At 55.6% G+C, this 57,671-nt stretch carries 51 protein-coding genes and 3 pseudogenes (2 of these 54 cut by a window edge); 14 read left to right on the forward strand and 40 right to left on the reverse strand.

All coding sequences use genetic code 11. From position 1 onward, the window contains the following. From ACR0B3_RS14950 to ACR0B3_RS15035, 18 genes and pseudogenes are all read right to left on the reverse strand, one after another. Positions 1–709, reverse strand: partial view of an ABC transporter ATP-binding protein gene (locus tag ACR0B3_RS14950; protein ID WP_480809784.1) — the start only. 971 nt of this gene lie to the left of the window's left edge; the window shows 709 of its 1,680 coding nt (coding positions 1–709); the start codon lies at positions 707–709; the stop codon falls past the left edge of the window. Positions 710–714: 5 nt separating this feature from the next. Then, positions 715–1,797 (reverse strand): ABC transporter permease, encoded by a 1,083-nt coding sequence (locus ACR0B3_RS14955; RefSeq protein ID WP_480809785.1) that lies wholly within the window; start codon positions 1,795–1,797, stop codon positions 715–717. A gap of 70 nt (positions 1,798–1,867) precedes the next feature. Then, entirely contained in the window at positions 1,868–3,232 is a 1,365-nt protein-coding gene (locus ACR0B3_RS14960) for a CmpA/NrtA family ABC transporter substrate-binding protein (protein ID WP_480809786.1), read from the reverse strand. Between the two features lie 270 nt (positions 3,233–3,502). Next, positions 3,503–4,672, reverse strand: coding sequence for an ABC transporter substrate-binding protein (locus ACR0B3_RS14965; RefSeq protein ID WP_480809787.1), 1,170 nt, complete (start codon positions 4,670–4,672; stop codon positions 3,503–3,505). Continuing rightward, a complete protein-coding gene (locus ACR0B3_RS14970; protein WP_480809788.1) occupies positions 4,669–5,253 on the reverse strand; it encodes an ANTAR domain-containing response regulator in 585 nt (194 codons plus the stop codon). Before ACR0B3_RS14970 ends, ACR0B3_RS14965 begins: the two co-directional genes overlap by 4 nt. A 293-nt stretch (positions 5,254–5,546) precedes the next feature. Beyond that, a pseudogene (locus ACR0B3_RS14975) lies at positions 5,547–5,909 on the reverse strand (DUF4172 domain-containing protein); the annotation flags it as partial. Positions 5,910–5,957: 48 nt separating this feature from the next. After that, positions 5,958–6,638 (reverse strand): IS6 family transposase, encoded by a 681-nt coding sequence (locus ACR0B3_RS14980; RefSeq protein WP_480809789.1) that lies wholly within the window; start codon positions 6,636–6,638, stop codon positions 5,958–5,960. Positions 6,639–6,695: 57 nt separating this feature from the next. Beyond that, complete coding sequence (locus ACR0B3_RS14985; RefSeq protein ID WP_480809790.1) at positions 6,696–6,869, reverse strand: hypothetical protein; 174 nt, start codon at positions 6,867–6,869, stop codon at positions 6,696–6,698. Next, complete coding sequence (locus tag ACR0B3_RS14990) at positions 6,866–7,339, reverse strand: ATP-binding cassette domain-containing protein (RefSeq protein ID WP_480809791.1); 474 nt, start codon at positions 7,337–7,339, stop codon at positions 6,866–6,868. Before ACR0B3_RS14990 ends, ACR0B3_RS14985 begins: the two co-directional genes overlap by 4 nt. Continuing rightward, entirely contained in the window at positions 7,308–7,793 is a 486-nt protein-coding gene (locus ACR0B3_RS14995; protein ID WP_480809792.1) for an ABC transporter ATP-binding protein, read from the reverse strand. Before ACR0B3_RS14995 ends, ACR0B3_RS14990 begins: the two co-directional genes overlap by 32 nt. Then, positions 7,790–8,119: a hypothetical protein gene (locus tag ACR0B3_RS15000; RefSeq protein ID WP_480809793.1), complete on the reverse strand. Its 330-nt coding sequence runs from the start codon at positions 8,117–8,119 to the stop codon at positions 7,790–7,792. The genes ACR0B3_RS14995 and ACR0B3_RS15000 overlap by 4 nt, the downstream gene beginning before the upstream one ends. Before the next feature lie 299 nt (positions 8,120–8,418). Further along, positions 8,419–8,901: a DUF2165 family protein gene (locus ACR0B3_RS15005; protein ID WP_480809794.1), complete on the reverse strand. Its 483-nt coding sequence runs from the start codon at positions 8,899–8,901 to the stop codon at positions 8,419–8,421. Between the two features lie 61 nt (positions 8,902–8,962). After that, positions 8,963–10,624, reverse strand: coding sequence for an ABC transporter substrate-binding protein (locus ACR0B3_RS15010; protein WP_480809795.1), 1,662 nt, complete (start codon positions 10,622–10,624; stop codon positions 8,963–8,965). An 87-nt stretch (positions 10,625–10,711) separates the two neighbouring features. After that, positions 10,712–11,596, reverse strand: coding sequence for a TauD/TfdA dioxygenase family protein (locus tag ACR0B3_RS15015; RefSeq protein ID WP_480809796.1), 885 nt, complete (start codon positions 11,594–11,596; stop codon positions 10,712–10,714). A 9-nt stretch (positions 11,597–11,605) separates the two neighbouring features. Next, a complete protein-coding gene (locus ACR0B3_RS15020) occupies positions 11,606–13,012 on the reverse strand; it encodes an FAD-binding oxidoreductase (RefSeq protein ID WP_480809797.1) in 1,407 nt (468 codons plus the stop codon). Beyond that, positions 13,009–14,259, reverse strand: a complete 1,251-nt coding sequence (locus ACR0B3_RS15025; RefSeq protein ID WP_480809798.1) for an amidohydrolase family protein — start codon at positions 14,257–14,259, stop codon at positions 13,009–13,011. The genes ACR0B3_RS15020 and ACR0B3_RS15025 overlap by 4 nt, the downstream gene beginning before the upstream one ends. Beyond that, the gene (locus ACR0B3_RS15030) at positions 14,256–15,050 is read right to left on the reverse strand and encodes a creatininase family protein (RefSeq protein WP_480809799.1); all 795 of its coding nucleotides are present in this window, start codon (positions 15,048–15,050) and stop codon (positions 14,256–14,258) included. Before ACR0B3_RS15030 ends, ACR0B3_RS15025 begins: the two co-directional genes overlap by 4 nt. Continuing rightward, complete coding sequence (locus ACR0B3_RS15035; protein WP_480809800.1) at positions 15,047–15,745, reverse strand: glutamine amidotransferase-related protein; 699 nt, start codon at positions 15,743–15,745, stop codon at positions 15,047–15,049. Before ACR0B3_RS15035 ends, ACR0B3_RS15030 begins: the two co-directional genes overlap by 4 nt. A gap of 128 nt (positions 15,746–15,873) precedes the next feature. Between ACR0B3_RS15035 and ACR0B3_RS15040 the strand changes: the two genes are divergently transcribed. Next, a complete protein-coding gene (locus tag ACR0B3_RS15040) occupies positions 15,874–16,266 on the forward strand; it encodes a RidA family protein (protein WP_480809801.1) in 393 nt (130 codons plus the stop codon). A 362-nt stretch (positions 16,267–16,628) separates the two neighbouring features. Here the strand turns inward: ACR0B3_RS15040 and ACR0B3_RS15045 are convergent, their stop codons facing one another. Beyond that, positions 16,629–17,117, reverse strand: coding sequence for a TetR/AcrR family transcriptional regulator (locus ACR0B3_RS15045; RefSeq protein WP_480809802.1), 489 nt, complete (start codon positions 17,115–17,117; stop codon positions 16,629–16,631). Between ACR0B3_RS15045 and ACR0B3_RS15050 the strand changes: the two genes are divergently transcribed. Beyond that, the gene (locus ACR0B3_RS15050) at positions 17,100–17,789 is read left to right on the forward strand and encodes an SDR family NAD(P)-dependent oxidoreductase (protein WP_480809803.1); all 690 of its coding nucleotides are present in this window, start codon (positions 17,100–17,102) and stop codon (positions 17,787–17,789) included. The genes ACR0B3_RS15045 and ACR0B3_RS15050 overlap by 18 nt on opposite strands. Here the strand turns inward: ACR0B3_RS15050 and ACR0B3_RS15055 are convergent. After that, positions 17,786–18,679, reverse strand: a complete 894-nt coding sequence (locus ACR0B3_RS15055; RefSeq protein ID WP_480809832.1) for a LysR family transcriptional regulator — start codon at positions 18,677–18,679, stop codon at positions 17,786–17,788. The two genes, ACR0B3_RS15050 and ACR0B3_RS15055, sit on opposite strands and share 4 nt — an antisense overlap. Positions 18,680–18,786: 107 nt before the next feature. Here ACR0B3_RS15055 and ACR0B3_RS15060 point away from each other — a divergent pair, with 107 nt between their 5' ends. From ACR0B3_RS15060 to ACR0B3_RS15070, 3 genes are all read left to right on the forward strand, one after another. Beyond that, complete coding sequence (locus ACR0B3_RS15060) at positions 18,787–19,515, forward strand: TSUP family transporter (protein WP_480809804.1); 729 nt, start codon at positions 18,787–18,789, stop codon at positions 19,513–19,515. A gap of 6 nt (positions 19,516–19,521) precedes the next feature. After that, complete coding sequence (locus ACR0B3_RS15065) at positions 19,522–20,544, forward strand: D-cysteine desulfhydrase family protein (protein WP_480809805.1); 1,023 nt, start codon at positions 19,522–19,524, stop codon at positions 20,542–20,544. A 94-nt stretch (positions 20,545–20,638) separates the two neighbouring features. Further along, positions 20,639–21,394 (forward strand): TAXI family TRAP transporter solute-binding subunit, encoded by a 756-nt coding sequence (locus tag ACR0B3_RS15070; protein WP_480809806.1) that lies wholly within the window; start codon positions 20,639–20,641, stop codon positions 21,392–21,394. 1 nt (position 21,395) lies between these two features. Here ACR0B3_RS15070 and ACR0B3_RS15075 read toward each other — a convergent pair whose 3' ends face one another. After that, entirely contained in the window at positions 21,396–23,309 is a 1,914-nt protein-coding gene (locus ACR0B3_RS15075; RefSeq protein ID WP_480809807.1) for a N,N-dimethylformamidase beta subunit family domain-containing protein, read from the reverse strand. A 491-nt stretch (positions 23,310–23,800) separates the two neighbouring features. After that, entirely contained in the window at positions 23,801–27,001 is a 3,201-nt protein-coding gene (locus ACR0B3_RS15080) for an endonuclease/exonuclease/phosphatase family protein (RefSeq protein ID WP_480809808.1), read from the reverse strand. Between the two features lie 628 nt (positions 27,002–27,629). Between ACR0B3_RS15080 and mgrA the strand changes: the two genes are divergently transcribed. Then, the gene (mgrA, locus tag ACR0B3_RS15085; protein ID WP_480809833.1) at positions 27,630–28,661 is read left to right on the forward strand and encodes an L-glyceraldehyde 3-phosphate reductase; all 1,032 of its coding nucleotides are present in this window, start codon (positions 27,630–27,632) and stop codon (positions 28,659–28,661) included. Between the two features lie 326 nt (positions 28,662–28,987). Here mgrA and ACR0B3_RS15090 read toward each other — a convergent pair whose 3' ends face one another. Next, complete coding sequence (locus ACR0B3_RS15090) at positions 28,988–29,956, reverse strand: LysR family transcriptional regulator (RefSeq protein WP_480809809.1); 969 nt, start codon at positions 29,954–29,956, stop codon at positions 28,988–28,990. Positions 29,957–30,084: 128 nt separating this feature from the next. Between ACR0B3_RS15090 and ACR0B3_RS15095 the strand changes: the two genes are divergently transcribed. From ACR0B3_RS15095 to ACR0B3_RS15110, 4 genes are all read left to right on the forward strand, one after another. Continuing rightward, positions 30,085–31,092: a TAXI family TRAP transporter solute-binding subunit gene (locus ACR0B3_RS15095; RefSeq protein ID WP_170377124.1), complete on the forward strand. Its 1,008-nt coding sequence runs from the start codon at positions 30,085–30,087 to the stop codon at positions 31,090–31,092. Between the two features lie 80 nt (positions 31,093–31,172). Next, entirely contained in the window at positions 31,173–33,386 is a 2,214-nt protein-coding gene (locus tag ACR0B3_RS15100; protein ID WP_480809810.1) for a TRAP transporter permease, read from the forward strand. Positions 33,387–33,390: 4 nt separating this feature from the next. Next, a complete protein-coding gene (locus tag ACR0B3_RS15105; RefSeq protein WP_480809811.1) occupies positions 33,391–34,629 on the forward strand; it encodes an NAD(P)/FAD-dependent oxidoreductase in 1,239 nt (412 codons plus the stop codon). A gap of 28 nt (positions 34,630–34,657) precedes the next feature. After that, positions 34,658–35,398, forward strand: coding sequence for an aspartate/glutamate racemase family protein (locus ACR0B3_RS15110; protein ID WP_480809812.1), 741 nt, complete (start codon positions 34,658–34,660; stop codon positions 35,396–35,398). Positions 35,399–35,614: 216 nt separating this feature from the next. Here the strand turns inward: ACR0B3_RS15110 and ACR0B3_RS15115 are convergent, their stop codons facing one another. From ACR0B3_RS15115 to ACR0B3_RS15135, 5 genes are all read right to left on the reverse strand, one after another. After that, positions 35,615–38,887 (reverse strand): AAA family ATPase, encoded by a 3,273-nt coding sequence (locus tag ACR0B3_RS15115; protein WP_480809813.1) that lies wholly within the window; start codon positions 38,885–38,887, stop codon positions 35,615–35,617. Between the two features lie 370 nt (positions 38,888–39,257). Next, positions 39,258–39,683: an acyl-CoA thioesterase gene (locus ACR0B3_RS15120; protein WP_480809814.1), complete on the reverse strand. Its 426-nt coding sequence runs from the start codon at positions 39,681–39,683 to the stop codon at positions 39,258–39,260. Positions 39,684–39,904: 221 nt separating this feature from the next. Beyond that, entirely contained in the window at positions 39,905–40,315 is a 411-nt protein-coding gene (locus tag ACR0B3_RS15125; protein WP_480809815.1) for a YybH family protein, read from the reverse strand. 108 nt (positions 40,316–40,423) lie between these two features. Continuing rightward, complete coding sequence (locus tag ACR0B3_RS15130) at positions 40,424–40,906, reverse strand: GFA family protein (protein ID WP_480809816.1); 483 nt, start codon at positions 40,904–40,906, stop codon at positions 40,424–40,426. Positions 40,907–40,909: 3 nt separating this feature from the next. After that, entirely contained in the window at positions 40,910–41,176 is a 267-nt protein-coding gene (locus ACR0B3_RS15135) for a hypothetical protein (RefSeq protein WP_480809817.1), read from the reverse strand. 520 nt (positions 41,177–41,696) lie between these two features. On the opposite strand from ACR0B3_RS15135, the gene ACR0B3_RS15140 reads away from it, so the two are divergent. Beyond that, the gene (locus ACR0B3_RS15140; RefSeq protein WP_480809818.1) at positions 41,697–42,710 is read left to right on the forward strand and encodes a GlxA family transcriptional regulator; all 1,014 of its coding nucleotides are present in this window, start codon (positions 41,697–41,699) and stop codon (positions 42,708–42,710) included. A gap of 171 nt (positions 42,711–42,881) precedes the next feature. On the opposite strand, the gene ACR0B3_RS15145 is transcribed toward ACR0B3_RS15140, so the two are convergent. After that, entirely contained in the window at positions 42,882–43,838 is a 957-nt protein-coding gene (locus ACR0B3_RS15145) for a histone deacetylase family protein (RefSeq protein WP_480809819.1), read from the reverse strand. Positions 43,839–44,079: 241 nt separating this feature from the next. On the opposite strand from ACR0B3_RS15145, the gene ACR0B3_RS15150 reads away from it, so the two are divergent. Continuing rightward, entirely contained in the window at positions 44,080–45,228 is a 1,149-nt protein-coding gene (locus ACR0B3_RS15150) for a flavin monoamine oxidase family protein (RefSeq protein ID WP_480809820.1), read from the forward strand. Between the two features lie 473 nt (positions 45,229–45,701). Here ACR0B3_RS15150 and ACR0B3_RS15155 read toward each other — a convergent pair whose 3' ends face one another. Together ACR0B3_RS15155 and ACR0B3_RS15160 are read right to left on the reverse strand one after the other, a co-directional pair. Continuing rightward, positions 45,702–46,199, reverse strand: a complete 498-nt coding sequence (locus ACR0B3_RS15155; RefSeq protein ID WP_480809834.1) for an FAD-binding domain-containing protein — start codon at positions 46,197–46,199, stop codon at positions 45,702–45,704. A 150-nt stretch (positions 46,200–46,349) separates the two neighbouring features. Then, a pseudogene (locus ACR0B3_RS15160) lies at positions 46,350–46,577 on the reverse strand (cryptochrome/photolyase family protein); the annotation flags it as partial. A 12-nt stretch (positions 46,578–46,589) separates the two neighbouring features. Between ACR0B3_RS15160 and ACR0B3_RS15165 the strand changes: the two are divergent. Continuing rightward, a pseudogene (locus tag ACR0B3_RS15165) lies at positions 46,590–46,730 on the forward strand (FAD-binding oxidoreductase); the annotation flags it as partial. 340 nt (positions 46,731–47,070) lie between these two features. Here the strand turns inward: ACR0B3_RS15165 and glnT are convergent. The 5 genes from glnT to ACR0B3_RS15190 all read right to left on the reverse strand — a co-directional run bounded on the left by glnT (position 47,071) and on the right by ACR0B3_RS15190 (position 52,237). Then, complete coding sequence (gene glnT / locus ACR0B3_RS15170; protein WP_480809821.1) at positions 47,071–48,399, reverse strand: type III glutamate--ammonia ligase; 1,329 nt, start codon at positions 48,397–48,399, stop codon at positions 47,071–47,073. 81 nt (positions 48,400–48,480) lie between these two features. After that, positions 48,481–49,824 (reverse strand): FMN-binding glutamate synthase family protein, encoded by a 1,344-nt coding sequence (locus ACR0B3_RS15175; protein WP_480809835.1) that lies wholly within the window; start codon positions 49,822–49,824, stop codon positions 48,481–48,483. A 4-nt stretch (positions 49,825–49,828) separates the two neighbouring features. Further along, a complete protein-coding gene (locus ACR0B3_RS15180) occupies positions 49,829–50,512 on the reverse strand; it encodes a protein GlxC (protein ID WP_480809822.1) in 684 nt (227 codons plus the stop codon). A gap of 1 nt (position 50,513) precedes the next feature. Beyond that, a complete protein-coding gene (locus tag ACR0B3_RS15185; RefSeq protein ID WP_480809823.1) occupies positions 50,514–51,410 on the reverse strand; it encodes a class II glutamine amidotransferase in 897 nt (298 codons plus the stop codon). 176 nt (positions 51,411–51,586) lie between these two features. Then, positions 51,587–52,237, reverse strand: a complete 651-nt coding sequence (locus ACR0B3_RS15190; protein WP_480809824.1) for a helix-turn-helix domain-containing protein — start codon at positions 52,235–52,237, stop codon at positions 51,587–51,589. A 177-nt stretch (positions 52,238–52,414) separates the two neighbouring features. Here ACR0B3_RS15190 and ACR0B3_RS15195 point away from each other — a divergent pair, with 177 nt between their 5' ends. Further along, a complete protein-coding gene (locus ACR0B3_RS15195) occupies positions 52,415–53,449 on the forward strand; it encodes a GlxA family transcriptional regulator (protein ID WP_480809825.1) in 1,035 nt (344 codons plus the stop codon). 4 nt (positions 53,450–53,453) lie between these two features. Here ACR0B3_RS15195 and ACR0B3_RS15200 read toward each other — a convergent pair whose 3' ends face one another. The 4 genes in view from ACR0B3_RS15200 to ACR0B3_RS15215 are tightly spaced (at most 12 nt apart) and all read right to left on the reverse strand, a layout consistent with a single transcriptional unit that may run on beyond the window. Beyond that, on the reverse strand, positions 53,454–54,020 hold the full coding sequence (locus tag ACR0B3_RS15200) for a sarcosine oxidase subunit gamma (protein WP_480809826.1): 567 nt from the start codon (positions 54,018–54,020) through the stop codon (positions 53,454–53,456). Continuing rightward, positions 54,013–56,973, reverse strand: coding sequence for a sarcosine oxidase subunit alpha family protein (locus ACR0B3_RS15205; RefSeq protein ID WP_480809827.1), 2,961 nt, complete (start codon positions 56,971–56,973; stop codon positions 54,013–54,015). The genes ACR0B3_RS15200 and ACR0B3_RS15205 overlap by 8 nt, the downstream gene beginning before the upstream one ends. Then, positions 56,970–57,257, reverse strand: a complete 288-nt coding sequence (locus tag ACR0B3_RS15210) for a sarcosine oxidase subunit delta (protein WP_480809828.1) — start codon at positions 57,255–57,257, stop codon at positions 56,970–56,972. The genes ACR0B3_RS15205 and ACR0B3_RS15210 overlap by 4 nt, the downstream gene beginning before the upstream one ends. A gap of 12 nt (positions 57,258–57,269) precedes the next feature. Next, a protein-coding gene (locus tag ACR0B3_RS15215; protein WP_480809829.1) for a sarcosine oxidase subunit beta family protein crosses the window boundary here: on the reverse strand, positions 57,270–57,671 show its 3' end. Its footprint extends 849 nt past the window's final position; only the last 402 of its 1,251 coding nucleotides appear in the window; the start codon falls outside the window, past its right edge; it ends in the stop codon at positions 57,270–57,272.

Below are 57,671 nucleotides of genomic sequence, written 5' to 3' on the forward strand. Positions count from 1 at the left end.
CATCGTTGTTCATTGCACCCCGGTCGCGCGGTCGCGGGATCGACACACGGAACTCCTGACCAAGCGTTCCGTCGGGGTTCAGCGCAATGATACGGTCGGCCAGAATGATTGCTTCATCCACGTCGTTGGTGATCAGCACGCAGGTCTTCTTGTCGGCCTCCCAGATGTGTTCGATCTCATCCGCCAGATTGGCGCGGGTCAAGGCGTCGAGCGCAGACAGAGGCTCATCCAGCAGCAGAACTTCGGGGTTCATCGACAGCGCCCTCGCCACGTTAACCCGCTGGCGCATCCCGCCGGACAGTTCCGCCGGACGGCGCGTTGCGGCATGGCTGAGGCCCACCATCTGCACGTAACGCGCAACCTTCTCGGCCTTCTCCGCCTTGTTGAGGCCGGGAAAGACCGTGTCAACCGCCAGCCCAACGTTACCGCTGACCGTCAGCCAGGGCATCAACGAGTAGTTTTGGAAGATCACCCCGCGCTCCGGGCCGGGGCCTTTGATCGGGATGCCTTTGAACGTGACCTCTCCGCTGGTCGGACTATCAAGCCCGGCCATCAGGTTGATCAGGGTCGTCTTACCTGTGCCCGAGAATCCGAGGATCACCAGAAACTCGCCCTCTTGCACGTCCAAATCGATGCCTTTCAGTACATCCGTGCGCGCGGTGCCTTCGCCGAAGGACTTTGAAGCGTTTTTGAAGCTTAGGATGCTCATTGCGCTCACCGGTTGTTGGTAAAGGTGAAGAGGGATTGCAGCGCGTACATCACCCGGTCCAGCAAGAAGCCAATGATGCCGATGGTGAAAACCGCGACCATGATCTTGGCGAGTGAGCTGGACGAGCCGTTCTGGAATTCATCCCAGACGAATTTGCCCAGACCGGGGTTCTGCGCCAGCATTTCAGCCGCGATCAGAACCATCCAGCCCACACCCAGACTAAGGCGCAAGCCAGTGAAGATCAGTGGCAGCGCCGAGGGCAGCACCAGCTTGGTGATCTTGGTATAGGTGTTCATTTTCAGGACTTTGGAGACATTCACAAGGTCCTTGTCGATGGACGCCACCCCCAGAGAGGTATTGATCAGCGTCGGCCACAGCGAACACAGGGTCACCGTGATGGCCGAGATCAAGAAGGACTTGGCGAACCATCCGTCATTGGTGACGTAGACAGCCGAAACGATCATGGTGACGATCGGCAACCAAGCCAGCGGCGAGACCGGTTTGAAAATCTGGATCAGCGGGTTAAGTGCTGCATTAGCGGTTGGGGACAGACCGGCAGCAATGCCAAGAGGAACCGCGATGGCAGTGGCGATCAAAAACCCGAAGAACACAGTTTTAATCGAGGTCCAGATTTGCTGGTAGTATGTTGGCGCCCCAGTGAACGCGACGTCTTTCACTTTCTCGGGCTGTCCGGCATCAATGAATTTCTGATTGCGCTTCTCGACCATGGCCTCGAACTTTGCGCGTTTGGCGGCTTTGGCCTTTGCGTCCTCATTCAGACTGACCACTTCTTCCCAAACCTGAGCCGGTCCGGGCACCGCGCCCAACGAGGTCTGAACCTTGGGTGCCAACCCCCCCCAGAGCAATAGGAAGGCGCAGATCGACAACAGCGGCACGATCAGCAGCCGCCAGATCTCGGTCATCTGGGCGCGGGGGTTGTCTCCGGCAGCGGCTTTCATAACCGGGGTGGCCCAGCTGAGGCCCAGAACCTGGAACCACTTGTCGGCTGCGTTGATGCGGGTGAAAAGGCGAGCGCGGCGTGCCTCTCGGGCGGCGCCTGCGTTGAATTCGGGATCGACCGTTGTCATCTAATGTGTCCTTGCGATGGCGGGGCACTTTGGGGTCCGCGCCCGGCAAGGGCCGGGCGCGGCTGGGGAATTAGCCTTGCACGTCCGAGCCGACGATCGTCTGACCGTCTTTCAGACCGATGGACAGGCTTTCGAGATAGGCATTGGGTGTGCGTCCGTCATAGGCGATGCCGTCTATGATATCCTCGGCCGGGGTCGGGGCTTTGTAGCCTTCACTGTCCCAAGGGAAATCAGCCTCGTTCGCCAGACCTGCGTCCACCAGCAGCCGGGCGGCCTCAAGATAAATCTCGGGCTTGTAGACCGACTTGGCGACTTCATCATACCAGCTGTCGGGCTTGGCCTCGGCGATCTGACCCCAGCGGCGCATCTGGGTCAGGTACCAGACGGCGTCCGAGTAGAACGGATAGGTCGCATTGTAACGGAAGAACACGTTGAAATCGGGAACCTCGCGCTTGTCGCCTTTCTCGTATTCAAACGTGCCGGTCATCGAGTTGGCGATGACGTCATAATCCGCACCCACATATTCCGCGCGGCTCAGGATTTCGACCGCTTCGGGTCGGTTGGCGTTGTCGTTTTCATCCAGCCACTGTGCGGCGCGGATTAGCGCCTTGGTTACAGCCAGCGTTGTGTTTGGATATTCCTCAGCAAACTCGGCTGTGATACCGAAAACCTTCTCGGGGTTGTTCTTCCACAGCTCGTAATCGGTAATAATCGGAACGCCAATGCCTTTGAACACCGCTTGCTGGTTCCACGGCTCACCCACGCAGTAGCCATAGATCGTACCGGCCTCCAACGTGGCTGGCATCTGTGGAGGAGGGGTCACCGACAGGAACACATCCGCACCGATCTGACCGGTCACGTTGTCCGGGCTGTAGTAGCCGGGATGCAGGCCACCTGCCGCCAGCCAGTACCGCAGTTCGTAATTATGGGTCGAGACCGGGAAAACCATACCCATGTTAAAGGGCTTGCCTTCGGATTTGTATTTCTCAACGACCGGAGCAAGCGCCTCGGCGCTGATCGGGTGTTGGGGACGACCATCCTCCATGACAGGGATGTTCGGCTTCATCTCTTCCCAAATCTCGTTGGACACGGTGATGCCGTTCCCGTTCAGGTCCATTGAGAAGGGCGTGACGATGTGCGCTTCGGTCCCGTATCCGATGGTGGCGGCCAAAGGCTGTCCGGCCAGCATGTGTGCACCGTCAAGCTGCCCGTCGATAACGCCGTCCAATAATACTTTCCAATTGGCTTGTGCTTCCAGCGTCACGAACAGGCCTTCGTCCAGAAAGTACCCATTCTCGTAAGCGACAGCCAGCGGCGCCATATCGGTAAGTTTGATAAAGCCAAAAGTCAGTTCGTCTTTTTCCAGTTCCAGCTCGGCCAGTGCCGGAGACACAAGCGCCGTCGTTGCGACGAGGCCTAAAAGAAGCTCTTTCATCTCGATCCCTTTCGATTCAGCCCAACCTCTTGGGCAAACAAAAAAGCCGCCGACACAGTCCGCCGGGAGGAAGTGGCGGATGGTCAAGCGGCTTTGCTCTTGTAAGGTGCCCTGGATAGTGGGCGAATTCCGTCGGTGGGCGTCGTTGCCTTCCGATGACCCGATTAAGTCAGTCTCGTAGCGGGACGTCATCGATTTTCGGCGTTTTCACACTGAAAATTCTGCGGTGCAGCGAGAATGAATGCTGCGCTGCAAAATTTTTGTGCAAACTTACCCCGTAGGGTCGAAAATGCGTCGGTCGAAAAACACATTCCGAGACAGAATCAGGCTGCCATTGGCAGAGGCAACCGCCGTCGACTCAGGCAAAGCGCCTTCTAGTTTCTCGGATGCGCCGGGTGTTTCGACCTCCAGCCCCTGCAATTCACGGCGATAGAGATCGCTGCGAAAGACCTTGGCGGCCTGTCGTTTCGCAGTCCCAGTGTCCTGCCCGTTTCTCTGCGCCAATTGATGCGCGACCCATTTCGCCTGACTGCGCCATGGGAAGGTGGCAGCGCCATCAAAGAACTCGACAAACCCATCCACATGGCGTTGCTCGCCGCGCGCCGAGATTGTGAATTCGCCCATCAATGCACGGTCGATTAGTTCGGGTGAGACATTGAGGTAGGTTTTGCGCGATAGCATCTCGGACGCGGTCGTTCGGCTGTCCGTGTTTGAAAGCCAACGCCCCGCGCGCCAAACGGCTCGCATGAGGCTGCCCAGCAGGTGCGGCTCGGTTTCGGCCCATTCGTTTCTAACCGCCAACACCTTTTCAGGTGCGCATGTCCAGATAGCCTTACCGGGCAGCAGCAAAGTGCCAACATTGTCATCCACGGCGAATGAGCCCCAAGGCTCGCCAACACAGAAGGCATCAATCTCGCCACCCGCAAGCGCCTGCGACATAAGAGGCGGCGGAACAGTGCGGATTTCGACCTGTTTCGACGCCAGTTCGGTTCCCGCAACCCAATAGCGCAGCAGTTCAACATGCATCGAAAACGGAAACGGCACGCCGAACACCAAAACGTCACCAGCAGCCTTTGCCAGTGCAGCCCCAGCCGCAGCGGCATCAGTGAAATCGAAGCCATAGCCCTGATCGATCAGACGCCCGGCCAATTGAGTTCCAACACCTATGACGTTGCCATTCAGGGAAAGGACCGACACCGCAGAAAGCGGCGTCGCGATACCGCCCAAACCCAAGGCCATTGCGACGGGGATAGGTGACAAAAGATGCGCCGCGTCCACATGCCCAAAGGCCAGCATATCGCGCAAAGAGGACCATGACGGAGCCGGTTGCAGGTCCAACGAAATACCTTCGGCATGGTCGAACCCCATCTCGCACGCGACAACCAACGGGGCCGCGTCAACCAGCGGCATGTAGGCGACAGGCAGGTTTACGGTTCTCATGACAACAACCCCGAAGCCGTGACCAGGGCTTCGGCCACATCTGCAACCCGGCGGTTCTGGTTCATCGCCGTTTTGCGCAGAAGGGCGTAGGCCTCGTCTTCAGACACACCCTTGGCTTTCATCAACAACCCTTTGGCGCGGTCAATCACTTTGCGTTCTTCCAAAGCACGGCGGGTCTCGGCCAGTTCGGTCCGCATCTGGCGTAGCACCTGAAACCGGGCGATCGCGGTATCGATCACAGGTTTGATGCGCTCGGCTTGCAAACCATCGACTACATAGGCTGATACCCCGGCCTCAACCGCGGCTTTCGCTAATCCGCCCGCAGCGCCCGAGACGAACATGGCCACTGGTCGCTCCATCGGGCCGGAGGCAACGGTCAACTCTTCCAGCATATCCCGCGATGGATTGTCTATGTCGATCAGAACGATGTCTGGGCTATGCATTGCGATTTTACGCGCCAACCCAGAGACATTGCCGATTACAGAAACGTCTACATCTCCAGACTCTTTTAAGGCATCCACAATTGCAAAAGCACGTTCTTCATTCTGCTCGACGACAACGACAGTAAGGTGTTGTTTCATAGGCACCCAAGTGAGCCCAAGCTTCATCGATCGCAATTCCAAGGCCACTAAACATTTCATCAGGCCGTCAGTTTGCCTAAATTATCAACATGTTTTTACATGCAGCGGAATGTCTGCACAGTTTTTCTACATGCCATAAAAGAAATCGGCATTAGCGATGGCGTGGCGCGATTGATCGGGCCTTTGGACTTTCATTTGGGCCAATCTCTGGATCTGGGTGGTCGAAATGCAATTTCATCGACGATGCGAAATCGAAGGTCCGGTTCCCGCCGTTCGTGCCGTACTTCAGCCCCCTACCCGTTCAGATTTAGCCAATAGCGTATGTAGCGGAGTTCGCCCGTTCGGGTCAGAGCCCCCTTCTCTACAAGGTCCTGCATATCCCGCGTCGCCGTGGCGCGCGACGTTCCGGTGATCGTGATATAATTCTCGGCACTCAATCCGCCTTTGAACCCGTCCGGTCCAGCCTTGAACAACCGGGCGATGACCTTAGTCTGGCGGGCGTTGAATTGATCACGATGCCGATCGTAGAAACGCGTCTTAGCTATAAAGAACCCAACCCGCTCAAGCGTCACCTGCTGCGCTGCAAGGACGGTCTCAGCAAACCAAACGAGCCATGGCGTGACGTCCAACGTCTTTTGATGGCGTTCAAGTGGTTCTGTTGCGAAGTTTTGGTTGGCTGAAGTGAACGCGCTGTAGCAGCAGGTTTAAGAGGCAAGTTCCGCGAACTGGCGAAACGGACAGAGTCCGGGCGTGAGTTGATCTTTGCGGATCATGTGCGCCACTTCGATTCCGTCCAATGTTGCTGCTGCTGATGCGAAGGCTTTAAACCCCAGCATCGGGCCGGTTCGTCTTTTTATGAAACGATGATCCTGCTCCACAATATTGTTCAAGTATTTCCGCCTGGCCATTTCAATTGGGATCGGGCAACCAAAGCCTTTCAGCATCTTGTTTATGGCCTTGATGCCAACCGTGTTAGCTCCGCTTTTGTCGATGACAATCTTTCTCGGGAGTCCGTTGACCTCCAGTGTCCGGGTAAAGAATTTGGTGGCGGCAGGTTTGTTTCGACGCTGCGAAAGCATGAAATCAAGCGTCTTACCGTGCTTGTCGACAGCTCGGTAGAGATATACCCACACCCCTTTCACCTTGATGTAGGTCTCGTCCATTCTCCAAGAACGGTCGCAAGATTTTTTGCGGCGACGCGCGGCCTCAGCAATCGCGCTGGAGTATCTTTTCACCCAGCGGTTCAGTGTAGTGTGGTCCACCGAAACACCGCGCTCACCCATGATTTCCTCCAGGTCACGGTATGAAACACCGTATCGAACGTAGAAGAAGACCGCGAACAGGATCACATCCTTCGGATATTGCGCACCCTTAAAAGAAATCATGAACTGACTTTCGGCTGAATTACACGGGCTGCTATTCACTCTCTGCGTTCTTGAGCGTCAATGGCAAAAAGTTTGCAACAGAACCTGACGCAGGTTGGTGTTGATTGCATAGCCAAACAGCAGCAGTTGGATCAGGGGGATCATGATCACCATGGCAAATGTCATCCGATCCCGCCGCAGTTGCAACAGCTCTTTCTTAAGCACAGCGGCGATGCGGCGTGGGGAGATCACTGTTCCGGCCCCCGCGTTGCGCTGACAAACACATCTTCCAGATTCGGCCGTTGCGGCGTCAGGGACAGGTCCGGAAACGCACCAACTTGGGTGCGAAGCATATCGACGGGTCGAGGCTCGGACTTGTCGACCAGCACACGCAATCGCGATCCCACTTGTGCCGTCGATAGAATCTTGGGTTTGCCGTCCAACTCGTGTTTGAACTTACGCAGATCTGGCCCTTCAACTTCGACAATATCGGCCTGCAAATCAGCCATCAACTGGCGCGGGGACCCGTCCGCTTTTTTCACCCCGTGCTGCAGTATGGCCAGCCGGTGACAGCGCTCGGCCTCGTCCATGAAATGGGTCGAGACGATCATTGTCGCGCCTTGATCGACCAGATCGAACAGTTGTTCCCAGAAGGTGCGACGGGTTTCGGGATCAACGGCCGAGGTCGGTTCATCCAGAAACAGCAATTTCGGGCGATGCATGACCGTCGCCGCAAGGGCGAGTTTTTTGTCGTTGTCCGCCGCTCATACTGCCGCTGAGTTGATCGATGCTCGTTGTCAGATCGTACGTCTGGAGTAACTCGTCAATCCGATCCTTAGCCGTTCTCACCGGAATGCCGTAAATCTCTGCCGCGAACCTGAGGTTTTCCAGCATCGTCAGGTCGCGGTAATACGAGAAGATCTGGGTCATGTACCCGATCTCAGTTTTTAACGGCTCAGCCGCTTCGGGCATTGATCGGCCCAAAACCGAAATCGCCCCGCTACTGGGGGTCAGTAGGCCGGTCAGCATGCGTATGGTAGTTGTCTTGCCGCATCCGTTGGGGCCGAGAAACCCGTAAAGCTGGCCGGTTCGGATTTCGAGGTCCAGATTGTTAACGGCAGTATTGTCCCCGAACCGCCGGGTCAGACACTGCGTCGAGACGACGACATCACTCATGGCATGGTGACCTGCACGGGTACACCGGCGGGCAGGTCTGGTGATGCAGTGGGCAGGTCAATCTCGGCCAAATAGACAAGCCGGGTACGGTCGTCCTTGTTCAACCCATAATAAGGGGTGAAGGACGAGTCGTCGCTGATCCAGCGAATTACACCATCCAAGGGATCGGCCAGCCCGTCAATGCGCACTTCCAAGGTATCGCCGGGTCTCAGATTGACGCGATGTGGCTCTGGAACGTAGACGCGCGCATAGGGGGTTTGGGTGACTGCTTTGGGCTGTTGGATGTATCGTGGAGAACGGGGAAGGGGCTTGCGCTGCGTCTGCACCGAAGTCTGCAAGAAGTCCGAAGCGGACCTTTCATGGTTCAACCAGATATTGAATCACAAATCTGCCAGTGCGGTCTATCTCGGATACTACGCCGCCAAGACTGTTCGAATTCAGCTACTTCATGATGTGTTCCGGAAGACCCGCATTATAGCCTAAACAACGACATAGTTGTGTAGTCTGCGATACAAAACGGATCTAAGCGAAGGGTTTAGTTTCCAATTATCCGTTAGTGCCGCGACAAGTGTTTTTGAGAAATCGACGACCAAAGGCTTGAAGATGAAACCAAGTGGCCAAAAAATCAAAAAACAATCAATAGCACTATCGTTGCCAGTCCCCACAGTGTCATCTGATAGTGCGTATTCTGCGCACCTTCGTGGCAAAACCAATAGCAAAACCAGTTTCCGACTATCAAGAAACCAGCCCATGTGGCTGTGAACAGCAATACACCTAACACCCCGATGGCGCGGGCGCTTGAGGGGTCGACGACACCAAAGATAGCAAGGATCAGCGACACGACTCCGACCCAGAGGGTGAGTGTCGCGAGGCCTTCCCAGCACACAATCAGTATGAACAGAAATTTCTGAGTTGCTGGGCTTTCGATGCGGCGATGGGCGACGACCTCATACGCCTCGGGGTATTCTTCGCGCATCCGCTCCATGCGCAGAACCTGTGCGGTGAACGTTTCATTGAGGTCCGGATGCATAAGGTTCTCGATGAACCCCGTACTTAACCATGCAGCGAGGAAAAAGACGGCTGCGGATTGCGCAACCAGAACCATCATGTCTAACAAAGTGACCTACTCCGCCATTTTGACGGGATGACCTAAGCCACCCCTTTGCCTTTTAGCTCCAGTACATTTGGGCCGGGCGTATTTCCAAAGAAATATGCTGCTCTGCCCCGCCAAGCCCTTCACGTGTGTGATTGTACAGCGACCGCCAATAGGGCTGGATCGTGACCCCTTCCTCGCGGACAATCTGTTCGCCTTGTGCCATCAGTTCGCGGCGTTTGTCGACATCGGCGGTTGCAAGCGCCTGTTCGAGGATTGCGTCAAACTCAGGATTGGACCAACCGAATTCGTTCCATGGCTCTCCTGACCGATAGGCCAGCGCCCAGATCTGGACACCCAGAGGACGGTGGTTCCAGTTGGTCGAGCTGAAGGGATACTTCACCCAGTCATTCCAAAAGGTAGATCCCGGCAGAACTGTACGCTTGACCTTGATACCGGCGTCCCGAAGTTGAGCGGCAACTGCGTCGGTGGTGTCTTTGCGCCACGCATCGTCAATGGAAAGCAACTCGTGCTCATAGTCTTCCATCCCGGCTTCCTTGACCAGTTCAAGGGCGCGGGCAGGATCATATGTCGGCATGCCGATATCTGCGTATTCAGGATGCGCGGGTCCGACATGGTGGTTGGCGGCTACAGCCCCACGACCACCATACCCAAGCTCAAGCAGAACGGCGTTGTCCACTGCCATTGACAGGGCCTGACGAACGCGTTTGTCGGCATAGGGCTGCACGCCATCCACTTCGGCCAGCTGGTTTGGACGGATGACGATCGTCGCCATGGTGACAACCTCGTTCTCGACCCAACCGTCCAACGAGCTGAGGATGTCAATGAACTCACCTTCCGAGATATAGATCATGTCGACTTCGCCAGCATCCGCGGCCGCAAGGTGCGCCGACGGGTCAGTTCCGAAGTCGATGTATTCGATGCGGTCAAGCCAAGCGCCGTTACCGGCATTCCACCATGTATGATCGTCATTGCGGACCAGCACGCCCTTTACACCGACTTCAAGGCTTTCCGGCAGGTAAGCACCGGTGCCAACCGGATTGCCCAGCATGTTTTCAGCATCATGCGAGGAGTGCACGATAGCCGCTGGATAGTCTGCCATACCCGCGATCAGTGAAATGTCCGGACGCGGCAAGTTCAGTTTGACCGTATGGCTGTCAACGACTTCAACAGCGCCTTCCAGTGCACGCTCTGTTTCAGGATCGACAAGGGTCGAGAAGCGGCCGGCCATCGAGTTGCCTTCTACGGACTTATCGCACCAACCGATAATGTTGCGGGCAACATCGTCGGCCGTGAAATCGTCGCCATTGTTCCAGGTCACACCTTTTCGAACGTTCAGAGTATAGGTCTGTGCGTCATCCGAAATTTCCCAGCTTTCCAGCAGTGCGGGCGAAAACGTACCGTCGTTTTCGTAGCTGACCAGGTTCTCGAGCCAGCCTTTGGCGAAATTCGCGATTTCATTCCAGTCAAACGAACGCGGGTCCTTTAGGCCCCGCACGTCCATCTGGATGCGTACAGTACCACCTTGTTTGGGTTCTGCAGCAGCCGCGGCAGGCGTGGGCAGACCCAGCATCGCATAGGCCGTGGTCGCTGAGGCGCCGAAAGAGCTGGCGACGGCCAAAAACTCGCGACGATTCACGGCGTCGTCTCCAACCTTTTTGGCCTGATCAGTGATCACTTTTGGCAGTTTTTTCCCTGTACGGGTTCTGAATGTCATTTGTATTCCTCTCTGTTGGTCGTGAGGTGGACCCCTCGGTGGGTGCGGCGTGTTCCGCCATGTGGTGCCCGGCCGGGTTGCCGGGTTCTATTGTGATATGCGCATGGTTTCGATTGCGTCGGCTTCTGTAACGGTTGAGCAGATGCTCGACAGCACGCGTGGCTGTTCATAAGGCCAGGGTGTGCCGCGATGGAGTACAGCGCGCTGGTCCCAGATCAGAACGTCACCGACCTGCCACTTGTGGGAATAGACAAACTGCGGTTGGGTGCAGAATTCGATGAGTTCCTCGATGATCGACTGGCCCTGGGCTTCGTCGTAGCCATCCAGTTTGAAGGCGTGTGACGCGATATACAGCGCCTCGCGCCCGTTGACCGGGTTGCGCCAGAGCGCATTCCAATGCTGATCCGGCCATTTATTGAACATTGGCAATTCGGCCAGTTCGGGCGAAATCTTGCGCCGCGAATGGCTGTAGCGATGCCAAATGCCCCGTCCGCGCACCTTTGCCTTTAGGTCTTCGGGCATGTTCGCCCAAGCCGCGCGGGTGCTGGCCAGTTCCGTAGCACCGCCCTCGGTCGTGGCGACCCGGCTGATAAGAATGTTGGTCAGGGCTGGTGTGGGAAGAAATGTGCTGTCGGAGTGCCACAGAAAATTCGACTTCAGGTTCAGCGTGTGAAGGTCCATTTCCTCGGTAACCGAACCGTCATCCCGCACGTTCGACACCGTTGGAACCTCGAACTTCTCGCCTTTTTTCCGTTCGTCGGCTTTTCGATCCTCAATGGGGCCGAATAGCTCGGCCAGTTGCTTGTGTTGCTCATCCGAGATGTCTTGGCCGCGGAACAAAAGGGCTGAGTGTTCTTCAAACAGGGCGCGTATCTGCCCAAACAAGCGGTCTTTCGTGGCGTCGGCCAGATTGATGCCGGTGACTTCGACACCGAACTGCGGGCTTAGGGGGCGTGTTTCAAATGCGGACATGGCGACCTCTTACACAATTGCCTTGGCTTCTATTTCTTCGGGTGGCAGATCCTTGACCATATCCCAGGCGCGGGATTTCCCAGGATTTAGCAACCCTTTAGGATCAAGCCGTTTTTTCCAGGCGAGGTGCACGTAATCTGCCGTCTTCAATCCACCGCTTTCGACGTGGAAACTGTGGGCGTCGTACACGCTGTGCTCGTATTCTTCGTAAATGCGACCGATTTCCCGCAGGCGATCTTCGGTCGAAAACCAGACGATAGGCAGATCAAAGGCGACGACCTCGCCGTTCAGCAGCGAGAATTCGTGATGCTGCCAGACGTCATCACCCAAGGCTTCGCCGACCTTGGCAATCGCGTCGGCATCGGATGCGTCCGGTACACCGATTTGTTGATAGGTTGCAGAGCGGTCCGCTTTCAGAACCTGCAACGTGGTGTGGTTGTAGGCGAATTCGAATACATGCGGTAGTGATGCCGCCGTTCGGTCCGCTTCGGTCAAAGCCAAATCGAGATGTCCGCCCTGATCGGCGATGAGATTGCGAAAACGCCCCATGTCTGACGCGGGCACCAGCGAGACAAGAAGATGTTTGCCAGCCCGAACATGGCCTTTCAGTCTGGGGAAGTAATCCACGATCCGCGCGTCGACCGTGCTGGCGAGTTTGCATCCGATCTGGTCATCGGTCGCAACAGCATATCCGGCGGCGTAGCATTCTTTGTAGCTGTCGAATGTCGCCATGCACCCGATCCAATCGGGGTGAGGAACCGTGCGCAGCGTGACTTCGGTAATGACGCCGTTCAAGCCCCAGGCATGGTGAATTTGCAGAACATCTTGACCCTCGAACACATATCCCCGCGGGTTTTCTTCGACTGACAAGGCCTTGAGCTGCAGGATGTTTCCGGGTTCCCTAAGAACCCCGTTCGCAATCGAGCCGATGCCGGCGGACCCGCCCGCGACAAACCCACCGATCGTCGCAATATCTTGCGTCGACGGGAACATGGCCATTTCCCAACCCTGCGCCATCAGTGCCGCGTTGACATCCGCCATCAGCGCGCCTGCCTCAGCGCGGACAAAGCCATCTCCGATTTGGAGGATTCGGTTGAGACCGGTGGTTTCGATGATTAGGCCGCCGTGTAAGGGCACAGCTTGACCGTAATTACCAGTCCCGCCACCGCGCAACACGATGGGGGCATCTGCTGCATGTGCGGTTTTGAGGCAATGCGCCATCTCCTCAACCGTTTTCGGCAGGGCAACAAGATCACCGAAGCTGCGTTTGAGCTGTTGGTTCAGGATCGGGCTGTACCAAAAAAAATCCCGAGACCGTTTTTTCACCAGAACGGGTTCGTCGATGACTTCAACAGGGGCAAGGCGTTCGGCAAACGCCACCCAATCCAAGTCAGTTTTTCCTGAAATCGAAGTCATGCAAGCTCTCCTGTCATGACGTTTGCCAGTGGTTTGGGTTCGGTGATTCCGGTTAGCCACTCGGACGTTGAGCATGCCTCAAAGATCAGCAGATCCTTGACCGCTGCGCCGTCGACGGTGATCGGAGCGAGGCCGAGCGCCGTTTGCGCATTTGTCGTGATCATGGGCAGCAAATCGCCAAATGGAGGGTCCAGATGCGCCGTCAGTGCCGCGAGTTCCAAACTCTTGCGCGGATCATGCCGGCCAAGGGGGCAAAAGGCGTCCCGCACATTATCCGTCCCAACCACAACCGGCACACCCGCGGCGCGCAATTCGCCTATGCGCGTGACCCCGCGCCGGTCTGGCGTGCCTGTGCTGCGACCTTGCAGATACAGGTTCGATGCGGGCAGGCTGGCTATGGTCAACCCGGCCCGCGCGATCTTGTCCAGAAGCGCCTGCAAGGGCTCGCTTGTCAGGTTCATCAGGCTACAGGCGTGACCGCACAGCACGGGCCCCTGAAACCCGGTCTCAATAAGTGTGTCGGCAATGATTTCAAGCCCGTCCAGCCCGTCATGCAGGCCTTCATCGACATGAAAATCAAGCGCTAGCCCGTGCTTTTCGGCCACGCGCACAGCGGCTTCAATTGCTGTGTGGCGATCAGACTGATCCAGAACAAACACACCCAGGACACCGCTGCCACAGGCGATTTCTTTACCCAACGTATCCGCCTGCGATGCATCCGTCATTTCCGTCGTGCCGATCAACGGCGCAACCTGCAATGAGACCTTGTCCTCGTAGTCCTTTGCCAGTTCGCGCAGCACGTGCCATGCAAGTGGATGCGCGTCAGATTCCGGTTCTGACGACCAATCCATATGGCTGCGAACGACGCCACAGCCTGAAAACATCAGCTCCTTTAGGCCTCGTTCCGCCCGTTGCCGCAGGTCCTCCTCAGTCCAGAGGCTGCGGTCACGATACTGGGCCTCACTGGCTGCGCGTAGATCTCCGCCGACGCGGTCCATTCTTGAAATCGTATGGCATTTGTCCAGGTGGACATGACACTCGGTCAGGCGCGGCATGACCAGACCCGAGATGTCGGCTTGTCTTTCACAAGGTTGCAGTGCAACGGCACGACCGTTGCGAATGACCAAATCACCATGCACGCAATCCGAGACTTGAGTGCCCCCGAATTTCTGCGCCTTGGCGATCATCGATGATGGCACCAGAACGTTTTCCACGGTCAGTAGATCAGCAGAAGGCAGCACATTCATGATTTGCCACTCCGGTGATCGAACTGGGCGAACTCGGCCAGAAACTGGACGAAATTTGCTGCAGCTTTGCCCAAGAGGCGCTCTCCCTTTTCCACAGTCGCGGCCGAGGCATTCCCGCAGGCCCCATCCGGATGCAGGTCGTCGATGATCCAGCCCGGCCGTGCGGCTTGCCCGGTCAGACCGATGTGGCTGAAATGCTTCTCCCAGTTGCTGATGGCCGGAACGAAATTCTGCGCTCGGCTCATATCCACCAGATGCGGGCGTGCGGCCAACATGGATGAGGTCTCGGACTCGCCAGCGTGCAAATCGATTGAGGCCGCATCGGGGTCGAGGACGCTGTCCCACTCGGAAAACCCAAACCAGGAACATGTGACAACGATCAACTCGTGCGATATCCGCAAGTCTCGTGCTGCGGTTTCCAACACCGCTGTGTTGCCCCCGTGGCCGTTGAACAGCACAAGCCGTTTCACACCCGCCCGCGCGACCGAGGCTCCGATATCGCGCAATACCGCCAGCAGAGTATCTGCGGACAGGCTGAGGGTTCCCGGATGCCGATCGTGTTCGCCGCTTTTGGTGATCGTCAATCCGGGCAGGATCAGCACGTTCTGCTCGGCGCGCAGCCGAGGCAACGTACGCTCGATCACGGCCGTCACCAGATCACTGTCAACGGAGACTGGCAGATGTGGTCCATGTTGTTCGGTTGCTCCAACTGGCAACACGGCGATCAAATCATCCGGCAGATCGCGAAAATCAGGCGCCTTTTGATCGGCCCAATGGCCTTGGATACTCATGCGGCTCTCCCAAACAGGCGGTCAAGGAAACCGTGAAACCAAGCAGCTTGCGCAGTGTCGTGTTGGTGCATCAACCGCGTCTGTTCTTCACGATTTTGCACACCGGGCCGACCGTAGGCATTCCATTTGGCGTCCTGCCATCGCTGGAACCCAGCGACCGTGACCTCGGGATGAAACTGCAGCCCAAACACCTTATCGCCGTACCGAAACGCCTGGTTCGCGTAGTTGTCATTGCTAGCAAGACGGGTCGCGCCTTTGGGCAGATCGAATGTGTGGAAATGCGCCTGCGTAACCCACAAGGGGCCGGACATGAAGCCGGATTCGGAAGGTTCCGGATCAACCCTGTAATACCCGAATTCAAAGCATTCCGTTTTTGGCGCTCCGGCCCAGGCACCCAGATGATAGGCGATCTGCTGTGCGCCCTGGCAGATGCCCAGCATTGAAATGTCAGCGTTCAGGCACGCTTCGATCCAACGATACTCTTCGTTCAGAAAGCCGTGCGTGTCCGTTTCATAGACGCTGAAGTTTCCGCCATAGATGACCGTACCGGCAAGGCCCTCATCGGGCTCACCCAGCAGGTCGCCATCAAAGGGTTTCCGGCTGTCGATTTCGAACCCTTCCTGGCCCAGCCAGGTTACAATTCGATCATCGGCGGGTTCATTCCCATGGCGCACCAAAAGAACACGTTTGCCCATATCGCCCTCCTTGAACGACAGTGGTTTTACGTGGCCCTTGGAATATCCGTGCCAGAGAATGGCTTTAAGACTTGCAAAGAAAACCCAAACTCGCAAGCTTAAATTGAAAGCGAAAAAGAGTACGAGAAATGAAAGCGTTAAGCCCAACTGACATGCCGCCCCCATTCGCACGCTATGCGCATGGCGTCGAAATTCCTGGCGACTGGCGACAGGTAAGAACCTCAGGCCAACTGGGGATTCGCCCGGATGGAACCATCCCTGTGGACGCTTATGATCAGGCGGTCAATTGTTTTCAGAACATCGCAAGAATACTGGGGTCTGCAGGTATGGACGCGGGCGATGTTGCGCATATCAGCGCGTTTGTCACTGATCGATCCCATATGGCAAGCTACATGCAAGCCCGCGATGAATTTCTTGCATCGACGCATCGCCTGCCGAGCTCGACTTTGTTGATTGTCAGCGGCTTTACAAGACCAGAATTCAAGGTCGAAATTGAGGTCATTGCCGCAGCCCCAAAATGAAGTTTTTGAGCTGAGATTTTTCGGCCATTCCCAAAACTGCGCCTTGGCGTAGTTTCGATTTTTGGGCAGTTTATTGAGGCGTTCGGTTACAGCATTAGGCAAACATTTGCGGCACAATACTGCTGAAACAGTACTTAATGCATCAACGTGTTTGAACTTTGTTTCCGTCTCAGCCTTACATCAAAAATTTTCACCGTGAGCTGCATGTCGGCAATTGACACAAAGTATTCTAAAGGCAACTTTTTCTGCTGACTCTGAGTTCACCTGAACCTCAATTTTGCAGTCGCGGCGAATGACGACTTTATCGGACGCATAGCGGCGGTGACTGTTTTGGCTAAATGGCCGGTTAGGGCCGAGCCGGTCTAAACGCTGTCGGTGGCTTTCAATGTCGACATTCGCAAAGCTGACAACATATCAAGCAAGTGTTTTCTGCTCTTTGCGTTGTACTTGGCCGCCGTTGAAGAACGCTGGATGAAGTCCGCGTACTGCTTAACAGTCAAGTCGCAGCTTTCAATCGCGCTTGAATACGGCTCCAGGACACGTGCGATGATCTCGGTGTTTCTCATCGCGCCGGCCTCCAGCTCTTTCTGACTTGTCGAGGTCACGCCAGAAATGATGTCCTCGGCGTTGGGCGAAGATTGCAAGAAGTCATAGTGCTCTATGACAGCGTATTTGAAGACGACATCTAGTTGAGCACCAAGACCGTCAGCTTTTTTGAGACCGGCTTCAATATCCAGAACGACCCTGTCTGCCAGCGACCGGATCGTGGCCCGCAACACCTCGTCCTTGTTCGCGAATGCCTTGTAAAGAGTTTGACGTGAGATACCCGCCTCTTGGGCGATGTCGCTCATACCCGTTCGCTTCACGCCGTAGCGAAGAAAAAGCCGTTTAGCGGCTTCGAGGATGTAGTCGCGGCGATCTTCCATGATTTACATATTGACAAATGGACGCTTATTGTCAATACTGACAACCACCCACAATGTGTCAACCTGTCAGGATTCGGGATCTCTAAACAATCTGGAAAAGTCGCGATCGTCACTGGTGCAAACAATGGTATAGGATTTGAAACAACGGTAGGTATGGCCGAAGCAGGTTTTCACGTCGTCATGGCGTGCCGCAGCCTCGAAAGGGCCGAAGCGGCCAAAGCAAACGTTCTCGCGCGGATTCCTTCCGCATCAACCGACATCCTCGCGCTGGACTTGAGCGATTTGACTTTGGTTCGCGCGTTCGCTGAGGCTTTCCGCGCCCGGTACTCCACGCTGGATGCGCTGATAAACAACGCGGGTATTCTGCTTTACTCTGCTCAAACGAACGCTGATGGTGTCGAGTTGCAATTCGCAACCAACCACCTGGGACATTTTCTACTGGCCGCGCTTCTGATCGACATGTTCCCGGACGACCCCGCATCGCGGATCGTCTCGCTCTCCAGTATCGCACACAAGAATGCGAACGTTCACTTTGACGATCTGACTTGCGACCGGGACGGTGGTGTCGCTTATGGGCCGCTTTACTTCTTAAACTAATTGGCCTGACCCTGGTGCTCTTTCAGTTCCATCGTAAATCTTTGCAAACCAGGAATGTCATTCGAAGCGGAAAATGTGATCATTCGGATAGGCCAGCTAAGGTCTCCAGCTAGAGGCACGGCAGAGACACCATCCAATTGCGATGTGCCCAAAATGTCTTTGTCGACGATTGCACGACCTGCGCCCTGAGCGACCATGCGGACCAAAGCGGATTGCGTCTGAACATCGGCTCTGACCTGAAACGAAACCTCAGAGCTATCGAACATGACCTCCACCGCCCGGCGAAACGGACTATGAGATGTCAGCATGATTTGAGGAACCTCTGCGAGTTCTGCAGCCGTAACTTTATGCGCACCTGCCAGCGGATCATCGCGAGGAACAATCACGACAGGTTGCAGGTCGGCCAGACGGGTACAGGCTAGATTTAGGTCGCCGGGGTCAGACGATACAATTGCGCAATCCACCCGGCCTTCTCGCAACGCAGCCATCCCGGCCCTTTCGTCGAGCACATCGACATCCACCCTTAGGGCGGAGAGTTCGGCCATGAGTTTTCCGGCTGCAACCGCAACGCGGGTATCGGCCACCGCCGGGACCGTTGCCACACGCAAATGTCCTCCTGTGCCAGAGGCGATCTGGATTGCGGCCTCCTGGATACGTTCCAAACCCTGATAGTGTTTTTGAACCGCCTGCTGCAGACTGTGCGCAGCAGAGGTCGGTTCGAACTTGCGTCCTGACCGGTCGAATAGGGGCACACCCATTTCTGCTTCAAGTTCAGCGACGACACGGCTTATTGCGGGCTGAGATATGTGCAGGGCATCTGCCGCCTTTCGTGTGGACCGGTGTCGGTAGGCCATCTGGAAAAGTTCAATCTGTCGGGCAGTTATACGCATATCGATTGATAACACTGGCGTATCAATAAATACAATAAGATGATTTTTCTTAAAGATCGGCACGCGTTACCGTTCCGTGCATGAACTGCGAAACGATGGATCGAAACGTGCCTGCTGACCTACTGATCTTGCTGCTTGCCATTGTGACAGGTGCTGCGATTCAGGTTGGGGTCGGTATTGGGTTCAGCATCGTCGCAGCGCCTTTGATGATGGTGTTGTTGGGGACGACCACGGCTGTTCCGGTTTTGCTCATGTTGAACACGCTCGTATCGCTTGTCGCGTCAGATAGGCGGGTGTGGTTGAAGAATAGCGAACTGATCCAGAATGCGGTGATTGGCTGCCTCGGGGGCATCGCTCTGGGTCTCTTGATCTACCCCTATCTGTCCGAACGCATGGTGTTGGTTCTGACGGGCGTTCTTTTGCTTGTCGGTATCGCAACCTCGGTGGTGCCGCATGAAAACAGGGTTGGTCCTCGGGGTTTTCAGGCAATATCGGGCCTGTCCGGCCTTGCCACAGTATGGGCTGCAACTCCAGGTCCTTTGATGATTCTGGGCTTTTTGGCATCGGGCCGGACCGCTCATGAAGCTCGTAAATTGGTACAGCCTGTGGCACTCGTCGCATATGGTTCAGCCTTCGCGTTGCACTGCCTGTCGGACTGGGCGGCCTTTGCCAGCGCTCCATGGCTTTGGCCGTTTGCCGCGGCCACTGTTGCTGGCAGTCTGCTGGGGCATCTGATCGGACCGTTGCTGCCGCAGCAGGCTATTACCCACGCCATTCGGATAATCTCAATCCTCGCATGCGCAGCCCTGTTCCGCCGCGCGTATTTAGTTGGATGACAAGTGATGACTGAACAGATGAATATCGACCTGAAACTGTCCGAGTTTCCCCGCGCGCGTTTGATGACCGAGGTCACACCGGTCGAAAGGCTGGATCGTCTATCAGACCGCCTGGGTATTGACCTCTGGCTTAAGCGGGACGACCTGACCGGGCTTAGCTTTGGTGGCAACAAGACTCGTCAGTTAGAGTTCTACTTTGGCGAAGCGTTGCAGCAGCAGGCTGATACCGTTCTGATTACTGGAGCGGTACAGTCGAACTTTGTGCGCACAGCCGCCGCTGCCGCCGCTCGTCTGGGAATGAAGTCCGTTCTGCAACTGGAAGAGCGGGTGCTGGGAATGGGAGAGCACTATTACCACTCGGGCAATGTCTTACTGGCCAAAATCCTTGGCGCTGAACACATGCACTTCCCGGTGGGCGAAGATGAAGTCGGCGCGGACAATGCCCTGCATGACAAAGCTGATCAGCTGATTGCCGCCGGCCACAAGCCCTATATCATCCATCTTGGTATCGACCACCCGCCGTTGGGGGCATTGGGCTATGTGCAGGGTGGCGCCGAGTTGAGCGCGCAAATGAGCGATTTTGATGCCGCAATCGTGCCTTCGGGCAGCGGTTCAACCCATGGTGGGTTTCTGACGGGTCTACGGCTGTCCGGGGTGGGCGCGCCCGTCTATGGAATCTGCGTGCGTCGCGATCAGGTTCAGCAGCACGCACGCATGCAAAAAATCCTTGGCAAATTGGCTGATTTGATGGGATTCGACCCCGCGCTAGCCACAAGCGGCATCAACGTTTGGGATGGCGCGCTCGCACCGGGGTACGGGCAGATCGGGGAAGGAACACGTGACGCCCTGAACCTCATGGCGCGTACCGAAGGTATCTTTTTGGATCCGGTCTACTCGGCCAAAACCTTTGCCGGTCTTTTGCAGCTGCTGGATGAGGGCGTGATCCGAAAGGGTCAAAAGGTCGTCTTGCTGCATACCGGAGGGCTTCCGGCATTATTTGGATATCAGGAAGAGTTTGGATCGATCTGAAAGTAACCAGTGTTCCGACACCATTATGACAAAACAAAGTAACACATCAGCATAGGGAGGAAACTGAAAAAAGAACAGGATCTTAGCTACAGCAATGGCATTGTCGATTGGCGTTGCGACAGCTCAGGCAGAAGAGTTTGTCACAATCGGCACTGGTGGTGTGACCGGGGTTTACTATCCCACCGACGGGTCGATCTGTCGCCTGATGAACAAGAACCGCAAAGAAACGGGCGTGCATTGCACGGTCGAATCCACCGGTGGTTCGGTTTATAACATCAACACCATCCGCGAAGGTGAGTTGGAATTTGGCGTTGCCCAGTCCGACTGGCAGTTCCACGCGCTTAACGGGACATCCAAATTCGAAGAAGCCGGGCCATTTGAAGACCTGCGCGCGGTGTTTTCTGTGCACGCGGAACCGTTCAACGTGATGGTCCGCGCAGAATCGGGGATCGAACATTTTGACGATCTTGCTGGCAAGCGGGTCAATATCGGCAATCTTGGTTCTGGCCAGCGTGGCACCATGGAGGTACTTATGGACGCCAAAGGCTGGACCAAATGCGACCCATTACTTCAAAGCCTTCGCATCAGCAGCAGCAACGTTGGACGGAATCGAAGTGGTGCACATGATCCGCAAAAGTCAACTCACGCCCGGACTCTGTCCGTTTCGCCAGTTCGCGGAACTTGCTTCTTAAACCTGCTGCTACAGCGCGTTCACTTCAGCCAACCAAAACTTCGCAGCAGAACCCATTGCGAGACCGGTTGCTGTGGAGTGTTAGAAAGGGCTGGAAGGCCGGTTTTGCTAGTGGGCCTTTACGAACCTTTGGTGGCAGTACTTTTCCCCCGAAATTGATTCAGGGCTGGTCTAGCGAAAAGAGGTCGATCCGCCATAGCTTGTTCTCGGACGTAGCGACGTAAAGTATCCAATCCACCATCGCAAGGCCCTTGGCGAAGAAGCAATGGTGGATGTCCGTCCAGCGATTGCTTTCGGCGATAAAATCACGATTGGAGCGCAAAAGACGGTTCTCGGACGTAGCCGCGAATAGGATGTCGCTGTAGGACGTCATTGTGACAATCTTGTCGTTGCGCTCAAAGCTGTCTATCCGGCGGAACGGATTTGAGGTGCCGTCGGCCGCCTTGCGATGGAGCGCACCGTCACGGTCCACAGCGTAGAGCATCCCGCCGGCTCCAGCGATGGCGCGTGTGCCGGACGGAGGGCGCACCCGCATCAGCTGCCAACTAACTTCAACCTCGACAGGCGAACGGTGCCACAGTTGGTTGTCGCGGGTCAGGCAAAAGAGCCGCCCGTCCGATGAGGTCATGGAGATCACATTGTTGGCGTGACCGATATCCTTCCAGGGCACGTCGGCGCCAACCGGGAATCGGCGCCAGAGCAGGTCATGTTCGGTGGTCAGGAAAAGCTTACCTTCTAGCGCGGTCATGGCGGTCGGATCGTTGGCATGGCCGACCATTTCCCAGTCCCAGCGGGTGATGCCGCCGAGCCTGCGAAAGATGTTGCGGGTGATCTGGGCGACGACAGGATCGGTTCTGACCGCGTCGTCCCAGTCGGTTGTCGCGGCGTTGAAGACCGTGCCATGCCGGGAATAGAGCGTCATGGTCGCGCGCCCCGGTTTGCCGGGCCAGTGGCGAAGATCGGCAGTGGCAAGTACGGTTGTGTTGAGCGGCGTGCCTTCCTCGCCTGTGACACGGGGGTAGCCTTCGGGTTCCTCCGCATAGGCTGCAGCGTCGGTTTCGTAGCGCATAAACGACGAGGTCTCGCGGGCTGTCACCCCATCGAAGACCCAGTGATCAGGAAAGCGGATGCGATAGCCCCGTCGGTCCTCTTCACTGATTGGGCCGGACCACGCGCCGTTGGTAAAGCCCGCGCCCAAGAGCGTGTTTTGTGGGCGGTTCACGGGTGGTTCGGCGACCGCGACAGTCGCCTCGTCAGGCCGTGTATCGGCGAGAGGGTCGAGGCTGGCGTATTTGTAGAAGACGACTGTACGGCCGTTATCCTCGAACCGTACTTGCCGGTAGCAGGTATTGCCCGAAAGGACCGCCAGATTGCCGCCCGCGCGCACAAAACTTTCGACATTGTCGCGCATCTCCTTCGTCCAGTACTCGTCATGATATGACAGGACCAGGCATTGGTAGCTGGAAAGCATCGCAGGCGTGCTGTGCAGATCGTAGCTGGAGCAACAATCAGCTTCGAACCCTTCGTCCTTGAGCCAGGCAAGCAGGCCGGCATCGCGCACGAAATCATTCGGACTGTCAAGGCGGGCGACCACTGGCTGCGCCGAAGGCCGGTCCATTCCGACACGCCTGGCCCTGTGCTCGGGTCCGTCCTCGTCCGCCGGGTGATAAAAACCTTTGCCGCCCCAAGGGTTATAAGCGGCAGGTGTGAGATAGCTGACATGGACCAGGATCGGCGCTGTTCTGTGGCCGGTGACCGGGCGGACGACGAAGGACATAAGGTTCGCGGTCGTGCCGTCATTGTCGTAGAAGACCCGGTAGAGGCCCGAGGGCCAATCGCCAGGCACGCGGAAGGTTATGGTCCGGGCCCAACCGAACCCCTCCCAAGGGCGCTCTGTTGGGATCGGCTGTCGCGAAACCCTGACGGCGACGGTCGTGGCGATCGAAGTATCTGCGACGTTCTGGATAGTCAGCGTCGTGCCTTGAGGGGAGGCGTCGCCGGGCTCCAAAGACAGGTGAAAATCGATTGAGCGCCCCTGAACAACGGAGGTGCTTGAAGTATATCCCAGGATCATGCGTAATTACCCTCTATCAAAGCGGTACCATATATACGCTGCACGATTTGGACACCTCAGCAATGGCCTTCGAAAAAAATCCGCCTGGGACCTGGTGTGGAGGGCTTGTCGTCCGGCCTAACAAGCAAGCACTTTAGGCTCCCTTCTGATCGTAGATGTGGGACGCGCGACATTCTGATTGTCTGGCCCCGGTCCGAAGGAGACATTCAGCCGCTACCGGTGAGGCTGCAGCGCGGCCCGTCAAACCTGACATTCGATGCGGTAGAGAAATCGCAAGACAGGCGAACTCACAAAATGCGTACCTTCCTGCGCTTCGAAACTCGGACGCTAACAGGTCGAACAAATGATTTCGCCTACAGCCCATCGCAGTGGCATAATTCTCTTGCTCTACAGGAGCCATTAACACACCGTTTAGGCCGCATCGCGATACAGCAATGCGGCCGTCGAAGCTGCTGTTTTCATAGTGCATAAGAAGCTTGTGCGACTTTACACTACGCGATCAGGTTGTGATCAATCACCTCAAAGGCAAATTCATCGACCGTAAACATAGTGTCACCGCTTGCGGCCAGTTCCACCGCGTCAAAACTCGTACGGCCCAGCGAACCTTGGAAATCACCGTCGGCGGCGTCCGCGATCAGCGTTCCCACAAGCTCTCCGTCATCGTAGAACGCAACCTCTACCTCGCCGTTGCCATGACTTTCGCCGAAGCTGAAGATAAACTCCACCGCCTCAAGGTCCGCGGCCTCCAACGCGATCATCAGGCTTTCGTCCCCGTCAACTGATCTGGCTTCGCGTCCGAAGATCGGATCGTCAAAGGAATAGACACCAATCGCGCCCTGCTTGATGGCGACAAGCTCGAAATTGGTCGGGTCAATCGCATCCACCTTAATGCCAACATCCGAAAACTTAAGACTTTTGCGCACGGGACCAAGCCGGTCGACATCCACAACTTCGCCATCGATGCTCTCGAATGCTGCGGTTCTGAACCACCCATCTGCCTCGAACTCGACCGCCAGTGTCTGTGTGTCGGGCAGAAACAGGCTGGTCAGCATCGGGTCATGATCCGACGCTCGCGCGCTGGTTGCAGCGAATTCCGAATTGACATGGATAATGTCCACCAATGCGCCGGCATACAATCCCTCGGAGACCAGAATATGGTCTAACGATTGGCTGTTTCCCTGAAACTCGAAGGTATAGCGCTCGTCTTCCGGGATATCGTTTGTCAGGTTTACAAGGCTGGTGTTGCTTTCAAGATCGGCCACAGGTGAGACAAATTCGAATTCGTTGAAGTCACCCAATACAACCGCATTGGCCTCAGCACCAAGACCATTGACGAAGTCCTGCACCGCCTGACTCTGAGCCTGACGTTCATCCAGACTGCCATTCACTGTAACGTCCTCTTGACGTGCGGCAAAATCCTGTTCGGTCCCCAGAATGGGCGCGGATCCGCCTTTGGAGGAGAAGTGGTTGTTGACCACCGTCACCGTCTCGCCGTTGAAGACGAAATCGGCGACCAGGGGCAGGCGCGCGCCTTCGAACGCTTCGCCGGGACCTTGCCCACCGATGGTTTGCACCGATCCTTCAACCAACGTGACACGCTCGGGATTGTACAGGAATGCCGTGCGGATATTGCCGCCGGGCTGACCGCCCGATGTTCCGTCGCCGATGAAGGTATTGTCGATCACCTCATAGGCCGGACCACCTGCGGCAACGATGGCCGCGGCCAGCTCCGCAAGGGTCTCCGCTGCCGAAACGGTTCCGTCATCGACCGAGCCGGAATTGTCCTGCACCTCTTGCAGGCCAATGATGTCGGGGCTGCCCAGGTTGTTGGTGATCTGCGCGGCAATGGCGTCGAACCGCCCATCGGCCACATCCTGATCACCGTCGTCATCATTTGGATCGAGGTTAAGCACATTGTACGTCGCAATTGTCAGTTCATTGGCCGAACCGGCAATGTCGGTCGATTCCGGTTCCAATCCGGCGGATTGAATGTTCGGGGTAAAATCCTCGGTCGGCAGGATTTCGAAGTTTCCGAAACTGTATCCAACCACGCCTGTGACGTCGCCGAGAAGATCACCAACGTTTACCGTCGGGAAGTCAAAGTCGAAAATCCCGCTGTCTTCGTCGATCTGAATTTTTTCGGGGTTGAAGTCGTCTGGCGAGATATTCAGCGTGCCGCGCTCAGAAAGACCCGTGGCACCGATGCCCTGATTGGTAACGGCAAAAATCTCGCCAAACCGGCTGGTTCCGCTGACGGCTTGCAGATCGGTCGTCGTCACGCGCATGCCTTCCAGGCTTTCGAAGAAGTCGATGCCGTCCCGAGTGGGTTCGAACGAGGCAAAAGCATCATCGTCGATGCTTTGATTTGGAACTGCCCGTTCACCTGGATCAACGCCGATCAGTACCGCACCGGGCAGGTCGTTGCCCGAGGACTGGACTTCTAGATCGAAGATGTTGGTCAGTTGTGTGGTCGACAAGTTCCCGCTGCCTGTCCCGCCGGGAAAAAACTCGGCAACCGTGCCACCAATTGAAACGGAATCTCCGACGGTGACCGCCGGGCTTGATCCGGTAAACACGAATATCGCGTCCGAAGTGGCATCATCTTCGTCACCTTCCGGGTCCTGCAGGTAAAACCCGTTGGTATCCACCGCCGTGACAATACCGCTGGTCGAAACCAATTCGCCAAAAACGTTCGATGTCCCGGCGGGGAGAGTCTCAAAAAACTCGGCAACGGTCTGGCCTTCGGCCAAAACAAAATCAGACACATGACCCGCGCCCTGGATCTCGTAGATTGCAACGATTTCGATGTCGCTGGCCGAGACAGACACTTCCACGATAGGGGCGAGGATGCCATCATATGCCGGGTCATCGGATGTGACAGAATGCTGTATTTCCGCGATCTCGGCCGCCTCGGGCAAATCGTCATCAACCGCGGTCACTGCTACTTGCTGCGGCTGATCAAAATTTGTCGCATCAAATACAAGCTCGGCCGGTACGACATCCAGATCAGCGCCCACCGCGATGGTGATTGTGACCGGCTGCGTAGGCGCGACAGTCAATGTGACTTCGTATGTATCCGCCATGCCACCTTCATCGGTGGCAAGGTCCAAATCGTTGATTATAACTGAGGGCGACGGTGCGGCATCCGTGACAGTGAAACTCGCCGGTTCGATATCGTCGATCCGTGAATTATCGGTCACCCAGTTTGCCGCGTTGTTGATGGCTGCCTGTAGCTCTGCCTTGTTGCCTGTAAGCGGGCCATCATAGACTCCGTTGTCGGTCTCGGGAATAGCCACAGCGCTGGTGCCCACAGTCAGACCCGTCGGCAGGGCCGAAGTGTTTGAAGAAGTTGCGTCAGCTTCATAACCAGTGCCGTTGAAATGAACAGACGCAACAAAAGACGGCGCGGTCTCGTTCCCCTGGTAGGCATGTATCTGATCCCCACTTGCAGAGAAGGATGGCCCCGAGAAAGCTGGATTTATTACGGTTCCCGCAGCGATATTTGCAGGTGCCGTCCAGATAAAAACACCCTCCGTACTGCGAAAACCGCCCGTTGCGAACCAGCCATTGTCAGTAAATCTGATCTCAGTCCCGGCCTCGTTGTCAGTTAAGGCAACGAAAGTGAACTCATCGGGGTTGTCAGAATTGAACCCGGTAAACGCAATATCGCCAGCAGCTAAAACGGTCGTCATGTCAGTCCCTCACTATAGACAAGAAAAAAGTCAGCGGCTTACGGAAGACTCGCCGCAACACAACCCAAGGTAGCTGACGACAGAGGATTTAGTTAATAAGTTGTGAGCAATCGACCAATACGGCGGAGCTTTGCCGCTAGGTGTTCGTCAGGCCGCTGCTCACAAAAGCCACTGGTAAAAATCGCAATGTTTAAGCAATTTCCAGTGCAGTCGATATTTTGTTGGAGTTCAGTTTTTATCCGCCAAGAATAGACCATTGACATGGCTGCAACCTCAATCCCAGCTATTAACCAAGTTTCGCGCATTGATTACTATAGAAATGAAAACCGTAGCCCAAACCAGACGCTCAAATGTGCCAAACGGCCCTAGAGCCGACATCCAACCCGCCATATTGATGCTGCGGTTGCAGCCCGCTTTGCGGACTTTCGCTGCGTCTATGCGACGGTACCGAATGCAATCGATCAAATCGTAAAACATTGGTTCTGGAGAAAGACATAGCTATAAGCACCCATCTAGGACGCGCAGAAACTCGTGTCGAACTTACCGGAGTTGATCCGTTTGACAGGCCCAACATTCCATTGATTATGTGCGCATGACCAAAGCTCAACGACCGCCAAAGCCAAAACCCATTCCTTACACCCCGGAGCCGAACCGCTATGAGCGAATGGTTTATCGGCGATGTGGGCGGTCGGGTGTGAAGCTTCCTGTTGTCAGCTTGGGCCTGTGGCATAATTTCGGTGCGGACTCGACGCACGAAAACAAGCGAGCAATGTGTCGGACCGCATTCGACCATGGGATCACTCATTTTGATCTGGCGAACAACTACGGCCCACCACCCGGATCGGCAGAAGAGGCATTTGGCGAAATCCTGAGAACTGATTTCGCGGGCTACAGGGATGAACTGATCATTTCCTCCAAAGCAGGCTACGACATGTGGCCGGGACCCTACGGAGAATGGGGGTCGCGCAAGTACATGATCGCGTCCTGTGACCAATCACTCGCGCGCATGGGGCTTGACTACGTCGACATCTTTTATTCCCACCGATTTGACCCCGACACCCCGCTCGAAGAGACGATGGGCGCGTTGGATCATATCGTACGGTCGGGTCGCGCGCTCTACGCGGGTATCTCGAGTTACAACTCCCAACGCACACGCGAGGCGGTGAATATTCTCAACGACCTTGGCACACCTTGCCTGATTCACCAGCCTTCTTACAATTTGCTCAACCGTTGGGTGGAGCGGGACGGTTTGCTCGATACCCTGAACGATCTTGGGGTAGGATCGATTGCGTTCACGCCGCTGGCACAAGGCATTCTAACGTCAAAATACCTGCGCGATATTCCGGATGGCAGCCGTGCTAAACAAGGGAAGTCGCTACTTGATGGCATGATCAACGAGCGATCTCTGGCAAGTGTGCGTGCTCTGAACGACATGGCCGAGGCACGCGGGCAAACTCTGGCGCAAATGGCCCTGGCCTGGGTGTTAAGAGGCGGACGCGTAACGACCGCGCTTATTGGTGCGTCCCGGCCGGGTCAAATCGTAGATTGCGCAGGCGTAGTCGATAACCTCGCCTTCAGTGATGAAGAGTTGGCAAGGATCGACGCAATCAGTTCGGAAGAAGATATCAATTTGTGGGCTCGATCGTCAGAAACAGAATGACCAATCTTAGAAGCGCTAAAACCCAAGACCATTTGGAGCTTGATAATATTGGCGGCTTCAGCTTCTGCAGCTCGGCTAAATAACTATCAAGACTGACCGGCCCAAAAGAGACATTCACCAACTGCTCGCTTTGCTGCGGCCGCAGCCCGCGAATCGGACCTTCGCGGCACTCGACGTGAACGACTGTTCTGCTGACAAAGCCGACCTTCGATCCGATCCAAGAAACTGGAGGTTCTGGTCCCATAGCTGACAGTTGTCAAATTGTCGTAGCTCGATCCAAGTGGACATTCCCTCCCATCAGTTTTTTGTTGGTAATAATATGTTTTTCAGCTTTGCTCGCTTTCTGTTTCATCTATCCCAATTGCATGAGGTTTGGCATTTACCCCTGCCAACATCTTTAAAACTTCAGCTTTCCAGCCCGCTTTGATCTTTAATGCCAGTTGAGACGGTGGTCGGTGATCGGGCTCAAGAAGCGCATATTCATATCTGAGTGGCTTTTCGAAGGGCACGAACGCGACTTTTCCGTTGGATAGGTTTAGTTCTCGTTCAGTCGCTACGGTCAACGGATCCACGATCGAATAACACTGACCTGAGCTCACAAATGGTATCAGGGGTAGAAAGTACTGACAGGTCACTGTTGGGTTGTAGTCAGCTGAAACATCTTGAAACTCTTGTCGAATTTTGCGCTGGAACGGATGTGTAGCATGCAATCCTCCCATAGGCGCCCCGTCAAGATCGGAAATGGATACAGTCCTGCATGAAGCAAGCGGGCTGTCACGATCAACGGCGCAAAAACAATCTGCCCGGATCAGTTCTGTTGAATACTGAGGCTCTTTTCCGGTTGAATTATCGAAGTCTGCGAAGCCGAAATCAATATTCTGCGTGCCCGCAAGCTCAATAATCTGAGGTGAACTGCGTGTAGACAATGTGATACGTATCTCGGGGTTTTCGCCGACTGATTGGCTAATGAAACGCGGGAACAAGAAAGCGGATGGGCCCGGCATTGTAGCGATATTCAGACTGCCGGAATGCCCTTTAATCAACCCTTCCATTGTACTGGAAATCGTCGCGAGGCGGTCCAGAATACCTGTTGTTTCGGCCAAAAGGTAATGCGCTTCGGGAACCGGGACCAATCGCCGTCCCTTACGCTCGAACAGTGTCAGGCCAAGGGTCTTTTCAAGGTTCTTCAAGGCCAGACTGATCGCTGGCTGGGTGCGGTTCAGTTTTTTGGCTGTTTGAGAGATAGAGCCGGTTTCCATCACCTCGCGAAAAACGGTCAACTGCATAATGTTCATGGTTTATCTATAAGCTAAACTTTAATATTATGAAATATAACAAATTTGTATTTATGAAAATTGCTACTACGCTTGCAAGATCGAAATTCGGCCAAACCGAATCCGACGATCCAACAAGGGAGATGATGATGAAATTTGTGAAATGTTTGACGGGACTGGCCCTGGCAGGCGCGCTTGCCGCCCCTGCGTTAGCACAGGACCCAACTTTTTTCCGCATCGGCACAGGCGGCGCAGGCGGAACTTACTTCCCCATCGGCGGCACCATCGCAAATGGAATCTCCGCCCCTCCGGGTTCTCGCCCCTGCGAAGAGGGCGGCCAGTGCGGCGTACCGGGGCTGATTGCTATCGCACAGTCCACCACCGCGTCGGTGTTCAACAACGCCGCCGTTCAGAACGGAGAGCTTGAGGCCGGTCTGGCCGCAGCCGACGTCACCCGCTCGATGTATCTGGGTGAGGGCAAGTTCGAGGGCAAACCTCACCCTAATCTTCGCATCGTGGCCAACCTGTTCCCCGAAGACCTGCACTTGGTTCTGCCTGCCGGTGAGACAATCAACGATCTGAGCGATCTGGAAGGAAAGCGCGTCGGCATCGCGCAAGCCGGTTCCGGTACACAGGTTGCCGTGCTGCAGATGCTAGATGCTTGGGGCGTCAACCGTGACAATATGGATGAGGCCGAGCTGAACAACAGCCAAAGCGCCGAGCGTCTGGCTGACGGTCAGTTAGATGCTTATTTCTACGCTGCAGGCTGGCCCGTTGCTGCGATGGTGCAGCTGTCGTCAACCAAGGGCATGAATCTACATTCCTTCAGCGACGAAGACATGGCGAAGATAAACGAAATCATCCCAGCCTATATCCCCTCGGCCATCCCGGGTGGCGTTTATGAAGGTATCGACGGTGAAACCAAGACCCCGGCGGTCAGCGCAATGCTGGTGGTGTCCTCGGAATTGTCCGACGAACTGGTATATGGCCTGACCAAGGCGCTGTGGAACGACAATACCCGCAAGCTGCTGGACAATGGTCACGCCAAAGGCAAGCAGATCACTCCCGATACGGCGCTGGATGGTGTCGAGGCGCTGGGTGTGCCTCTGCATCCTGGGGCCGAGAAATTCTATAAAGAAGCCGGTCTGCTTCAGTAATAGTAGCTTACTGACACTTGTCGTCGGTGCCCCTACTCGGGGCACCGCGCTCTGGAATTATGCGAAATCGGGGGGCCATCATGTCCGAGACCCAGAAACTTGATGACCACGAATTGACGGCCGAGGAACTGGCCGCCATCGAAGAACAGTTCGACGAAGGCGCCGCCGTCCGGCAAGTCACGCCCACCGCAGGCAAGGTGCTGCGCGTTGTTGCCCTGATTCTTGCGTTCTACGAATTCTTCACAGCCGGTTTCGGCCTGCCAGCCGACCATTGGCACATGGGTATCTATCTGGCGCTGTTGTTCATTCTGGTCTACGCGACAATTCCGATAATTGGCTCCAAAAACCTCTATGCGCTCAAGGTCAGCCGGTTCCGCATCGGCAACATCCCTCTGTACGACTTGGTCTTCATGGCGCTGGGGATCATTGCAGCGCTGTATGTTGGGGTCGCATGGCGCGGCATTCCGTTTCTGGGGATCGAGGAACAGACGTTCCGGATGGGCAACCCGAACATCTATGACGTGGTTTTGGGCGTAATCATCATCCTGCTGGTACTGGACATCGCCCGCCGCACTCTGGGTTGGGTGCTGCCGCTGATCATCTGTGTTTTTATCTCATACGCCCTGTTGGGTCCGTATTTCCCCGGCTTGCTGCAACATCCCGGTGTGAACTTCAAAACCTTCGTGTCGTCGATGTATTTCCCACAGGAAGGTATCTATGGCGTCACCCTCTGGGTCGTCTCGACCATTGTGTTCCATTTCGTCCTGTTCGGCGTGATCGCGCAGCGCACTGGATTGGGGCAACTCTTCATCGACAACGCAACCATTTTGGCGGGCCGCTATACCGGCGGACCGGCAAAAGTGTCGGTGGTATCCTCGGCGTTCTTCGGCACGATCTCGGGCTCTTCGGTGGCGAACACCGTTTCGACCGGCGCGCTGACTATTCCCAACATGAAGCGCCTTGGATACCCCGGCCATTTTGCGGGCGGCGTCGAAGCCGCATCGTCAGCCGGAGGGCAAATCACACCGCCGATCATGGGGGCAGCGGCCTTCATCATGGCCGAGTTCCTTGAGGTGCCCTACACCACCATCGTCATCGCCGCGATCTTCCCCGCGATTCTCCACTATGTCGGAGTCTTCGCAGTGGTGCACCTGATGGCACGCAAACTGAACCTGCAAGGCTTGGCGAAAGCGCAACTGCCGCAACTCAAGGCCGTCTGGGCCGAAGGTTGGGCCAACATTGTGCCTCTGATCGGTCTGCTGGTCGTGCTGTTCACAGGATATACGCCGTTCATGTCCGCCTTCTGCGGCATTTCTCTGGCAGTGATCGCAGGCATGTCGCGCATCAATCAACCGCCCACGCTGATCTATGCCGCGGCGTTCCTGGCCTTCGTGCTATGGAAATTCTCGGACGGCGGGTTCGATCTGACGATGACGGCGATCCTATGTGCCTTGTCGGTGATCGCCACGTTGAACCCGCAAAAACGCATCGAAGTACCCGAGATGCTGCAAGCGGTTGAGTTGGGAGTGAAATACTCGCTGGCCGTGGGCGCCGCTGCTGCCGCCGTCGGCATTGTCGTAGGTGTTATCAACACTACTGGCATTGGCTTCCGTATCGGCTTCATGGTCACTCAAGGCGCAGGCAACCTGGCCTCAGACCTGTACAATATGATTTCGTTCGGCAGCTGGCAGTTGTTTGCGATGGAAGACCTGCAATTGTTCATCTCGCTGGTCTTCATTGCCATTGTTTGCATCCTGATGGGCGCGGGCATCCCCACCACTGCGCTTTACATCATGCTGGTCTCTGTCGCACAGCCCGCGCTGGCGCAGCTGGGTGTCCCGCCGATCGCGAGCCACTTGTTCGTGCTCTACTACGGAGTGGTGTCCGAGATCACGCCTCCGGTCTGTACCTCGGCCTATGCGGCGGCGGCCATTGCGAACTCCAACCCGTTCCGAACTGGGTTGTCCGCCTTCACGCTGGGATTGGGCAAGGTGATTGCGCCAATGGCCTTCGTCTATGCGCCGGTCCTATTATTCGTGTCCTCAACCGGGTTCAATCTGTGGGAATTCACCTACACCGCCACGAGTTGTATTGCCGGAGTCATCGCTCTTTCCGCGGCCGTGGTTGGATATTGGCTGAAACCGCTGAACATCGCGTCGCGCATCCTGATGGCCATCGCGGGGGTGATCTTTGTTGCGCCCAGCCTGACCGCTGACCTGATCGCGCTTGCTGTCGCCTCGCCAGTCATTGTCAGCCAACTGATCGCGCGTAATCGCAGCCATTCCCCGGCCTGATGCGATGACCGAGCAAGTGAACATAATCGGCGCAGGGATCGTCGGCATCTGTTGCGCGCTGTCGCTGCAGGAACGGGGCATATCGGTCCGTCTCATCGACCGGAGCGACCCTGGACAGGAAACCTCGTTCGGCAATGCGGGGGTTGTGTCACCCTGGTCGATTATTCCGCAGGCCGTTCCGGGCATTTGGAAGAAGCTGCCCCAGATGCTGTTGGACCCGAAAAGCGCGCTTTCGGTCCGAACGTCTTTCTGGCCGAAGATGATCCCGTGGGGGCTGCGCTTTCTGGGCAAGTCTGGCGAAACTTCGGTTCGCGAAATCTCAGATGCGATGGAGATATTGTGTCGTCCCTCCATTGATATGTACCGTCGGCACCTGCAGGGCACGGGTCACGAAGCGCTGATTGCGGACAGCTACTATATTCACGCGTTTCGCAACCCTGAACAGGCCAACTTGGATGATCTTGGCTATCTGATCCGCCAGGAAAAAGGCGGTGAGTTGGAGCGTGTCGACGGTGTTGAATTGCGGCGCCTGGAACCGGCACTGTCAAAAGACCTCAAGGCGGCGATTGTGATCAAAGGCCAGGCTCGCGCAATGTCTCCCGGGCGTTTGGGCGCTGTATTGGCCGAAAAAGCATGTGCGCAAGGGGCCGAGTTTGTGCGGACCGAAGTCACCAAGCTGAGCCGCACCGAAGGCGGCAATTGGCAGCTTCTAACGTCGCAAGACACGTTACACGCGCGCAATATTGTCCTTGCGGCTGGAGTGTGGTCTGCCGACCTGCTGAAACCGCTTGGCATACCTGTGCCATTGGTGGCCGAGAGGGGTTACCATGTTGAATTTCCAGCCCCTTCGGCTGTGCTGAACAACTCGGTCATGGATGTGGACGCAAAGGTCGTCGCAAGTTCGATGCAGGGCGGTCTGAGGGTTGCCGGTACGGCCGAGTTTGGCAGTGTCGATGCCCCAGCTGATCCGCGCAAGGAAAAGATACTGACCGATCAGGCAAAATCTTTGGTGCCGGACCTCAATACTAGCGAGGCAAAGTTCTGGATGGGCCGACGCCCCTCTTTTCCCGATAGCCTGCCAGCGATTGGGCCGCTGAACGGAAAGGACGGGCTTTTTGCCGCGTTCGGTCATTCTCATTACGGGCTGATGATGGCGCCAAAGACCGGAGAGCTTGTGGCGGATCTGGTGTCCGGACGCAGCCCGAATATCAACCTGAACCCGTTCTCGCTGGCCCGTTTCTAAATCCCCTATTCGAAAGGACCAGAGCACTATGCCAATCTATGAAGGCGGCCAAAACATCTGCGGGGCTTCGATCGGGGTTTTGTGCCTTGAAAGCTATTTCCCCAAACCGCCCGGGCACATCAAGAATCCGTCCAGCCTTCCGTTTCCCGTACTGTACGAAATGATCGACGGCATCACCGTACCGACCCTGTTAAACAACCCGACGCCCGATCTACTGGCACCCTTTATCAAGGGCGCGCAAAGGCTTGAGGCCGAGGGCGTTCGGGCAATCACGGGAAGCTGTGGATTTCTGGCTTTGTTTCAAAAGGAACTGGCCGCGGCTGTTTCCGTACCCGTCTTTGCATCCAGCTTGATACAGGTACCTCTTGCCTTTCACATGACCGGGGCGAATGCCCCGGTGGGCGTGTTAACCGCAGATGCATCTGCCCTGACGCCGAAGCATTTTGAAGGTGTTGGCGCGGCGGGCATTCCCGTCGCGGTACAAGGCCTAGAGGACACCAGCGAATTCGCCGAGGTGATCCTGCGAAACACGCGCACCCGCATGGACACCGATCTCATTGAGGCCGAAGTCCTTGAGGCGGCGAGGCGGCTTAAACACCAAGCGCCAGACATACGTTCGCTGGTTTTGGAATGTACCGATTTACCGCCTTATGCGGTGCGCCTTCAGGATGAGTTGCAGCTTCCCGTCTTCGATTTGACGACACTAGCGCATATGGCGCATACCGTTGCGACGCGCAAATCCTATGTTGGCATCATGCCTTGGACCTAAAGGAATAGCAGTATCGCACAGGACTTGGAGGATTTGAGTGTCCGTTGACCTAGCCATCCTGATGGTTGCCATCGGCCTTGGCGCTATACTGCGGTTCGGCGTCAACAACTGGCGGAGACACGCCACAAGCCAAGTTCTTCTGACAAGATCGGCGAGACTATGTTTGTTCTACTTCAAGCCATATCTTATATTCACTGGGTTCGATGACACGAGTGATTAAGGCCACTCCAGAATTGTGAGGAGCTCTGATGCTGCGTTGTGATCGCTACACTGAACACGATTGCGAAACTTGTTCTGCACGTCAGCCAATAGCTTAAGTGCTTCTGATTTGGCACCGCGGTCTGCCATCAAGTGAGCGAGCGGGATCGCTGCGCGTCTTTCCCAGCTAAGCGCGGACTGCCCCTGAGCTATCCTGATGGCTTCACGGTAACATGTTTCCGCATTTTCAGGATAGCCAAAGGCCATGGCGAGTTCCGCTCTGGCACAATAAGTATCCGCTTCATCCCACCTTTGGCTGGTTCTTTCCATCATCGGTTCGATTGCCGCGAGCGCATTTTCGGCCTGGTCCAGCTTTCCTAGACCGATATAGGCACGTGCTCTTGCGCGCATTGGAAAACCAGTGAACAATAGCGTATTCGCCTTGATCAGCGCTGCAAGACAGTCATCGGCATCTACCAGGGCCGCTTCAAAATCGCCACGATCCGCGTAGATAGCAGCACGTGTTGTCAGGCCAATCCTGCGCCAGATATCGATCTGTGCCTGATCCGCGACAGCAAGCACATTGTTTGACCATTGAAGGGCGTCGGCGTCGCGGTTCAAATATTTCAGGTAACAAATATGACCCAGAATGTAAGCACGGCTGAGCGCAGGATGCCCAGGTTGATCCCCGGTCGCAGTTGCGTTTTCTGCGTGAGAATATGCGCTATCAATGTTGCCAAGGCACCAATGCGTCAAAGCCAGATAAACGTTTGCGGCTGCACCTCCGTCAGTGCCAAAGCGGTTTGCCTGATCGGAATCGCGCGACGTATCGTATGCGCTGAGGGCTTTTTTGTAGTACGGCAGGCTGTCGGAAAACCTGCCCATCATTGTCCTTGAGGTTGCGACCATTCGATTTGCGACACTTCGGAACCTGTGCTGATCACTAGAGTCGATATCGTTCAATACTGCATGCCCAATAGCTTCCGCTTCAGGTAGTGAGGCGCTTACATAGCGACTAACCCACTCCCCATATCGTATGACTGGCCATTCAGGCGCATCATCAAATCCATCAAGCAATTGGCGCGCGTGTTCAAAAGCCTTTATCGTTTCATTGGCAGTGTAGCCTTCCGCCCCGATCAATGTCACACTGTGCTTTGCTGCAACTGATAACGCTTCGCTTTGCCTGTTTTCTTCCTGCTCAAGCAAGCGCAGAGCAGATTGGTAGTGCGACGCGGCCTCGCGAAAAGCCGGACGTTTAACAGCTAAGCCGCCAGCTTCGCGGTATAGCTCTATGGCTTTGTCAGTCAGACCGGCAGCCTCGGCGTGACGAGCGACAACTTCCGGTGGCGCAACATTTCCAAGTGCTGCGGCAAGCCGCTCATGGACCACGCGCCGCCGTGACAAAAGAAGGCTTTCATAGGCTGCATCGCGCACCAGCGCATGCTTGAACACATAACGTTCGTTATCGCCCAAACCTCGTCGAAATACCAACTCGGCCGATGCCAATCCTGCCAGACCTTCCCGCAACTCGTCCTCTTGGCCTTCTGTCGCAACCACCAAAAGGCCCAGATCAAACTCTCGTCCTATGCAGGCCGCAGATTGCGCGATCTCCTTGATTTTTGGCGTGCGGTCTAGCCGCGCCATTAGCGAGTCGTGGAGCGAAGCGGGAATTGCAGTTTGGCCACTCTCTACCACCGCCTTGGTAAGTTCTTCCACAAACAAAGGGATGCCATCTGTCCGCTCAATGATCGCCTCTACTGTCTTGCGGTTCAGCTTTCGTCCGCCTAGTCGTTCGACAATTGCATCAACACCTGCACGGCCCAAGCGGTTCAGCGCCAGTCGCGTGGCATGTGGATGCGCCGCGAGATCGGGCTGATTATCCGGGCGCGATGTCAACACGATCAACACCGACGCATCTTCGATCGCGTCGATTGTCAATTCCAGTAATTCCAGTGTCGTCGGATCAATCCAATGCGCGTCTTCAAGAAAAAATGCCACAGGTTTTTGCTTGGCCAACTTCAGAACCTGCCGGGACAAGACATCCAACGTCTTGGAACGCAGCGCAGCAGGCGAAAGATCACTTGTGCCATATCGTTCGGCTCCGTCCAGGCCAAGCAGTTTCGCGATGATTGGCATGGCATCACGGTCAAAAAGTGTTTCAAGCTTGGTCAACCGCGCTTCGTTGTCATCGTCCCGGGACCACCTCGCAGCGCGGTGTAATTGCTGGGTGACGGGCCAGAACGCAGTATCCCCGTGAAAGGGAGAACACTGATACATCAACCGCGTGTGTGACTCGATTCCAATCGCGTCTTCCAGGGCGCGCATGATGCGCGACTTACCGATTCCAGCTTCGCCAACCAGAAGTACAACTTGCCCTTCGCCGTCACGTGCCGTTTTCCATCGCTCAAGCAACAATGCCAGTTCCTGGTCCCTACCAACCAGTGGAGGTGTCATGCCGTCCGAGCGCAGTGAAAAGCGGCTTTCCTGGTCCTGTTCGCCAAGAACTCTGTAGGCCGCCACCGGTCCGTCAATTCCTTTCAGTGACAAAGGTTCTGTCACTTCCATTTCAAAAGCGCCGGTGATCAGAGCCTGTGTTGCCTCGGAAACCAAAACTTCTCCGGAACCCGCTTGTGCTTCAAGCCGTGCCGCGAGGTTCGGTGCGTCGCCTACAACCGTTTGTTCCAGCGCCGTGCCTCTTCCTACAAGCTCGCCAACGACAACAATGCCAGTTGCAATTCCGACCCTGCAGGAGATCATTTGCCCCCCTACATTGAGATTTTCCACGGCTCGAACAATTTCAAGGCCTGCCCGCACCGCTCTTTCGGATTCGTCCTCATGCGCCCTGGGCCAGCCGAAATAATCAATGACACCGTCTCCCATGAACTTGGCGACGTGACCTTCGAAACGAGCAATTTCACCGGCAACGGCATTTTGATATGTCCTGATAATGGTGGACATTTCTTCGGCATCCAGTTGTGCCGAAAGGGCTGTTGATCCCACCAGATCTACAAACATCACGGTGAGTTGTCTTCGCTCACCTTCGGAGCTTGGCGTGCTGTCACCGCCATTTTCGACCGGCGCAAAGGCACGCTCTGACTGCTCCTTCAGTTCTCCATTAAGGCGTTGGATAGCAGCCCAAACCTTGCGTTTTGGGCCAAGTGGCAAACCCAGCTCTACGAGGTCTTGCTCCGTTAACTCTGGAAGAGTTTCAAAATCGATTTCGACGTCGTCGAAATCCCTTGCGTACTTTTCTAAGCCGAGTTCAGCCAGCCAGCTTGCGACATCAGGCATGCACAATTCTCCACGGACTCAGCTTGCCTGATTTTGATGTTTTCACAAAGCTTTTTGGATCTGTTTCAGAGTTCTGGGAAGTGAATACACATTGCCAATGTCCGAGTAGAGTTGCCCCGAAAGAGAACTCCCATGGACAGCAGTGGTGGCTTTTCGGCCCAAAGGAGACATCCAGAGATCATCTCCAATGCTGCAGCGCGGCCCGTCCTTTCTGCCATTCGCTGCAACTGCGAAATCCGTCCAGTGATCAAGGATCAATTCGCGGGACAAACCCGACTTTGGCCCATCGGTGGCCTGCGCCTGCTCGCAGTCCAATGCCGACTTTTATCTCCGAGCTTCGCAAAACCGAAGGTTTACACAGTTCATATTGTCACGATTCATGTTCCAGCCACTGTGCGGCTTTGTCACGAATATCTTCTGGAATACCAGCCGCCCTGCGCGTCTGGAGGCTTAGCAACACACATTTGAAGATCGTCTCAAAGGCTATCGTGTTGTCTTCTGATCTGATCAAGCGATGTCTAAAGGTCATGGACTTAGAACCAATCCCGGCAATAGAGGTTTCCAATCTCAACGCATCACCCGCTGACAGCTCGGCTCGAAAATCGCTTATAGCATTGACGACGGCGAACGAAAGCTGACGCCCACTTCGCATATCATTTGCCGTTAGTCCCATTTCCGACTGGATCGCGAAAACGCCGTCTGAACAGGCGGCGAAGTATCGGGAGACATTCATATGGCCAAGAAAATCGCAGTCCGATGGATCGACCACAGAACGAAATGAAATCATTGCAGGCATCGACTTACTCCTCGACACAATGCGAGGATCATACTGTACCAAGCAAGTTCAACAAAGTTTTGTTCAGGGTTCGGTTATGACGTTTTTCGAGGTCGCTTGATAGGTTGATGGCAGCCCATGCGAACTTTCTGCCTAGATCTCGCACGCCACAAACACGCAAAAAAGCTTTTTTCAATGTACGAAACCAAAAGATCAAATCCCGCCGAGAATTGCTAATTCACCTATTCGCGCCAGCCGGGCGCGCAAGTCACAGCTGCTGTAAATCGCCAGCGACCATCGGCATACCGAGCAACATAGTGTGCGTCTATCACCTCGATGGACGACCCATCCTGTCTTAGTCGTGTGATCGACTTGACGTCCACAATTGCCATCTGTTCAGCGCAGACTTGCACCGAAATTTTACCGATTTCCGTGTGGCTGAATCCATCAGCTTCCAGCCCTGCAAAAACCTTCTCAAGAAGAGCTATAAAAGCGGTATGGTCAGAAATAGTGACGTCAATCCCGGGCAACGCATAGAAAGCAGGTTCCGAGAAACAATCCGCGACGCCTTGAAAATCACGCCCATTCCATGCGCTCAGATATCTTCGATAGAGCTCTTCAATCTCTTTGGTTGGGTCGACAAATTTCGACATAATGATGCTCCATGTGGCCTAAGAAAACGTTGGTGTACGATAGTAAATTCGCTCAAGCCAGGCTCAAAGAGATCGTTGCAGCCCCGGTTCAGCCGTTCAGATGTATGGTCATTCTTTAAACACCGCGTTCAGTCTTTCATATGCGTCTTTAGGCCAGGCCTCTTTGAACTCGTAGAAATTTTCAAAACGTGGGATATCAGGTTTTAGAGGAACCCAAGACTGTTTGCTTGATGTGAAAATCTGCGCATCCGGCGGACAAAGATCGGGGTTATCCAGCGTGCCAACACGAACGTACCTAAGCTTGCCCAACCTTACCAAATACTCACTGAATACAGCCGTACCACATACCGCGCATCTTGTGATTATTTGACCCTTGCCACTTGGCGTAGCCAGCGTGTGATTTGTAGCTTCACCACTCCACATCACGCGCTCTGTTTCGATGATCGCATTTAGAACATAAGCCGAGCCAGTTTGCTTCTGACATTCCCTGCAATGGCAGCAATGCACAAACATCGGTGGTGATGACAGTTGATAAGTCAGCTGACCGCATCCGCAGGAGCCGGTGTATTTCTTTGCTTCCTTTGAACCCATGGATCACTCCACCAATTCATAGTGTTTGATTTGCCTGCTCTCGACCAATTCGGCTTCGGCAGGATCGATATGCGGAGAATTATAGTCCTCGCCAACGAAAGCTTTGAGCGATGCCAAGTCCTTCCAGACCATCACAAAACTGAACTCTCGTGGGCTATCGCCGTGCGGAGCACCAGGAAGAACCCGAACAATACCTTCGGTTCCCTTCATCATTGGATTTGCGGTCTTGAAGAAGAACTCCGCCCATTCGTCTTCCTTCCCTTCTCTCACGAGCACCTGAAAATACGCATTATCATGCAGTTTCCTCCCTCAGAGAAATACCTGCCTGCACAATACCTCTCATCAGATCGGATGAATGTCCTGGCTCGGCTCAGACATGCCGGTCTTTTCAACGAGCATCGCTATGTATGACAGCCGGAAGCTGACGTTAAAGTTCTGGCTGTGAATTACCAACTGTGCTGGCGAAACGAGCATCGAAGATGTTTAAACTAAAGGTCTCTTAACAGTGAACAACCTGGTCCAAGATGTATAACCGATTTCCACATCTCTTCTGTCACTTTGCAGTTGTAGGTTGTTCTTCCTTGGTCGTCTGTTGGGCTGAGTCCTCCTGAGGCGGACCACTTTGGAATGGTCTGCTTTCAGTGTCGAAAATTATACTCCAAACTGCGTTCATCTTCATTAAAGCCTCCAGCGGGCTACGTGCCCTTGAAGACTGCGCGACATTTTTCGTTGGGCGTGAGTGGCGGAACAGCTAGAAAGGGGGCAAATTCACCACTTTGGAATTTTACCGATGCCAATTTCGGTTCAGATCGTTGCCACCCCAGAAACCAGTGCCTCCAGCGTATTCGGCCTGTATGACACTTTGGTGGCTGCAGGGCGGGACTGGGAACATCTGGTGAGCGGTGAGGAGCCTATGCCGGTGTTTGACGTCAGTCTCGTTGGACCGGACGTTGATGGGTTTCGTTGCGGAAGTGGCGTATGGATCGCGCCAGATAAGACATTTAAGAATGCGGGCGACGCTGATATTGTGATCGTACCTGGACTGACACTTTCACCGCACGACCGACTCGACCCCGAACAACATCCTTGTTTGGGGTGGCTTGCCAAGCGCGACTTGGCCAAGACGCGTATTGTGTCAGCCTGCACAGGGGCAGTTTATTTGGCGGAAATAGGTATTTTGGATGGGGTTGAAGCGACCACACATTGGGCTTGGGAAGGCCTTTTTCGAAGGTTCTATCCAAATGTGCGGCTTCGCATCGACCGCGGCCTTTGCTTTGCTGATGCGTCTCGCGGACCCGTAACGTCGGGTGGCACAACCGGGTGGCAGGAACTCTCTACGTTCCTGATCGCGCACTACGGCGGCACGCAAAGGGCGGTGCGGGCAGCAAAAGTCTGGCTTATGGCCAACCGCGGAGAACTCCAGCTACCATTCTCTTCAATGATCACTACGGCACCTCATGCTGACGCAATTATTTCACAGGCTCAGTTATGGATTGCCGACAATTACGCCATTTATAACCCGGTAGCAGAAATGGCTAAACGTTCCGGGTTGCCGTCAACTACGTTTGCGCGACGCTTCCGCAAGGCCACCTGTAAATCACCGCAAGATTACGTTTTAGCGCTGCGAATTGAAGAGGCTCGGCAGTTGCTGGAAACTACCGATTACTCGATTGCGGAGGTCGGAGGTGCTGTTGGTTACCTTGATACGCCTTCGTTTCGGAGGTTATTCAAGCGAAAGACCGGTCTGACTCCTGTCGAACATCGTAAAATGTTCGGCCAGTCTCGGTTCTCTAACTTCTCCTGATATGCGGCGTTCAAGATAGGCACTGCTATTTTCCGCATCGGGCTCACTATTGCTAGTCACTGCAACTTGCGTTTCGGTTATGCGCTTTTTTTAGGATCATGTCTGTTTAGGGTGCAGAACGGGCCATCGAAGTATCGTGAGAATGACAAGTCACTGAGATTAGGACAGTCATCAAAATCGGTGAAGTTTCTTTGCGACCCGGTAGGTATTGGCGTAGGCTTTGATGGAAGCCTCAATGGGGTTGGCATAGCCGCCGCCGATTGCCATTGAGACCGGGATGCCGCGACCTTTGCAGGCGTGCAGTACCGCCTGATCGCGTTGGATGAGCCCATCATGGGTCAGCGCAAGCCGCCCTAGCCGGTCTTCTGCCAGCGGATCAACGCCTGCTTGGTATAGAATGAGGTCGGGGCGAAATTCGAACACAGCCGGCAAGTGGTGGGCTAAGGCGCGAAGGTAATCCTTATCGCCGGTGCCATCCGGCAGGGCAACATCGAGGTCAGCGGGAAACTTGCGAAACGGAAAATTCTTTTCTCCGTGCATCGAAAAGACGAAAACTGATGGATTGGCGGCGAAAATGGCGGCGCTACCGTCGCCCTGATGGACATCGAGATCGATGATTGCGACCCTTTCGACCATGCAAGCCGCAAGCAGGTGGAGCGCCGCGACTGCCTGATCGTTATAGACGCAATAGCCAGACCCAAACGTCGGATGAGCATGGTGTGTGCCCCCCGCGAGCTGCCCGGAGATACCGTACTCCTGAGCTGTCTCAGCAGCAGCAACTGCGCCACCTGCCGTTGCGCGAACCCGCTTCACCAGTTCCGGGCTCCACGGAAAGCCAATCCGTTTCATAGCCTTTTCTTCCAATAGCCCGTTTTCGAACTGCGCGACAAAACCGGCGGAGTGCGCCCGCAGTATCGCTTCATCGCTGGCTGGCAAAGACTCCGCCAGCTGCGCCTCCTGAAGAATACTGTCTTTCATCATTAGAGTATGGAGCATTTTGTACTTGCCCTGCGGAAATCGATGTCCGGAAGGCAGCGTAAGGGAGGATCTGTGAGGAGCGTAAAATCTCATAGCTTGGGTGAAAAGAAGCTCGGGCAATGCGCCAAAGCATAGCCGACCTCTTAACATATCGGCAACGTCCGCCGTCGAAGGAATTGCGTTTCAAAGAGTACGCGATCGAAAAGTAAGGTGACAGTTGAGATTTTATGTGAGTGTCTGAACTACGGGACATAGCTGCCTTTGAACTTGACTCAACGAATGGCTTTTTCGCCTCTTTAACTGGATATTTCAGGTTCTTTCATCGAATGGTTTCTGTAACAACGACTTCGCTGACTGCTTCGAAGTCTGGCCCCATAGAACTGGAACAAAAATGGACCGCAGAACCTTCACTAGTTTGTCTGTTGCATCGCTTCTCTGCGCTCCCCGCCAGATTTCGGCCCGGCACCCACAACATGTCACGATTATAGGGGCAGGCAGTGCAGGATTGACAGCGGCTTATCACCTAACGAACGCAGGCATCCAGGTTCAAGTTCTGGAAGCAGCGAACGACTGGGGAGGTCGCATCAAACGCCTGTCTGGCTTTGCGGATGTACCTCTCGATCTAGGGGCCGAGTGGATACACGACCATCCCAGTGTTTTGGGGCGCATCTTGGGAAAGGGCAAAACTGACCTGGGTGTCAGGACAATCGACTACAGACCCCAGACTTTTCAATTCTGGCACAAAGATCAGCTGAACGAATTCAATGCGCTTCGGAATTTCTATCAAGAGGTCAAGTTCTACGACACAACTTGGTACGGATTTTTTGAAAGGTTCATTTTACCGACTGTCAAAGAAAACATCGCCTTGGATGCTATGGTCACGCAAGTTGCAGAGCATGGCATACGCCTATCCGTTAAGCTCAGCGATGGTCGAAGCCTTGAGACAGACAAGGTATTGGTCACGGTTCCGTTGTCGGTCCTTCAACGTGGACTCATCACATTTTCGGATCAGCTCACGCCTCCTGACATGGCAGCGCTTCAAGACATCGTATACGGCTCTGGGTTCAAAGCATTCCTGAGGTTCAATCAACGCTTCTACCCAGATATATTGTTTGAGGGTTCTCGTGCCAGCGTACTGGCTGACACATGGGTGGAAAAAATCTACTACGACGCGGCCTTTCGTAAACCAACCCGCCAGAATATCCTGGGTCTGTTTTCAGTCTCAGAAGGACCAACACGTCGGTCAGCCCTTGGTGACAATGCATTGATCGATGACATCCTTACTGAGTTAACCGAAATGTTCGGCAGCGTCGTCAGGGACACGTATGTTGCAGGCGTGACCCAGAATTGGAGCGCGGAGAGCTCAATTCTTGGCAGCTATTCAATGGAGAATAACAGCGACTATGATGTTGATGATATCCTCAAACCAGTTGCGGGTAAGATTTTCTTTGCCGGAGAAGCACTGGGAGGAGACGAGCAATCTACAGTTCAAGGTGCAGCGTTTTCCGCTATCTCGGCCGCGGGCAAATTGCTTGAGTAGTCGGGGCGTCGATTGGCCAGCATAGCCGAAATTCACGTAGGCGCAGTCCCACAACATCAGCAGGTGTAATGCACAACAAAGCGGCCCTTTCGCTGCAGTCACAAATGCGTCCAAAGTCCACATTCGCAATGCCCCATTTTTTACCCCCGCTTGCCGAACAATTCACGGGATGTTTCTCTTCAAAGCCTTCATCCGGTCACCTCTGGCTCGGGTGGTGGGTTTTCGATCTTTTCCGGGATGGATCTCGTGACAGAGTCGATTGAGTGACAGAGCAATGTCCGATAGCTCTTTTAGGGTTGCTGATCCAGAAAAGCATTCGCAACGCTGAGATGCTTTTCCTTGGTCTCCGAATCCATCCGCATTGCTGCTCGACACATCATGGGCCAGCGCGGATTGTGTACGAGCTTATCCAGATGTTTGAAGATAAAGCGCCAATACAGGCCATCCCAAACCTCTGCCCAAGGCCCTTTGCCTCAATGACTCATCTTTCGGATATAGTTTGAACCAGAAAAATAGGGTTTGGTGGTGATAAGCCCACCGTCGGCATGCTGGCTCATTGCATAAACTTTTGGAACCATAATCCAGTCATAGCTATCCACGAACATCTCCATGAACCAGCAATAAACCTCATCTGGGTCGATCTCGCACAGGAACATGAAACCACCCAGGACCATCAGGCGTTCGATGTGATGGTAATAGCCGCTCCGCAGTATGCGCCTGATCGTGTCGTCAATCGGGTCGATGCCGGTGGTGCCATCGTAGAACGAGGCGGGCATCTTGCGGCAATGGTCCCAGTGATTGGTGGTTCGCATCTCGACGCCAAGGCGTTCATAGGTGGCGCGCATGAACTCTCGCCAGCCAATGATCTGCCGGACAAACCACTCTACCGAGTTGATGGGAATATCCCGTTTCTGCGCGTGTTCAAGTGTTGCGCCCAGTACTTGCCTGGGCGTCAGCAGCCCGATGTTCAAAGCGGGAGTTAGAACCGCGTGCCACAGCCAGCTTTCCCCTTCGACGATCGCGTCCTCGAAATCCCCAAACCGATCAAACCGGCGTTCGAGGAATTGTTTTAACCAATCCGCGGCCGCCCTGTGCGAGGTCGGGTAGTAGAGCCTGTCCAGCGACCCAAGCGCATCCAGAAATTCTGTGATGACACCATTCTTTGCGGCGTGGTCAATGGCGTCATGCGCAGGCCAATCGATCCAGGGCAGACTGCCCAGCAGCGCTTTGGGAACTTTTTTGCGATTATCTTCGTCAAAGCTCCACTGGCCACTCATTGGTTGATCACCGACCATCAGCACGTCCAGACGACGGCGCTGGCTTTTGTAGAACTCTGCCATGAACCAACGTTTGCGGCCCTTACCTGTTCAGGTGAACATGGTATCGGCTTGGGCAAAAAAGAGTTTTTAGTAGCAGAGCTTGGTGAAACGGTGGAAATAATGAGAGCAATAAAAAACGCACTTGACCCCTATGGGTTGTTCAATCCAGGAAAAATAATTTAGGTTCAGTTCTCAGAATGCAAAATTCTGGGTGCATTCGAAATGTTCAGTTGAAGTTTCAATAAAACCAAACTCCTAAACTTGGTTTAAACCAGCCTCCTGTTTCATTTGACTAACAAGTTCAACGCTCGCCAAAATCTACTAAGCGATCCACAAAGGTCGAAAATGACCGAACACTGAGATACTTACGTTGACGGTTCTGTTCGAACATTAGCCAAGATTCCTGACGCTTCTATCCCCCCAAACATGCAAAAAAATGCCGCCGGAGCGCGACGAACACTCCGGCGACATGAAAGTTCTGGACTCGGCATGATCGAAAGACAAACCGCGTCAGCAGGCGGGATCAGATATCCAGCGTGTGTTCTTTTTCCCAGCGTGAGAAATGGCTAGCGAACGAGTTCCATTCCTGGTGCTTCATCTTTAGATAAGCCGCTGAGAATTCTTCGCCCATGGCGGCTTTCAACTCTGCATCCTTATCATAGTCGCGCAGCGCATCCAGCATGTTCAGGGGTAGTTTAGGTGCGTCTTTGACAGTATGGCCTTCGGCATACATGTCGATGTCGTAACGACGGCCGGGGTCTGCTTTGGACCGGATGCCTGACAACCCGGCGGCGATGATCACGGCCTGCAGCAGATAGGGATTTGTCGCACCATCGGCCAGGCGCAGTTCGAACCGACCCGGTCCGGGGACGCGGACCATATGTGTGCGGTTGTTGCCAGTCCATGTCACTGTGTTCGGAGCCCATGTCGCACCCGACATCGTGCGCGGAGCGTTGATGCGTTTGTACGAGTTCACAGTTGGGTTGGTGATCGCCGCCAGCGCGCTGGCGTGCTTCATGATCCCGCCCAGGAAGTGCTTGCCCTGTTCGGCCAATCCAACCTCACCGGTCGGGCCGTCACCCTTACCCGCAAAGACGTTGGTTTTGGCGTCCGCGCCCGGCGCATCCCAGACCGAGATATGGGCATGACATCCATTACCTGTCAAACCTTCAACCGGCTTAGGCATGAAAGTCGCGCGGAAACCGTGCTTTTCGGCCACCGATTTGGTCATGAATTTAAAGAACGAATGCTTGTCAGCGGTGCGCAGAGCATCGTCAAACTCCCAGTTCATCTCGAACTGGCCGTTTGCGTCCTCGTGGTCGTTCTGGTACGGGCCCCAACCCAATTCCAGCATGTAATCGCAGATCTCTCGCACCACATCATAGCGGCGCATCACGGCCTGCTGGTCGTAACAGGGCTTTTCAGCGGTATCGAACGGGTCGCTGATCTGTTCGCCATCCGGGGTTAGCAGGAAGAATTCAGCCTCAATCCCGGTTTTCACATGCAAGCCTTCTGCGGCGGCCTCGTCGATCAGGCGACGCAGCACGTTGCGGGGTGCTTGGGCGACATCCTCGCCCTCCATCACGCAATTGCCCGTAACCCAGGCGACCTCGGGCTTCCAAGGCAGTTGGATCACCGACGAGGGGTCCGGCACGGCCAGCATGTCGGGGTGCGCCGGGGTCATGTCGAGATAGGTGGCAAAGCCCGCAAACCCTGCGCCCTCCTCCTGCATGTCGGCGATGGCCTGCGCGGGCACTAGCTTGGCCCGCTGTCCACCGAACAAGTCGGTGAACGAAATCATAAAATATTTGACGCCGTTTTCTTTGGCGAAAGCTGCCAGATCTGTCGTCATGGTCGGCCTTCCTTTCCCTGTTTTTGTGTCTCAATAGAAGAAAGGCGCCGCCCTTTTGGGCCGCGCCTTTTTAATTTCAGATCAGAACCCGGCCTTGCCCGGATACCAGTCGGTGCCTGCCAGAGGCACTTTTGCCATCGCAGCCGCCTCCAACGTCAGGGCACACAGATCCTCGGGCTCCAGATTGTGCAGGTGGTTGTGACCGCAGGCCCGCGCGATGGTCTGCGCCTCAAGCGTCATCACCTTCAGGTAGTTGCGCAGCCGCCGTCCGGCCTCGACCGGGTCCAGGCGTTTGGCCAGCTCCGGGTCTTGCGTGGTAATACCCGCCGGGTCCTGTCCTTCGTGCCAATCGTCATAGGCCCCGGTGGTGGTGCCCAGCTTCTGGTATTCAGATTCCCATTTTGGATCATTGTCACCCAGAGCAATCAGAGCCGCCGTGCCGATAGCCACCGCATCCGCGCCCAGGGCCATCGCCTTGGCCACATCAGCCCCGGTGCGGATGCCGCCCGAGATCACCAATTGCACTTCGCGATGCACACCCAGATCCTGCAGCGCCTGAACGGCAGGGCGAATACAGGCGAGCGTCGGGATGCCCACATGTTCGATGAACACGTCCTGCGTGGCTGCCGTGCCGCCCTGCATCCCGTCCATCACCACAACATCAGCTCCAGCTTTCACCGCCAGAGCAGTGTCATAATAGGGTCGGGTCGCGCCGACCTTGACGTAGATCGGCACCTGCCAATCGGTGATCTCACGCAGTTCGAGGATCTTGATCTCTAGATCATCCGGTCCGGTCCAGTCTGGGTGGCGACAGGCCGAGCGCTGGTCGATCCCCTTGGGCAGCGTGCGCATCTCGGCCACGCGGTCGCTGATCTTCTGGCCCAGTAACATGCCGCCGCCGCCAGGCTTCGCGCCCTGCCCGACCACGATCTCAATCGCGTCGGCCTTTCGCAGATCGTTCGGGTTCATGCCATAGCGTGACGGCAGGTATTGATACACCAGCTTTGACGAATGGCCACGTTCTTCAGGTGTCATACCGCCGTCACCCGTCGTGGTCGATGTCCCGGCCATAGATGCCCCTCGGCCCAAGGCCTCTTTTGCAGGACCGGACAAAGCGCCAAAGCTCATGCCCGCAATGGTGACAGGAATGTCCAACTCGATAGGATTCTTGGCAAAACGCGTGCCCAGCGTCACCGAGGTATCGCAGCGTTCGCGATACCCTTCTAGCGGATAGCGCGAGACGGATGCACCCAGAAACAACAGGTCGTCAAAATGGGGCACCTTGCGTTTGGCACCACCACCGCGAATATCGTAGATGCCAGTAGCAGCAGCACGCCGGATTTCCGCGTTGATTGGGTTGGTAAAGGTCGCCGACTGGATCGGCATGGTGCGGGGGATGGTCTGATCCAAATCTTTCATTCCCATGTCCTCAGTAAGCGGCTGCGTTGTCGATGTCGAAATTGTAAAGCTGACGTGCCGAGCCGTAACGCTTGAACTCATCCGGCTTAGCGTCCGATCCGGCGCGCTCCAGCAAGCCAGTCAAAATTTCGATATGCTCAGGCCGCATCTCTTTCTCGATGCAATCCGCGCCCAGGCTTTTGACCGAACCGCGCACGAACAACCGTGCTTCGTACAACGAGTCTCCCAGGGCATCACCGGCATCTCCGCAGACCACAAGGTTGCCCGCCTGTGCCATGAAGGCCGACATGTGGCCGATGTTTCCATGCACAACGATGTCGATGCCTTTCATGGAAATCCCACAACGCGAACTGGCATTGCCCTTGATCACCAACAAGCCACCATGGCCGGTCGCACCGGCATACTGGCTGGCGTCACCATCGACGATAACGGTGCCGGACATCATATTCTCGGCCACGCCAGGGCCCACCGAGCCTTCGACCTTGATGGTCGCCTGCTGGTTCATGCCCGCGCAGTAGTAGCCGGTTGAGCCCTTCACCGTCACCTCAATCGGAGCGTCCAGACCAACGGCAATGGCGTGGCTGCCCTTGGGATTCTGCACTTCCCAATTGGTCTGGTTGGTCTTTTTGCTTTGCGCCTGAAGGATCGAGTTCAATCCGCGCAGGCCGTTTTCTGCAACATCATAAGTCTGCATGTCAGTGGCTCCAGAAATAGACGGTTGCGGGCTCGGGTTCCCAGACTTTGGCGTCTTCGATACCTGGCAAATTGACCAATGCGCGATATTCGCTGCCGAACGCGACGTATTGATCGGTCTCAGCCATCACCGCTGGTTTGCAAGCGATCGGGTCACGGACGACGCCGAACCCATCCTTTGTGCCGACCACAAAGGTGAAGAACCCGTCCAGATCCTCAAGGCTGCTTTCCAGCGCTTCGCCCAGAGTAGCCCCGTTCTGCATCTTCCAAGTCAGGTAAGATGCGCCCACCTCGGTGTCGTTCATCGATTCGACCCGCACGCCCTCGCGCTTGAGTTTGCGACGCAGAGAATTGTGGTTCGACAACGACCCGTTGTGCACCAGGCACTGATCCGCGCCGGTGTTGAACGGGTGAGCCCCTTCGGTGGTCACAGCAGACTCGGTCGCCATGCGCGTGTGGCCAATTCCGTGGCTGCCGCCCATGGTCGATACGCTAAAGCGTTCGGCCACGTCCTTGGGCAGACCCACCTCTTTGTATATTTCGATGGTTTCGCCATCCGACATTACACGCATACCCGGGCGCAATTCACGGACAGCCTGGCGTGCTTCATCAACTTTGCCGCTGTCCAGTTCCAGTACAGCGTGCGTATCGTTGGAGCGCAGCGAAACCTGCGTGCCAATCGCAGCGCCCAGATCCGCAGCCAGAGTTGCGAAGTCTACATCCGGCGAATCCGACTGCACCGTCAGCTTGGCAGCGCCATCCGATTCTGCGCCATAGATCGCAATTCCTGCACTGTCCGGGCCACGATCCGTCATCGTAACCAGCATATCCGTCAACATCGCGCCTAGCTCAGGCTCCAATGCCCTGTCTTTGAGAAACAGACCGACAATTCCACACATCAGCTTTTGCCCTCTGAAAAGTTCGTCGAGAAGACACTAGCAGCACGGTTTTTAAAACGCAACAGCACGAAATAATTTTTCCTGTGGGGAAAATTCCGAGATTGTGAAAGTGACAAGCACCATAGATACCGGCAAGCGGGTTGGACTGGGCACCATTGAAATCAATGCGTTGGCATTCAACTGGTCTGAGGATACGAGATGATCGACAGGTATTTGGCCGGCAATTTCACCAACCCTTCGGGCCCGTGCGGCGCGTCCGCATCAAAGAAAAGTGTATCACCGGGCTTGAGAGAATAGATCGAGTCGCCATGGCGATAGTCGACTTCACCCTCCAACATATACAGCATTTCAATTCCGTCATGCTGGAACGTCGGGAATCGGTCCGATTCTTCGGTCAACGAAATCAGGTACGGCTCCACAACCACTCCGCTGGCATTTGCCCCCAGATGACCCAGCAGGTTGTATTGATGTCCCGCTCGGGTGCCAGCCCTTTCTGTTTCAACACCCTCGCCCGCCTTGGTGTGCACAGCATTCCGGGTTTCCTCATAACGTCGAAAAAACGAGGTGATAGGCGTGCTCAGCGCATCGGCCAGCAACTGCAATGTCGTCAACGACGCTGAGGTCGCGCCGTTTTCGATCTTGGACAACATGCTGATGGACAGGCCGGTCGATGCCGACAATTCCGCGATTGTTATGCCTTGCTGCAACCGCAACGCCTTGATTTCGCGACCGATAGCGGTTTCCAGATTTTTCTCGCCGCTGTCCCTGACTTTGTGCGGGTCCTGCGACAGCACCGCCGCTTCGTCAGTTTTATCCGTCTGCGTCATCGGGTCCCTCTTGATCCGTCTCAACGTTCCCGGCAACCATCGCACAGGTCGGTAGTGTTTGTGTAGCCTGCCCTATCAGGATAATTTGTTTCACAGCAGGGATATTTCTGCTATCGTGCTCGATACCGTGGCGATTGCCCGGACCAGTGTGGCATTTTGTAGATATCAGAGGCTGTCATGCACCAGATCTCAGCTCCTTTGAACCATCTGAAATTTGACGGGCGAGACCAGTTTTCTATTGGGTTCCTTTTGTTGCCCGGTTTCCCGATGGCCTGCCTGTCTTCGGTGATCGAGCCGCTTAGGGCCGCAAATGAAATCTCTGGGCAAGAGAAGTTTTCATGGACCCTGTATTCCGAAGACGGAGCATCGGTTCAGTCAAGTGCGCGCCTCACCTTTGAATCAGATGGTGCGCTGAGCGCCGCGGGAGAGGTTGATTTTCTGTTCGTTTTGTCCGAGCCCGACGGCACATTTTCGAACCCTCAGGCGACGACGGGCAAGCTGCGATATATGTACCGGCACGGGACCACACTGTGCGCAGTCAGCGGCGGCATTTTCCCACTGGCGCGATCGGGTGTCCTGGACGGCCAAACTTGTTCGGTTCATTGGCTCTATCGCACTGCATTTGTGGCGGAATTTCCGCAAATTGAAATTACCGATGACGTGATCGCCATTAACCGCAGATGTTGTACGGCGTCCGGCGCGGCTTCGGCATTTGACTTTGCGTTGCACGTGATCGACGCCGCGCTCGGCGATGCAACAATGGCAGAGGTCGCCTGCTGGTTCCAGCACTCGGCTATCCGAAATCCCAATATCCGGCAGAAGACCCCGACATTCAGCACTGACGAAACAGCCGATCATCTGCCGTATAACGTCTCACAGGCGATTGCGCTGTTCTCGGAGAACCTTGCATTCCCATTGACGACACGTGAGGTCGCGCGGCAAGTCGGCGTGTCGGCCCGGCATATGGAACGCAGTTTCCGTCAGGCGGTTGGCCAAAGTCCTGGCGAATACTATCGCCTTTTGCGCCTGCGCGCAGCCCGGCAGCTAGTGATCTACACTCGGGATTCGCTGACCTCGATTGCCCATGCTGTCGGATATACCAGCCCGACCTCAATGTCGCGGCAGTATACCGAGCAGTTCGGTGCCACCCCTCGGCAAGATCGTCAGGAACACAACCGGTTCAGGGTGACAAGCAACACATTTCTGCATTAGCCGTTCAGGAAATGGTCTGAGCCGTTTCTACCAGCGCATGATGCAAGGAACCCGCAGAAGATCTGGGGCCCAACACGGAAAAGTCCTGACCAGCGTCGCGACACCAAACGTAGCAACCGATGTGGTGAATAGCGCACCGAGTCACCGTCTGAGATTGCATCGCCCTGATGTCCGAGTTGCAAAGACGTTCGAACAAGCGGAACACATCCCTGCCTCGCACGTCAAAACGGCACCACCCATCTGTCTGCTCAACCACCGAAGCCGTCTGCTGCATTGCGGCTTTGACTTCCACTGACAAATTTTCGTGACTGGCATAGCTGGCATCGATCATCCAGATGTCCGGGCCGATCCACAGCGCGGAATACTCTGACCCGACCGCGGCATGCCCCGGTTGCGGCAAATCAAAACCCAGCAGGTTCTTGGCTTGCCCGGCAAATTCCGCCTCGTGACCCTGTCGCATTGACAATGAGGCCAAAGCCCTGTCTGCCAACTCGGCAATGGACACGTTTGCGAACGTATCCTTTGCCGGTTCAAACGCCCCAAGCGGTGTGATTGCTCTTAGTTTATGCACGCAAACGCTCCCCTTCCGGATCGACAAAATGGGCGCTGACAACTTCTACATGGGTTTCAGAGCCTTCCAGCGGATTAACGATCCGCATCACCTCGCCCATTCGCTCGGCGCCGTTCTTCAAATAGGCCAGACCGATCGAAGACTGCAGAATTGGCGAATACGCGGCAGAGGTCACGTAGCCCTGATCATGTGCGGCATCCACAGGCCCATCCTTGGCCATCAGGTGGCCGCCCGCAGCAACCGCTTGGCCCGCATCAACGGGCTTCAAGCCAACAAGGCGCAAGGCGTCGGGTTCGTTCAGCCCTTCGCGTTCACTCAGCGTATTGCCGATGCAATCCTTCTTTTTGCTGACCATGCGCCCAAGCCCCAGATTCAGCGCCGTCGTTGTACCGTTCAACTCATTCCCTGCAGCATGGCCTTTTTCGATACGCATCACGCCCAAGGCCTCGGTTCCGTACGGCACGACATCGAATTCTTCGCCTGCCTCCATCAAAGCGCGTACCAACGCATCGCCATAACGTGTCGGTACCGCGATCTCATAAGCCAGTTCGCCACTGAACGAGATCCGAAACAGGCGTGCGCGACAACCGCCACAGACCGTGATTTCCGAACAAGCCATGAACGGGAACGCCTCGTTCGAGGTGTCGAATTCGGCATCCACCACCTTTTGCAGCAATTTGCGCGAGTTCGGCCCCGCAACGGCAAACTGTGCCCAGGCCTCGGTGGTTGAGATCAACTGCACATCCATATCCGGGCACAGGCATTGGCGTACGAATTCCATGTTGCGATAGACCAGAACCGCATTGGCGGTGGTAGTGGTCACGACAAAATGATCCTCGGCAAACCGGGCGGCGGTGCCGTCGTCATAGGCAATGCCATCCTCGCGCAGCATCAGCCCATAGCGCACCTTGCCCACGGGCAGTTTCCCAAACTCGTTGGCGTAGATCACGTTCAGGAAAGCCGCTGCATCCGCGCCCTGCACGTCGATCTTGCCCAGCGTGGTCACATCGCACACCCCGACCGAATTGCGGGTCTGCAGCACCTCACGGTCCACCGATTGCCGCCAATGGGATTCGCCCGTGCGCGGGAACCACTGCGCCCGCAGCCAGTCGCCGACTTCCGTGAATACCGCGCCTTGCTCGACCGCCCATTTGTGGCTGGGGGTTTCACGCGTCGGGTGGAAGTGTTTTCCGACCGAACTGCCCGCCAGCGCTCCCATTGCGACCGGAGTATAGGGCGGGCGAAATATCGTCGTTCCGGTCTCAGGGATCGATTTGCCGGTCATTTCTGCCATAACCGCCAGCCCCCCCATATTCGAGGTCTTGCCCTGATCCGTCACCATGCCAAGGGTCGTATAGCGTTTCAGATGCTCAACCGAGACAAAGTTCTCTTGATGCGCCAGTTTCACATCCTTGACGGTCACATCGTTTTGCTGGTCGATCCACGCCCGGCCTTTACCTACTTTTACATACCAGAACGGTTGCAGGTTGACCGGAGCATCCTCAGCCTGCGGAACGGGGCTCGAAGTTGCCTGAATGCCAAGATCGGCCAGTGCCTCTGCGGCACGCGCGGCCCCGGATTCCAGAGCCCCTTGGGTGGAAAGCGCGCCTGCCGCGGCCCCGGCAACAGACAACCCAACAGGCAGGTTCTCACCTGGCACGAATGCCGCCAGGGCTTCGTTCCACTGCGGACGTCCGCGCTTATGGCAAGTCAAATGCACATTCGGGTTCCAACCCCCCGACACTGCAAGAGATCCGCAAATGATATCGCGGGTAAAACCCTGTTGCGTTTGGATCGTGACGGTCTCCAAACCCAGACGTCCCTGGCTGCCGATCACCTGCGCGCCTGCGAAGACTTCGGCACCCTGAACCGCCGGCGCATCAGCCCGCGTATCGATGACAGCCGCAATTTTGACGCCCTGCGCCATCAGATCCATAGCCGTGCGATGACCATCGTCGTTATTGGTGAAAACAGCGACACGTTCATGTGGCGTCACAGCCCAGCGATTGGTGTATGATCGAACAGCCCCTGCCATCATGATCCCGGGCCGGTCATTATTCGGAAACGCGATCGGACGTTCGGTTGCACCGGCACACAGCACCGGGCGTTTGGAGTAAATCCGCCAGAATATCTGACGCGGCTCCTCGGCCCCGGGTTCCGGTTTGTGATCGGCGACGCGTTCAACAGCGCCATAGATGCCGTGATCAAATGCGCCGACCACCGTCGTGCGCGGCAGCAACCGCACATTATCCATTGTGGTCAGTTCGGCCACGACCCGGACAGCCCAATCAGAACCGGCCATTTCGTCGATGGTATAGGTTTCCGAGTTCAACCGCCCGCCGAGCGCGAAATCTTCGTCCGCCAGAATGACCCTTGCCCCAGCCCGACCGGCCGTTAACGCCGCAGACAGGCCCGCAGGACCGGCCCCGATCACAAGCAGATCGCAATGCAGAAAGCCCTTGTCGTAAACGTCCGGATCGTCTTCGCCCGAAACGCTACCCAAGCCCGCTGCGCGCCGGATTATGGGTTCATACAATTTTTCCCAAAACGCCTTGGGCCACATGAAGGTCTTGTAGTAGAACCCCGCCGTCAGGAAGTTGCTGAAGAGATCGTTGACTGCCAACATATCGCGCTGCAACGAAGGCCAGCGGTTCTGCGAACGCGCCTCCAGCCCCTCGTATAGCTCTGCCACGGTGGCACGCGTGTTGGGCTCTTGCCTGCCGCCTGCGCGCAATTCGACCAGCGCATTCGGCTCTTCTGATCCGGCTGTCAGCACGCCACGGGGGCGATGATACTTAAAGGACCGTCCCATCAGGCGCACGCCATTGGCCAACAGGGCAGAGGCCAGCGTATCGCCCGCCAAACCCTGGTAGCGATTGCCGTCAAAGGTAAAGTTGAGGGCCTGACCGTGGTCGACCAGCCCGCCTTTCAGTCGATTGATCTGTCCGCTCATCTGCCGCGCCCCTGTGCCCGAGCCACATCCCGGGCCATTTCAACTTTTGTGATTTCATGTGTCAGCGTATTACGCGTCACCACCAGCCAGGACCGGTCGCCTTGCTCGTGATACCAAAGCTCACGATGCTCACCCGCCGGGTTGTCGCGCAGGTATAGATAGTCGTGAAACGCCTCGGCGGCGTTTTCGGCCTGCCAATCGGGGCGATCGATCAGCGCTGCGTCGCCCAGATAGACGAATTCCTGCGCGTCGCGGGGGCCAAGAAGCGGATGTTCAATGATCATTTATCAGCTCCGTCAGTGCAAGTTGGGCTGCGCGCCCTGCCCTTTTTCGTCGATGATGTGGCCCGAGCGGAAGCGGTCCAGACGATAGGCTGTGGCGGTTTCATGCGGACGGTCCGTGGACAGCAGATGCGCAAAACACCAGCCCGACGCCGGAGTGGCCTTGAAGCCGCCGTAACACCAGCCCCCGTTGAAATAAAGCCCGTCGATACCGGTCTGGTCGATGAAGGGCGAGCCATCCATCGACATGTCCATAATCCCGCCCCAGGCCCGCAATAGGCGAACGCGACCCAAGGCAGGGATCAGAGAGATACCGCTTTCAACCACATCCTCGATCACCGGCAAGTTCCCCCGCTGGGCATAGGTGTTGTACATGTCGATATCGCCACCAAACACCAGCCCGCCCTTGTCCGACTG

The organism is Ruegeria sp. CE9 (assembly GCF_056537425.1).

Bases quoted from the DNA above. Each gene is read 5' to 3' on its own strand.
- ACR0B3_RS14955 (WP_480809785.1), bottom strand. From the start codon at position 1,797: ATGACAACGGTCGATCCCGAATTCAACGCAGGCGCCGCCCGAGAGGCA.
- ACR0B3_RS14960 (WP_480809786.1), bottom strand. From the start codon at position 3,232: ATGAAAGAGCTTCTTTTAGGCCTCGTCGCAACGACGGCGCTTGTGTCT.
- ACR0B3_RS14965 (WP_480809787.1), bottom strand. From the start codon at position 4,672: ATGAGAACCGTAAACCTGCCTGTCGCCTACATGCCGCTGGTTGACGCG.
- ACR0B3_RS14970 (WP_480809788.1), bottom strand. From the start codon at position 5,253: ATGAAACAACACCTTACTGTCGTTGTCGTCGAGCAGAATGAAGAACGT.
- ACR0B3_RS14980 (WP_480809789.1), bottom strand. From the start codon at position 6,638: ATGATTTCTTTTAAGGGTGCGCAATATCCGAAGGATGTGATCCTGTTC.
- ACR0B3_RS14990 (WP_480809791.1), bottom strand. From the start codon at position 7,339: ATGCATCGCCCGAAATTGCTGTTTCTGGATGAACCGACCTCGGCCGTT.
- ACR0B3_RS14995 (WP_480809792.1), bottom strand. From the start codon at position 7,793: ATGAGTGATGTCGTCGTCTCGACGCAGTGTCTGACCCGGCGGTTCGGG.
- ACR0B3_RS15005 (WP_480809794.1), bottom strand. From the start codon at position 8,901: ATGATGGTTCTGGTTGCGCAATCCGCAGCCGTCTTTTTCCTCGCTGCA.
- ACR0B3_RS15010 (WP_480809795.1), bottom strand. From the start codon at position 10,624: ATGACATTCAGAACCCGTACAGGGAAAAAACTGCCAAAAGTGATCACT.
- ACR0B3_RS15015 (WP_480809796.1), bottom strand. From the start codon at position 11,596: ATGTCCGCATTTGAAACACGCCCCCTAAGCCCGCAGTTCGGTGTCGAA.
- ACR0B3_RS15020 (WP_480809797.1), bottom strand. From the start codon at position 13,012: ATGACTTCGATTTCAGGAAAAACTGACTTGGATTGGGTGGCGTTTGCC.
- ACR0B3_RS15025 (WP_480809798.1), bottom strand. From the start codon at position 14,259: ATGAATGTGCTGCCTTCTGCTGATCTACTGACCGTGGAAAACGTTCTG.
- ACR0B3_RS15030 (WP_480809799.1), bottom strand. From the start codon at position 15,050: ATGAGTATCCAAGGCCATTGGGCCGATCAAAAGGCGCCTGATTTTCGC.
- ACR0B3_RS15035 (WP_480809800.1), bottom strand. From the start codon at position 15,745: ATGGGCAAACGTGTTCTTTTGGTGCGCCATGGGAATGAACCCGCCGAT.
- ACR0B3_RS15040 (WP_480809801.1), top strand. From the start codon at position 15,874: ATGAAAGCGTTAAGCCCAACTGACATGCCGCCCCCATTCGCACGCTAT.
- ACR0B3_RS15045 (WP_480809802.1), bottom strand. From the start codon at position 17,117: ATGAGCGACATCGCCCAAGAGGCGGGTATCTCACGTCAAACTCTTTAC.
- ACR0B3_RS15055 (WP_480809832.1), bottom strand. From the start codon at position 18,679: ATGCGTATAACTGCCCGACAGATTGAACTTTTCCAGATGGCCTACCGA.
- ACR0B3_RS15065 (WP_480809805.1), top strand. From the start codon at position 19,522: ATGACTGAACAGATGAATATCGACCTGAAACTGTCCGAGTTTCCCCGC.
- ACR0B3_RS15070 (WP_480809806.1), top strand. From the start codon at position 20,639: ATGGCATTGTCGATTGGCGTTGCGACAGCTCAGGCAGAAGAGTTTGTC.
- ACR0B3_RS15075 (WP_480809807.1), bottom strand. From the start codon at position 23,309: ATGATCCTGGGATATACTTCAAGCACCTCCGTTGTTCAGGGGCGCTCA.
- ACR0B3_RS15080 (WP_480809808.1), bottom strand. From the start codon at position 27,001: ATGACGACCGTTTTAGCTGCTGGCGATATTGCGTTTACCGGGTTCAAT.
- ACR0B3_RS15090 (WP_480809809.1), bottom strand. From the start codon at position 29,956: ATGAACATTATGCAGTTGACCGTTTTTCGCGAGGTGATGGAAACCGGC.
- ACR0B3_RS15095 (WP_170377124.1), top strand. From the start codon at position 30,085: ATGAAATTTGTGAAATGTTTGACGGGACTGGCCCTGGCAGGCGCGCTT.
- ACR0B3_RS15100 (WP_480809810.1), top strand. From the start codon at position 31,173: ATGTCCGAGACCCAGAAACTTGATGACCACGAATTGACGGCCGAGGAA.
- ACR0B3_RS15105 (WP_480809811.1), top strand. From the start codon at position 33,391: ATGACCGAGCAAGTGAACATAATCGGCGCAGGGATCGTCGGCATCTGT.
- ACR0B3_RS15110 (WP_480809812.1), top strand. From the start codon at position 34,658: ATGCCAATCTATGAAGGCGGCCAAAACATCTGCGGGGCTTCGATCGGG.
- ACR0B3_RS15115 (WP_480809813.1), bottom strand. From the start codon at position 38,887: ATGCCTGATGTCGCAAGCTGGCTGGCTGAACTCGGCTTAGAAAAGTAC.
- ACR0B3_RS15120 (WP_480809814.1), bottom strand. From the start codon at position 39,683: ATGCCTGCAATGATTTCATTTCGTTCTGTGGTCGATCCATCGGACTGC.
- ACR0B3_RS15125 (WP_480809815.1), bottom strand. From the start codon at position 40,315: ATGTCGAAATTTGTCGACCCAACCAAAGAGATTGAAGAGCTCTATCGA.
- ACR0B3_RS15130 (WP_480809816.1), bottom strand. From the start codon at position 40,906: ATGGGTTCAAAGGAAGCAAAGAAATACACCGGCTCCTGCGGATGCGGT.
- ACR0B3_RS15140 (WP_480809818.1), top strand. From the start codon at position 41,697: ATGCCAATTTCGGTTCAGATCGTTGCCACCCCAGAAACCAGTGCCTCC.
- ACR0B3_RS15145 (WP_480809819.1), bottom strand. From the start codon at position 43,838: ATGTTAAGAGGTCGGCTATGCTTTGGCGCATTGCCCGAGCTTCTTTTC.
- ACR0B3_RS15150 (WP_480809820.1), top strand. From the start codon at position 44,080: ATGGACCGCAGAACCTTCACTAGTTTGTCTGTTGCATCGCTTCTCTGC.
- glnT (WP_480809821.1), bottom strand. From the start codon at position 48,399: ATGACGACAGATCTGGCAGCTTTCGCCAAAGAAAACGGCGTCAAATAT.
- ACR0B3_RS15175 (WP_480809835.1), bottom strand. From the start codon at position 49,824: ATGGGAATGAAAGATTTGGATCAGACCATCCCCCGCACCATGCCGATC.
- ACR0B3_RS15180 (WP_480809822.1), bottom strand. From the start codon at position 50,512: ATGCAGACTTATGATGTTGCAGAAAACGGCCTGCGCGGATTGAACTCG.
- ACR0B3_RS15185 (WP_480809823.1), bottom strand. From the start codon at position 51,410: ATGTGTGGAATTGTCGGTCTGTTTCTCAAAGACAGGGCATTGGAGCCT.
- ACR0B3_RS15190 (WP_480809824.1), bottom strand. From the start codon at position 52,237: ATGACGCAGACGGATAAAACTGACGAAGCGGCGGTGCTGTCGCAGGAC.
- ACR0B3_RS15195 (WP_480809825.1), top strand. From the start codon at position 52,415: ATGCACCAGATCTCAGCTCCTTTGAACCATCTGAAATTTGACGGGCGA.
- ACR0B3_RS15205 (WP_480809827.1), bottom strand. From the start codon at position 56,973: ATGAGCGGACAGATCAATCGACTGAAAGGCGGGCTGGTCGACCACGGT.
- ACR0B3_RS15210 (WP_480809828.1), bottom strand. From the start codon at position 57,257: ATGATCATTGAACATCCGCTTCTTGGCCCCCGCGACGCGCAGGAATTC.